Origin of the sequence: Janthinobacterium amylolyticum, from assembly GCF_051380655.1 — a bacterium.
Lineage (GTDB): Bacteria > Pseudomonadota > Gammaproteobacteria > Burkholderiales > Burkholderiaceae_D > Janthinobacterium.
The window spans coordinates 167,416-223,873 of the sequence record NZ_JBNYXL010000004.1 but is presented as its reverse complement, the minus strand read 5'-3'; the positions used below and the strand labels follow the sequence as shown (position 1 = coordinate 223,873).

Here is a 56,458-nt window from a genome sequence, read left to right as displayed (position 1 = left end):
AGGCCGAGCGCCTCAAGTTACGCCTGTACCATGACAGCTACGACAATGAAATCACCTCGTACACGAACGGCAGCTACACGACCCTGAAAACCAGCGGCCAGGGCAGCGTCAGCGGCGGTCGCAGCATCTATAACGACCGCACGAACGGCGGCGCGGTGGAACTTGAATCGCTGCGCCTGGCCGCGCACAGCCTGCGTTTTGTGGCCAGCTACAAGGCCGACGAACACCAGGAACTCGACGCCAAGGACGTGCGCACCACCTGGTACCAGGATGCCCTGTGGACCCTGGGCGCGGAAGACAGCATCGCCCTCAGCGGGACGACGCAGCTGTCGCTGGGGGTGTCGCACAACGCGCTGCGCCCGGACACCGTGTACAGCGCCGGCAATGCCTATATCTTGCCAGGCAATCAGGCGGCCACGGATGTGCAGGCGGGCCTGTTCCACACCTTGCATCCAGAGGCGAAGGTGTATGCCACCGTGGCGCGCAAGTCACGCCTGCCGACCCTGAAGGACCGTTATTCGCAGCGCCTGGGCACGTATATTGAAAACCCGGACCTGCGCGCCGAGAAAGCGCTCAATTATGAAGTGGGCTATCAGGCCATCTTGCGTGGGCTGGCGCTGGAGGCCGCCGTGTTTTACAGCGACGTGAAGGACAAGATCCAGAGCGTGGCGAATGTGGCGGGCGTGCGCGCGCAGATGCGCAACGCGGGCAGGGCGCACATCAGCGGCGTGGAACTGGGCCTGCGCGGACGCGCGGGCGCCTGGCTGGACTTCGGCGGCAACTACACCTACATCGACATGAAAAATGTCAGCGACCGCGCCACCCGCCTGACAGACGTGCCGCGCCACAAGCTGACGGCGCACGCCGTGCTGCACGCGGCGCGCCAGGTCGACGTGGTAGCCACCGCGGAAGCGAACAGCGGGCGCTGGGTCTCGAACACCGTGCAACTGGGCGGCTACGCCACGGTGAACCTGAAGGCCGTGGTTCGCCCCTTGCCGGCCTTCAGCCTGGAAGCGGGCGTCAGCAACCTGGCCGACCGCAACTACGCGCTGGCTGACGGTTTTCCCAGCGCGGGTCGCACCTGGCTGGCCAATGCGCAGTATCAGTTCTGATTTTTTGACTGCTCCATGAAAGGATTTAATATGTTCAAGAAGATTTTCGTCGCCTGCACTGTGGCTACGCTGCTGGCGGCACCTCCCGCGTGGGCTGGCGCTCCGCCGCCGGCGCGCGACAATATGAGCCACTCACTTGGCGTGACGGGCATGGTGGAAACGCCATTGACCCTGACAGTGGCCGACTTGCGCAAGCTGCCGCCGGCGCATGGCGGCGCGCTTGCCGTGACGCGCCACAACGGCGACAAGGCCGAGAGCATCACCAGCTACAAGGGCGTGCGCCTGCGCGACATTCTCGACCAGGCGGTGCTGGACGCGCCGGGCCACAACGACGTCAAGAAGATCGCCATCATCGCCACCGCCACCGATGGCTACGCGGTGGTGTTTTCCTGGGGCGAGCTGTATAACGCGCCGGCCGGCGAGGGCGTGGTCGTCTACTACGAGAAAAACGGCAAGGCCCTCGACGACAACGACGGTGAAATCGCCCTGATCTCGGCAAAAGACATCCGCACGGGGCCGCGCCATGTGAAATGGCTCAAGGGCATCGAGGTGCGCAAGCTGGTGGAGTAACAAGATCCGCCGCCGTGGAGCCATCCCCAGCGGCGGATTTTTTACATTGCCATTGCTTTCCTCATCGCCAGTCCCGCCACGTCGAACAATCCCCGCGCCTGTGGCGTCAAGCCCAGCATGTGCATGGACGCGTGGATCATGCCGTCGAGCTGCACGCAATCGGCCGCCACGCCGCCGTCGCGCAGGCGCTGGGCATACGCCGCGCCCTCGTCGTGCAACGGATCGTATTCGCATACCAGCACGGTTGCCGGCGGCAGGTTCTTGAGCGAAACGGCCCGCAGCGGAGCCGCGTAAGGCTGCATGCCGTCGGCCGGTGCGTTCAGGTAGGCCGACCAGCAAAAGCGCATGGCTTCCCGCGTCAATGAAAAGCCTTCCGCATGACGCTGGTAGGACGGCGTGTCGAAGGCGAAATCCAGCGCCGGGTACAGCAGCAGCTGGTGCGCCAGCGCGGGACCGGCTTGGTCGCGCGCCATGAGGGCGGCGGCCGCAGCCAGGTTGCCGCCCGCGCTATCGCCTGCCACGGCCAGTCGCCGTGCATCGATGCCCAGCGCCGCCGCATGTTCGGCGACCCAGCACAACGCCGTGTAGAAATCCACCAGCGGCACGGGGAACTTGTGCTCGGGCGCCAGCCGGTAATCGACGGAAAAGACCACGCAGCCCGTGGCGTTGGCCAGTGCGCGGCACGGGTTGTCGTACAGGTCCAGCGAGCACAGACACCATCCGCCGCCATGCGCGAAGACGATGGCGGGCAAGGGCTGGTCCGTGTCCGCACCGGCTGGCACATAGGCGCGCACGGTCAGCGCATGCTCGCCCGGCAGCACGTAATCCCTGATGGCCGCGACATCTTCCAATGGCCCATGCAGCTGGCGCAAGCCCGTTTCCGTGGCGGCGCGCAGCTCCGCCAGCGAGGCGGGCGGCGGCGCATCTTTTGTCTGTTCCAGCCAGGCGGCGATCAGCGGGTCAAGGCTCATGCGTTGTTTCCTGACTTTTCTCCCGCCAGGAAGGGCAGCAGGTGGCCGATGAACGCGTCCGGCTGTTCTTCCATGATGAAGTGGCCGCATTCGGCGACGATGGCGCCTTGCAGATCGTCCGCCTTGCCCTGCATGGTCAGCAGCGGCGCATCGTTGGTCGCATGGTCGGCGCCGATGGCCAGCACCGGCATCGCCAGGCTTGTTTTCGCCCGCTCCAGGTTTTGCCGGATGGTTTCGGGAATCGCCCGGTAGTAGGCGAAGCCGGCGCGCAGGGCGCCCGGCGTGGCGTAGGCGTCGGCATACACGTCGACGGCCACCTGGTCGCGCCGGTACGACCAGCGGTCGAAGATGAAGCGGATGTATTCGCGTTCCTTGCCGGCCGTGAGCATTTCCGGCAAATCCAGTACCTGGTTGAACATGAAATGCCACAGGAAGATGTTGTCGGATGGTGCGACAAAAATGGGCGGCGCGGGCGCCAGGCCGGGAATCACGGCTTCCGTCAGCGCCAGTTTCGTCACGGCCTGCGGGAAATCGCTGGCCAGCGCATAGCCGACCCACATGCCGATGTCGTGGCCGACGACGTCATACCGCGTGTGGCCAAGGGCCAGCATGGAACGGTGCAGGGTGGCCGCCACGGTGCCCGTGTCGTAGCCGCCGGCGGGGCGGTCGGAGTGGCCGCTGCCGGGCGGATCGATGGCGATGGCCTGGTAGCCATTCGCTGCCAGCGCCGCCATCACGTGGCGCCAGGCGTACCAGGTTTGCGGCCAGCCGGGGATCAGCAGTACGGGCTGGCCTTCGCCGGCAATCACGCAATGCAGGCGCTGGCCGTCGATGCGGACGTAATCGTGAATGAAGTCGTTCATATTGTTTCCTTGATTAGTTGTGCTGGATGCCCAGCAGGGTATGGATCTGCTCTGCGCTGACGGGGGCGCCGGCGAAGTCGTCAAAGATTTTGTCGGTGACGGGAATGATGTGGGCATTGATGAAGGCCACGCCTTCGCGCGCGCCCGTTTCCTGGTCCTTCAGGCAGCATTCCCATTCCAGGGTGGCCCAGCCCGCGTAATCGTTTTGCGCCATCTTCGAGAAGATCGCCTTGAAGTCGACTTGGCCATCGCCCAGCGAGCGGAAACGCCCGGCGCGGTTTTCCCATGACTGGTAGCCGCCATAGATGCCTTGCCGTCCCGTCGGATTGAACTCCGCATCCTTCACATGGAACATGCGGATGTGGTCTTTATAAATATCGATGAATTCCAGGTAGTTCAGCTGCTGCAGCACGAAGTGGCTGGGGTCGAACAGCATCTTGCAGCGCGGATGGCGGCCGACGCGCTCGTAAAACATCTCGAAGCTGATGCCGTCATGCAGGTCTTCGCTGGGGTGGATTTCATAGCACAGGTTGATGCCCTGTTCCTCGCACACGTCGAGGATGGGCAGCCAGCGGCGCGCCAGTTCATCGAAGGCCGTCTCGATCAGGCCGGGCGGGCGCTGCGGGAACGGGAATAAATATGGCCAGGCGAACGAGCCGGAAAACGTGCCCATGTCCGTCAGGCCCAGTCGCTTCGAGGCCATGGCCGCCAGTTTTACCTGCTCGATGGCCCACGCCGTGCGTGCTGCCGGCTGGCCATGCAGGTGCGCCGGCGCGAAGCTGTCGCACAGCGCGTCATAGGCCGGGTGCACGGCCACCAGTTGGCCGAGGATGTGTGTCGTCAATTCGCTGATGACCAGGCCATGGCCGGCCAGCATGGCGACCAGTTCATCGCAGTATTGCTGACTGTGCGCGGCCTGCGCCAGGTCGAACAGGCGCGCATCCCAGGCGGGAATCTGCAGGGCCTTGAAGCCCATGCCGGCCGCCCATTCGGCGATGGCGGGCAGGGTGTTGAAGGGCGCCGTGTCGGCGGCGAATTGGGCCAGGTGCAGGCTCGGTCCTTGGATGGTTTTCATATCGGCTCCTATTGTTTGTCGATCGACAAAGAATAGGGGAAATTTCTGGCGCGGTCAAGGCGTCGATGCAAAATAATTGGCGAACGCGTGGCCGGCGCCAGGCGTTATACTGGCCGCCAGTTTGCAAGCAGAGGATGAAAATGGCAGGAAGACCGAGGGAATTTGACCGCGCGCTGGCGCTGGAAAAGGCGCGCGATGCATTCTGGACGCGTGGCTACGAAGGCGTGTCGATGGCCGACCTGGTGGCGGCGCTGGGCATCGCCTCGGCGCGCATCTATGCCGCGTTCGGTTCGAAGGAACAGCTGTTCCGCGAAGCCGTGGCATTGTATGAAACGGGCGAGGGCGCGTTTGCCGTGCACGCGCTGGCGGCCAGCCTGAATGTGCGCGACGCCGTGGCGCGCATGCTGGAAGAAGCCGTGCTGCTGTACACGCGCAGCGGCCAGCCGCAAGGCTGCATGGTGGTCACGGCCGCCACGAATACGAGCGCGGAAAATGCCGGCATCGCCGACTGGCTGGCGCAGCACCGCCGCGCGCGCACGCAAGCCGTCATCGAGCGCTTGCGCGCGGCGCAGCTGGCCGGGGAGTTGAAGAAGGAGGCGGACGTGCAGGCGCTGGGCGACTATTATGCGGCGCTGCTGCACGGCCTGTCGGTGCAGGCGCGCGACGGCATTCCCGCCGAACGGCTGCTGGCGCTGATCACGCCGGCCATGGCGCCTTTGCTGCTGGAACTGAAAAATCAGGCTATCTGATCGATAGCCGCAGGGTTCAAGTTTTCACGTCGATCAGGCTGCCCAGCGCCTGGTCGGCTGCCTTGACGACATTCGCCGACAGGTTGAAACCGGCCTTGTAGACCAGGTTATCCGTCAGTTCGGAGGCCAGGCCGACGCCGTTCGGGCGGCTTTCGGCCGCCTTGGCGGCATTCGCGGTAGCGCCGCTGACGCTTTCCGTGGCGGCCAGCTTGCGCCCTTCGACAGAGAGGGTGACGCCCGTGCCGGCGGGGCTGTTTTCCTGGAATTCGGCTTTCTGCGGCTGGAAGCCGGGCGTATTCGCATTGGCGATATTGTTGGCGGCCACGTCCAGCGCGCGCTGGTTGGCGGTCAGCCCCGAGGTACCGGTGGTGAGGGCGGATATGGACATGGCAACTCCTTCAGAATGCGTCTAGTTTACACCCATGCGGGCAAGATGTGCTTGGTGCAAGGCAACATTTTTAACGTGGGCGATGGCCGCAAAAAAAGTTGCTCTCCGTAACTTTTTAATATTGTGCCGAGCCGTTTCACTGTCTAGACTGGCTGGGAAATCTCGCACGGAGCCTGCCATTTTCACCCTTGTTCGCCATCTTCTCCCGGGTTTGCTGCTGGGCTTGCCTTGTCTGTGCCTGCACGCCCAGTCTGCGTCATTGCCGCTCGACGCCCGCTTGAACGAGCAGATCATCATGGTGCCAGCCGGCGACGGCATGCGGGAAGTGCTGGAAACAACGGTGTTTCGCCCCAGCGGCCCCGGCCCGTTTCCCCTGCTGCTGATGAACCACGGCAAACAGGCGGGGCCGGCCAAGCTGCAGGCGCGCGAGCGCTTCATCTACATGGCCACCGAATTCGTGCGCCGCGGCTATGCGGTGATGCTGCCCATGCGCGCTGGCTATGCCCAGTCCACGGGGAACTACCGCGATTTCGGCTGCGACATGCTGGGCAATGCGCAAGGCCAGGCGCGCGACGTGCTGGCCGCGCTGGCGTATGCGCGCCGCCAGCGCTGGGTCGACCCGCAGCGCATCGTCGTCGCGGGCCAGTCGTATGGCGGCATGGCCGCGCTGGCGCTGGCCACCAGGGCGCTGCCCGGCGTGCGCGGCGTGCTCAATTTCTCCGGCGGCCTGCGCGTCGATATGCCCGGCTGCGACTGGCAAGCCTCGCTGACGCGGGCCTTCGCCACCCTGGGCGCCTACAACCGCATTCCCAGCCTGTGGCTGTATGGCGCCAACGATTCCTATTTCGGGCCGGCGCTGGCGCGGCGGCTATTCAATTCGTTTGCCGGTTCCGGCGGCCGCGGTGAACTGTTGGCCTACGGACCGTTCAAGCGCGACGCCCACCTGACCCTGGGCAGCCGCGACGGCGTGGCGGTCTGGCTGCCCGCCACCTTGCGCTTCCTGCAAGAAATCGGCATGCCGGTGCGCCGGGTGTATAGCGTGATCGACCCGCCGCCGCCGGCCGAGACGCATTTCGCGCTGCTGGACGACATCGCCGCCGTGCCCTACCTGACGGAGCCGGGGCGCGCCGCCTACCGGGCATTCCTCGACAAGACGGCGCCGCGCGCCTTTGCCCTGTCGGAAAGCGGCGCCTGGGGCTGGGCGGAGGAGGGCGAAAGCCCCGACTACCGGGCGCTCGCTTCCTGCCAGCGGCGCAGCAGCACGCCCTGCCACCTGTATTGCGTCGATGCCAGCGTGGTGTGGCCAGGCGGCCCCGGCCCGGGCGCCAGCGCCGCCGGCGGCGCCGATTAAGGGTCCGCGCACGATAGTTGTCGCCGAAACGGGGGGCGGGCGAATATACTAGGGGAAAAGGGAGGCCTTGCGCTTCCCGCCCGCCCTTATCATCCAGCGAGAATTCACCCTTATGGCGTCATCCCCAGAAAACCTCAGCATGGCCGTGTTTTGCGACTTTGAAAACGTCGCGCTCGGCGTGCGAGATGCAAACTACGAAAAATTCGATATCAAACCTATCCTGGAACGCTTGTTGCTCAAGGGCAGTATCGTCGTCAAGAAGGCGTATTGCGACTGGGACCGCTATAAAAGCTTCAAGGGCACCATGCACGAGGCGAACTTTGAGCTGATCGAAATTCCCCACGTGCGCCAGTCCGGCAAGAATTCGGCCGACATCCGCCTGGTGGTCGATGCGCTGGACCTGTGCTACACCAAGGCCCACGTCAATACCTTCGTCATCATCAGCGGCGATTCCGATTTTTCGCCGCTCGTGTCGAAGCTGCGCGAGAACGCCAAGCAGGTGATCGGCGTGGGCGTCAAGCAGTCGACCTCCGACCTGCTGGTGGCCAATTGCGACGAATTCATTTTCTACGATGACCTGGTGCGCGAAAGCCGCCGCACGGCCGCCAAGCGCGACGCGCGCGACACGCCGGCCGCCAAGCGCTCGCCGGACGAGGAAGTGCGCCGCAAGGAAAAATACGAGTCGCGCAAGACGGAAGCGATCGAGATGGCCGTCGAGACCTTCGACGCGCTGGTCTCCGAACGCGGCGACAGCGGCAAGATCTGGGCCTCGATGCTGAAAGAAGCGATCAAGCGCCGCAAGCCGGACTTCAGCGAGTCCTACTACGGCTTCCGCACCTTCGGCAACCTGCTGGAAGAAGCGCAGGCGCGCGGCTTGCTGGAATTTGGCCGCGATGAAAAATCGGGCGCCTATGTCTACCGCAGCAGCGGCCTGGTGGCCGTGCCGGCCGTCCTGAACGGCGAGGTGGCCAGCGAAGCGGCCATCGCCGGCGACACGGCCGTGACGGCGGAAGAGGGCAACCGCGAAGGCGGCAGCCGCCGCGAGTCGCGCCGCAATGGCCGTGGTGGCCGCAAGCAGAACGAGCATCGCCGCAACGAAGCGCCACAGGCTTTCGTGCCCGTGGCCGACGCGGAAACAGCCGTTGTCGAACAGTATGCGCCGGCGCCGCAGCCGGAAGTGCCGCACCAGGTGGCCGAAGCGGCCGCCGATGTGGTGGCTGAAGAAGGCAGCGCCAAGCGCGGTTCGCGCCGCAACGGCCGTGGCGGCCGCAAGAATGGCGATGGCGCCCGCGAAGCGCGTGCCGAAGCCGCCGCCGTCGAAGTGGCGCCGGTGCTGGAAACCATGCCTGAGCCTGAGCCGGTAGTGGAAGTCGTCGCCGAAGCGGTAGTGGAAGCGAAACCGAAGGCCAAGCCGCGCACGCCGGCCCGCAAGGCGGCAGCGGCGAAGAAGCCGGCCAAGAAAGCGGTCGATGTCGTGGAATCGGCTCCTGTCGTCGAAGCCGCACCGGTGGAAATCGCGCCTGTAGCGGAAGACAAGCCGGCCAAGGCGCCACGCAAGACGCCGGCACGCCGTCCGGCACGCAAGAAGGCGGAAGAGGCTTGATTGACGCCCCCAACGCAAGGGTCGGGGTCGGACGGGGACGCAGAGTCCCGGCGGGTCCGACCCCGGCATTTTGCTGCGTCCGTGTACGCCCGGCTTAAGCATGTACCACGGTGAACGCTTCAACAGCATTTCCCATACGGTGGGCGCCGCGCTGGCGGCCATCGGCGGCATCTTCCTGATTGTCGTGGCGGCCCGCACGGGCGACCCATGGAAAATCGTTAGCTGCAGCGTGTATGCGGCCATGCTGCTCACGCTGTACCTGACATCCACCCTGTACCACAGCGTGCGCGGCAAGGCCAAGGCCGTGCTGCAGCGGCTCGACCACTGCGCCATCTACCTGCTCATCGCCGGCACTTATACCCCTTTCATGCTGGTGACCCTGCGCGGACCGTGGGGCTGGTCGCTGTTCGGCGTCGTCTGGGGGCTGGCGCTGATCGGCATCGTGCAGGAATACCTGTATGCCAGCGGCGCGCGCATCCTGTCGCTGGTGATTTACGTGGCCATGGGCTGGCTGATCGTCATCGGCATCAATCCGCTGCTGGCGGCGCTGGAATGGAACGGTTTCCTGTGGCTGGTCGCTGGCGGCCTGTGCTACACGGGCGGCATCGTCTTTTACGCCACCGACCACAAGCTGCGCCATGGCCACGGCATCTGGCACCTGTTCGTGCTGGCCGGCAGTAGCTGCCATTTTGTCGCCATTTTGTTCTACGTTGCCTGACGTTGGCGCCTGCCTTCACTGTTGCCATCGTTCCATTATAATGGCGTGATATGTGAAAATCGCGCAACAATGCGGCAATAGTACGGGAGTAATAAGGCAACAATGGATATCAATTCGGATGACCTGAAAATCTTCGTCACCGTCATCGACAGCGGCACCCTGAGCGCGGCCGCCGTACACCTGGGACAAACCACCTCGGGCGTCAGCCGCGCCCTGTCGCGGCTGGAAGACAAGCTGGCCACCTCGCTGCTGACGCGCACGACGCGGCGCATGGAGCTGACGGAAGAGGGCCAGCTGTTCCTGGAAAAGGCCCGCGCCATCCTCGCCTCGATGGAAGACGTGGAAGAATCGATCCGCATCCGCCGCCAGAAGCCGGCCGGGCGCCTGTGCGTCGACGCCGCCTCGCCCTTCATGCTGCACTGCGTGGTGCCGCACGTGGCCGAATTTCGCGCCCTGTATCCGGAGATCCGCCTGGAGCTGACCAGCAACGACCAGATCGCCGACCTGCTGGAACACCGCACCGATATCGCCATCCGCATCGGCGCGCTGGTCGACTCGACCCTGCATGCGCGCGCCCTGAGCGCCAGCCCGCTGCACGTGCTGGCCACGCCCGCCTACCTGGCGCGCCACGGCACGCCGGCCACGCCGGAAGCGTTGTCCGGCCACGCGCTGCTGGGCTTTGCGCAGTACGAGCTGGGCAACAACTGGCCGCTGCGCCACGAGGCGGGCAACAGCTTGCAGATCGTGCCCGCGCTGGCCGCCTCCAGCGGCGAAACCCTGCGCCAGCTGGCCCTGCACGACCAGGGCATCGTCTGCCTGTCCGACTTCATGACGCGTGACGACATCGCCGCCGGCCGCCTGGTGAAAGTGCTGCAGCCGTTCTCTACGGGCTACCGCCAGCAGATCCACGCCGTCTACTACCGCAATACGCAACTGGCGCAGCGCATCAGCTGCTTCCTCGAATTCCTGCAGCAGAAGCTGTAGTGATCCGCATGCAATAAAGTACGTATTTTGTGCCTGATCCGGATGCTACCATTGTCATTTAATTATTTGGATCATCCATGAAAACACGTGTCGCCATTGCCATGCTGCTGTGTAGCGGACTTGCCGCTGCTGCCGAACCGGCCTATGTGGGCCGGGACGATTGCCGCATCGCCACGAACCCCCGCGTGGCCGGACACACGCCCGACTGGAACGGCGCATGCAAGGACGGCTACGCCAGCGGTCCCGGTGCATTGCAATGGAGCCTGGCCGGCAAGGAAACGGAGCGTTACGAGGGCACGCTGAGCAAAGGGACGCCAGAGGGCAAGGGCATTGCGCAATGGGCCGACGGCAGCCTGCATGACGGCAGCTATCGCGACGGCCTGCTGCATGGCGCGGCCATCATCGTGTTTGCGGACAAAAACAAGCTGGTGGCCAGGTTTGAGCAGGGCCGTGTGGCGGGCGACGTGAAGTTTTTTGCGCCATATGGCGACCGCTACGAAGGCGCGTGGCAGCAGGGCGCAACGTCGGCCGGCTGGCCGGAAGGCAGCGGCACCATGGTCTTTGCGCTGGGCGGCAGCTACAAGGGCCAATGGCACCAGGGCAAGCCGCACGGCGACGGCGAAATCCTCTATCCCAACGGGCAGGTGCTGAAAGGCCGTTTCAACGGCAGTTTCCTGCTGAGCGGCAAGGAAGTGGCGCCGATATCGACGCAGCGCTTCCAGGTCAAGCATCACCAGGCTTCGGTAGGCTCGCATCTGGCGGACGTGGCCGCTTCCGGCTATATCGTGCCGCCTGAAAAATCGTATGCCAGGCTGACGCCCGACCAGCAGCGCGTGGTGAAGCATGCCTACTATCCCGTCTTGCAGGAAGACGATGTGCCGCCCTACCTGGCGAATGGCAATGCCGAGCTGTCACGCACGCTCAGCGGCGTGGTCGGCCGCCTGGACAAGGTTGGCGAGATACACGCCAACGTCAACGTGGATGAGCAGGGCACGCCCAGGAGCGTGGCCCTGCTGAAAGTGCCGAGCCGCCAGGCGGGGGAAATGGTGGCCTCGGTGCTGATGCTGGCCAAATATACGCCGGGCCGCTGCGGCGGGCAGCCGTGCGCCATGGCGGTGCCTTTCCGCTTCAGCTTTGGCAATTGACGACCTCGCGGGAACTTTCAGGAAAGGCAGGAACATGCGGTGCACAACGTGCGGTGAATATGGCGATCTGATTCGCGCGGTCATCCGGAAAACGGGGCAGGAAGTGATCGTCTGCACGGAATGCGACGCCCTGTGGACGCAGCCGCAAGCAGGCATCGACACCGCGTGCCTGCGCGATGTTGCCGCGCATTTATTAGACTGCGGCCTGCCGCCCGACTGGGCGCAGCTGGAACTGGGCGCGCGGGTGCCGACGACGGGCACTGCCTAGGCAGGAACGTCAAGGACGGCCACTTCCGTCCCCAGCAGCTGTTCCACTTCATGCGCGGGCAGCGGGTGGCTGAAGTAAAAGCCCTGTGCCTCGTCGCAGCCGTGCTGGCGCAGGTAGTCCAGCTGTTCCGCCGTCTCCACGCCTTCGGCCACCACGCGCAGTTTCAAATTGTGCGCCAGCGCGATGATGGAGACGACGATGGCCGCGTCGTCGGCATCGCGCGCCACGTCGTTGACGAAGCTGCGGTCGATCTTCAGCACGTCGATGGGGAAGGTGCGCAGGTAGGCGAAGCTGGAGTAGCCGGTGCCGAAATCATCGATCGACAGCTGCACCCCCAGCGCCTTCATGTCGTGCAGCTGGCTCACCGCCAGCGCCACGTCGTGCATGAACAGGCTTTCCGTCAGCTCAAGTTCCAGGCACGACGGTTCCAGTCCCGTCTCGGCCAGCACGGCGGCGATCGACGCCACCAGCGCCGGTTCATTGAACTGGCGCGCCGACAAATTCACGGCCAGGCGCAGCTTGCCCAGGCCCGCCGCGTGCCAGGCTTGCATCTGCGCGCAGGCCTGGCGCATGACCCAGGCGCCGATCGGCACGATCAGGCCCGTATCCTCGGCCAGGGCGATGAAGCGCTGCGGCGCCACCATGCCCAGGTCAGGGTGCTGCCAGCGCAGCAGCGCTTCCACACCGACGATGCGCCCGCTGGCCAGGTCAAGCTGCGGCTGGTAATGCAGCACGAACTGGCCGCGCTCGAGCGCATTGCGCAGCGCCGTTTCGATGCGCAGCCGTTCCAGGGTGGCCTGGTTCATGGCCGTGGTGTAGAACTTGATGTTGTTGCGGCCCTGTTTCTTGGCGCAGTACATGGCGATGTCGGCCTGCTCGATCAGGTTCTGCGTCTCGCCATTCAGCGTTACGTCGCCGGGCGCGTCGTAGCGCGCCATGTCGTACACGGCCACGCCGATGCTGCAGGTGACGACGAATTCCTTGCCATCGAGGAGCACCGGCTGGGCCACGGCATCCATCACGCGCTGCACGATGGCGTTGCTGAGGGTTTCGTCGGCCTGTTCGCACAGGATGGCGACGAATTCGTCGCCGGACAGGCGCGCCACGGTATCGCTCTCGCGCAGGCTGGCCTGCAGGCGCGTGGCGATGGTTTTCAGCAGCAGGTCGCCGGCCTTGTGGCCCAGGCTGTCGTTGACGAATTTGAAGCGGTCGAGGTCGATCAGCAAGACCCACAGCGCGCGGTTCTTGCGGCGCGACAGGGCCATCGCTTGCGCCAGGCGGTCGCGCAGCAGGGCGCGGTTGGGCAAGCCCGTCAGCACATCGTGATGGGCGATATGCTGGATCTGCTGCTCGGCCAGCTTGCGCTCCGTGATTTCCGAACCCGTGCCGCGGTAGCCGCGAAACTCGCCCAGCTCATTGAACAGCGGCTCGCCATTGATGCTGAACCAGCGCAGCTGGCCGTCGCGGTCGTGCATCGCATATTCGAGGTTGGAAAACGGCAGGTGCGCTTCCAGGTTGGCAATATGCTGCTTGCCCCAGCGCGAATTGCGCATCTCCGGGTTGTTGTCCCAGCGCGTCATGCCGATGAAGCGTTCCAGCGGCATGTTCGACTTGTCCGTGAAACCGCTGGTGATATGCGTGAAGCAGAAGTGCGCGTCCTGTTCCCAGTACCAGTCCGAGGACAGGGCCAGCAGGCGGCGGAAGCGCTTCTCGCTTTCCTGCAGCGCCCGTTCGGTGCGCTGGCGCGCACGCACGTCCGCGCTGAGCAGCTCGTTGCTGCGTTTCAGGTCCGCCGTGCGCTGCTCGACCAGCAGCTGCACGCGGCGCGAGCGCTGCGTCAGTGACTGCACGAAAGCGGCCGTTAGCAGACTGAACAGCAAGCCGGCGACGAGGGTAAACAGCGAGCCCAGATGGTCGGCCAGGAAAGGGCGCGGATGGGCCACCACGCGCACGTGCCATGGCCGGCCGGCCGAGGCGAAGGCCCGGTCATAGTGGCTGTGGTAGGCGAACTGCAGCCACGGCGGCAGCGATTTCCAGGCGCTCTGCGGTTCGTCGGCCGGCGCCTGGCCATGCTGGAAGATGCGCTGGCGCGGATCGGCGCCGGCGTCCGCATACACGCTGATTTCCAGCTGCGGATCGCCCAGCAGGTCGGCCCCTTCGAGGATTTTCTGCACCAGTTCGCTGGCGCGGATGACGGCCGCCGTATCGCCGACCAGCGCCGCGCGCCGCTGCGCCACCGTTTGCAAAGGCACGCCATGGCGGTACACGGGACGCAGGATGACGAAGCCGCGCTGCGGTCCCTGCGCCAGGGCCAGCAGGCCGGTAGCCGTGGTCTGGTTGCTGACGATCGCCTGTTCCAGCGCGCCGGCCAGCAAGCCGTTCAGGCGCACGTTCAGGCCGAAGGCGGGGCGGTTGCCCTGCTGCGGTTCCAGGTAGTCGATCACCAGGTAGCTCGCTTGCGTAGCGGCCGGCACGATGGCGCCGTCGCGCATTTCCATCATGGCGTAGCCGGGCACGAGGCGCTGCATTTCCGCCTCGAAGGCGGCGCGCTGCGCATGCGGCACGATGCGGTGGAAATTGAAGGCCTGGATGAAGGGGTGGCGCTGCAGCAGCGGCGTGGTGAAGTCGTGGAACTGGCCGCGCGTGACGGGCACGACAGCTGCAAACAGCTGGTTGGTGGTGGTCAGCACTTCCACCGCGTCGTCGAGCCCCTGCTCGATGGCGGCCACCCTGGCGCCCGCGCGCTGTTGCAGGCTCAGGCTCATCTTGTCGTATTCGAGCTGGCTGATGGCGGCGAACAGCACGGCCGTCACGCTGACGCCACAGGCAAAGGTCAGCGCGGCCGCGGCGGAAATCGACAATGGCAGGCGGCCACGCAACATGGGGTTTCCTATCTCACTTCATGGATACAATAATTCGGCAGCGCCTGCGGGCCCGCGAAGGCCGTAGTTTGTCATAAACAACATCCGCCATGCGGATTTTGCACCATATCGCTGCTAATAAGCAACAATATAGTTGCACATTGGAAATGACTATCAGTTACGGCCGGCAGCGCTGCGGCGCCGCATGCGCCACAACTGCCACGCCGGCAGCAGGCGGTTCAGGAAGGCCAGGCCGCAGGCGCGGCGCCAGCGTGCCAGGCGCACGGCCCGCATGGCGCGGCCCGCCGCATGCTGTTCCGGCTTGGCGGCGAAGACGATGCGGTTGTTGCCGGCGATGCCGTCGAAGCTGCAGACGGCGCCACGGAAGGTCAGCATCAGCCGGGCCAGCATGGCGGGGTAGTGCTCGTCATAGCTGAACAGGTTAGCCACCAGCACGCCGCCGGGCAGCAGCGCGCGCAGGCAGTCCGCATAAAAGCGCGCGCTGCCCAGGGCCGGCGGCAAGCCCATCTCGTCGAAGCCGTCGAGCAGCAGCACGTCGGCGCAGCCCGGATGCTGGCGGATATAGCTGACGGCGTCCGTCTCGATGATGCGCAGGCGCGCGTCGTCCGGCGGCACCATGAATTGTTCGCGCAGGGCGATCACGTCGGCGCGCAATTCCAGCACCGTGATGCGCGCGTCGGGCAGGTGGCGGTGGCAGAATTTCAGCAGCGAGCCGCCGCCCAGGCCCACCATCAGGATATGCCGTGGCCGTGGCACGAAAAGGGTAAAGCACATCATGGCGCGCGCATAGCGCAGCAGCAGATGGTCGGGGCGCGACAGCAGCATTTCGCTCTGGATCATGCCCGGCTGGAATTCCAGGCGGCGCCGGTCGCCGCAGGTATGCACCTGGGGCGCTGGCTGGGAAGAGAGCTGGGCGTGCGGCATGGATGGATTTCGCTGAGTGGACCGGGGCTGGATGTTTTGTTGCATTCAGAGAAATCTGATAAGCTCCCGAGAGCATACCCGAATTGTAATCCGCACACAGTGTGCGCAATGGCGCGGCGGGCTGGCCACCTGCCATTTGACGCGTGGTTTCGAGCGCGGCGCAAGGCATCATACGGCGGGCGCCGGCAAGGCCGCGCAGCCGGGCACCATGGAGACAAGCATGTTTTTGGATCACCCGATTATCACGGCCACGAATAGCTTTACCGAGCCTGACCGCATCGAGCGGCTGACGCGCGTGTACGGCTACGCGGCGGCGCTGGCCGACCAGGCCGCCAACTTCGTTTTCATTGAAAAAGTGGCGCAGATTCACGATCACAAGGGCACCCTGATCGTCTTCTGGCACGACGCGCCCAGCGAGGCGGAAAAGCAGTACTTCGTGCAGGCCTGGGCCAGCAAGGTTGGCGACGGCAGCACCAATGTCGAACACGAAATCTGACACAGCGTGCCGCGCTGGCGCGGCGATAGCATAGCCCATGGATATCAAGACCCTGGTACTGGCCCTGGCGCTCGGCAACCTGAGCCTGTGCGCGGCCCTGTTCTTCTTTGAGTACGAGCGCAAGAAGTCGCTCAGCATGTCCACCTGGGCGGTGGCCAAGCAATGCCAGGCCGTGGCCTGGTGCCTGCTGTATTTCCGCGGCGTGCTGCCCGATTTCCTCTCCATCCTGCTGGGTAACAGCCTGCTGTTTGCGGGCATGGCGCTTGACGCGGGCGCGCTGTGGCAGGCGGCCGGGCGCGGCAACTGGCGCCGCATGGTATTGCCCGCGCTGGGCGTGTCCATCGCGCTGTTTGCCGGCTGCTACCTGTTCGACGTGGCGCCGCTGCTGCGCAGCGCGGGCGGTTCGCTGATCGTCGCCGGTTTCTTCCTGGCCGGCGTAGCCGCGCTGTGCCTGAAATGGCGCGAGGCGAGCATGCTGCGCCGCTTCCTTGTCGTCAGCATGGGCATCCTGTCGCTGCTGATCGCCGCGCGCGGCGTGCTGGCCGCCGCCGTGCCGGGCTTCGATGCGGAGCTGATGCAGCTGGCCGGTTTCGGCGCGCTGTACCTGATGATGCTGACGAATGCCTTCGGCTACCTGCTGCTGTCGCGCGAAAAGCTGGGCGGCGAACTGGCGCGCCTGGAAGTCATCGACACGGCCACGGGCGTGCCGAACCGGCGCGGCTTCTACCAGGCGCTGGCGCCATGGATGGCGCTGGCACGCCGGCCCGGCTTGCCGACGGCGCTGGTGGTGCTCAATATCGACCATTTCAAGCGCGTCAACGACAGCTACGGCCATCCGGTGGGCGATGCGGTGCTGAAAACCATCGTCGACACTTGCCGCCAGCAATTGCGCGACAGCGACCTGATGGGCCGCCTGGGCGGTGCCGAATTCGCCATCCAGCTGCCGCGCACCAACCTGGACGATGCGCTGATGGTGGCCGAACGCATCCGCGCCGCCGTCGCGGCGCTGCCCGTCAAGACGGAGCGCGCCGTGCTGCAACTGACGGCCAGCCTGGGCGTGACCACCATCCGCGCCGAGGACAGCACCGTCAGCCTGTTCAAGCGGGCGGACGAAGCGCTGCAGGCGGCCAAGCAGGCGGGCCGCAACAAGGTGGTCGAGGCCCAGCCTGCCAGCACGCTGGACGTGTAAGCCGGTTATTTCTTGGGCGAACCCAGCCAGCTGGGTTGCTTGCCGCATTCCTTGCTCAGGAAAAGGGCATCGAGGCCGGGGTCACAGCGGTGGTCAGGCGCTTTCATCGGCTCGACGCTCAGCCATTCACTCCTGGGCAAGATCTTTTCTTCGCGCGGCGCCACCGCTGGCGCGGGCGGCAGGCTGTCCTGCCAATTGGGCTCGGCGGCAGGCGCGGGCGGGGTGGCCCAGTCCGCGTCTACATCCTGCGCCGGGGGCGCCGCGGCGCTCGTGGCGGCGGCCGCATCCTTGCGCGGCGCTGGCGTGCTGGCCTGGGCGACGGCGCACAGCAAGGTGCCGGCGAACGCGAACAACACGGTGCGCGTGGCTGCGCTGGATATTGAAATCATGCTTACTCCTGGGTCGATGGCGGAAAGTCTTTCCATATAGTATGACGGTATCCGCAAGCAAAAAGACAAGAAAAATTGAAACTGCATGTTACCAAAGGGACTATAGTTAAGGTCAGCAAGCAAGTGCGCCGCAGCAATTGAGCCCAGGATGGCGGCCAAGAACCGTGGGGGCAGGGCGTTGGCAGCCAGGCATGTGAATCTCCTAACTTTCCTTTAAGCAAAGCAAGTTATCCTGTGGGGCGGGCATCTGTGCCGCAGTTGCCATCCGCACGCAGTCCCTTTTTTTACTCTTGCAAGGCCCATCATGAAAAGTCTCAAATCCCTGCCAGTATGGCCCCTTGCCGCACCGCTCGCCGGCTGGCTGTTCCTGTTCGGCGCCACCTTCGACTTCGGCGGCGCCTACCAGATCCTGCTGGTCGCCGGCCTGATCGGCAGCGTGCTGGCCGCCGTGTACCACGCGGAAGTGGTGGCGCACCGCATCGGCGAACCGTATGGCACCCTGGTGCTGGCGCTGGCCGTGACCCTGATCGAGGTGGCGCTGATCGTCTCGCTGATGCTGGCCGGCGGACCGGAAACGACGGGCCTGGCGCGCGACACCGTGTTTGCCGCCATCATGATCATCCTGAACGGCATCGTCGGCATCTGCCTGCTGCTGGGCGCCGGACGCCACAAGGAGCAGAGCTTCGGCCTGCTGGGCGTGAGCGCGTCGCTGGCCACCCTGGCGGCCATCGCCATCCTGACCCTGGTGCTGCCGAACTACACTTCCAGCGCCGCCGGTCCCTACTACAATTCGAGCCAGCTGATTTTCATCGCCGTCATTTCCCTGGTCCTGTATGGCACCTTCGTGCTGGTGCAGACGGTACGCCACCGCGATTACTTCCTGCCCAAGGAAGCCGTGGGCGACGAGGAAGTGCACGCCGAACCGCCGACGGCCAGCGTCGCCTGGATCAGCGCCGGCGCCTTGCTGGTGTGCCTGGGCGCCGTGGTGCTGCTGGCCAAGTCGCTGGCGCCCGCGCTGGAGACGGCGATCGCCGCCATGGGCGCGCCGAAAACCCTGGTCGGCATCGTCATCGCCGCCATCGTGCTGCTGCCCGAAGGCCTGGCCGCCGTGCGCGCCGCGCGCGCCAACCGTTTGCAAACGAGCTTGAACCTGGCGCTCGGCTCCGCCCTGGCCAGCATCGGCCTGACGATACCCGCCGTGGTGGTGGTGTCGCTGGCCACGGGCCTGACGATTACCCTGGGACTCGATATCAAATCGACCGTTCTACTACTGCTGTCGCTGATGGTGGCGACCCTGTCGCTGGGCACGGGCCGCACCACGGTCATGCAGGGCACGGTGCACCTGGTGATTTTCGCCGTGTATCTGTTTACCACGATCGTGCCGTAGAACACCTGTCAAAAACCTGCTGCGCGTCGGAAGGTGCGGTCTGCGATGCTCACTGGCTCGGCGTCCCCGTGCCGTCGTGCAGTTGCGCTACTCAACCGCAACTTCCTTCCGCTCGCTACGGTTTTGCCTGGCGTTCCTGAACGTCACCGCTAAGCGCCGTTTTGTCACAATCCTGTCACGCTGCTGTCATACGATGGGGGTAGTGTGGTAGGATTTTTAAATCGTTTAAATGATTTATATAGTTTGCCAGCTCAGTTTGATAATTTTTCAGCGGTTGGCGCAGCAATGACAAGACAAGAGGCCAGTATGTATGCAGCGGTGGACCTGGGGTCCAACAGTTTTCGTTTACACGTCGGCAAGCATGATGGCGACACCATCCGCGTCATCAAGAGCGTGCGCGACCCGATCCGCCTGGCCGCCGGCCTGGACGCCAATGGCGACCTGACCGAGGCGGCCATGCAGGGCGCGCTGGCATGCCTGCAGCGCTTTCGCGCCATCCTCGCCGGCTATGAACTCGACGCCGTGCGCGTGGTGGCTACCTCGGCCATGCGCGTGGCGCGCAACGGCGCCGTCTTCCTGCCGCTGGCCGAACAGGCCATCGGCTACCCGATCGAGATCATCTCGGGCGAGGAAGAAGGGCGATTGATCTACATGGGCGTGGCCAATTCGCTGGCGATTCCCGGCGAGCGCCGGCTGGTGATGGATATCGGCGGCGGCTCCACGGAACTGATACTCGGGCGCGGCAATGATATCGAACGTGTCGAATCGTTCAGTCTGGGCACCGTCAAGCAAAGCCTGTCGTTCTTCATCGGCGGGCGCATCGACGCGCCGTCGTTCGAGGCGGCGATTCTGTCGGCGCGCAGCCATTTCGAGGATGCGGCGCCGCCCTACCATCCGCAGCACTGGAAGACGGCCTACGGCTCCTCCGGCACCATCCGCACCATCGCCGACATCATTGCCCGCAACAAGCTGGGGGATGGTTTGCTCACCGGCGCCAGCCTCGATGCGCTGGCGCAGCGCTTCATTGAACTGGGCCACACCAGCCGCATCGACATGCCGGGCCTGCGGCCCGACCGCGCCAGCACCATCGTCGGCGGCCTGGCTATCTTGATTGGCCTGTTCCGTGAGCTCGACATACCCGCCATGACGCCGATCGAGGCGGGCTTGCGCATGGGCGTGATGTGGGACCTGTACCTGCGTTCGACCAAGCGCGACCGCCGCGAGCAGTCGGTGCAGGGCTGCATGGAAAAATTCCATATCGACCAGCAGCGCGCCGGCCGGGTGGCCGAACAGGCGCTGGCCATGTACGCCCAGCTCAAGCCCACCTCCGAGGCGCTGGTGAAATGCTTGCGCTGGAGCAGCCTGCTGCACGAGGTGGGCCTGGCCGTGTCGCAGACGGGCTACCACAAGCATGCGGCCTACATCGTGGAAAATGCGGATTTGCCCGGCTTTACCACGCGCGAACAGAAGACCATGAGCCGGCTGATCCTGGCGCAGAAGGGCAATCTGCGCAAGGTTGGCGAAGGCTTGTCCGACCCGGATTTCGCCAAGGCCGTGCTGGCGCTGCGCCTGTCCATATTGCTCATGCACGCGCGCATCGAGGCCGATTTCAGCGAACTGCGGCTGCGCATGAAGAGCCGCATCGAACTCGATATCAAGCGCGGCTGGGTGGCGCACCATCCTACCGTCTCGTTCTGGATCGAGAAGGAGCAGGAGTTCTGGGATGAGGTAGGGGTGGACTTCACCATCCGCGCCAGCGCCTAGAGGTTGATGCAGGAGCTGCAGCAAGGCGTATGCCTTGATGTGTGACAAGCAAGATTTCAAGAAACAGTATATATTGTTTATATTATTTACTAAACTGGAGAATCCATGACCAAGACTGTGCCAGCGAAAAAAGCCGACAGCGCGCCCGTATCGATGTTCCCGACCAGCGCTTCGATCAATGCGGCAGCGGCCAAGGCCGCACCGGCCGCCAAACCGGCAGCCAAGCCTGCAGCCAAACCTGCAGCCAAACCGGCAGCCAAGGCAGCCGTCAAGCCAGCCGCCGTCAAGCCAGTGGCGGCGAAACCGGCGGCAACGCCAGCCGCCAAGCCTGCCGCAGCCAAGCCTGCCGTCGCCCGGACGCCAGCGGCCAAGCCTGCGGCCAAGGCCGTGGTTGCAAAACCGCTCGCCAAGCCGGCCGCCAAGCCTGCAGCAAAAGCGGCCGTCAAGCCAGCGGCCAAGCCAGCCGTGAAGGCCGTCGCCAAGCCAGCTGCCAAGCCGGCAGTGAAAGCCGCCGCGAAACCCGTGGCCAAGGCCGCCGCCAGGCCGGCCGCCGTGAAAAAAGCCCCGGCCGCCAAGGTTGCCGCCGTCAAGGAAAAAGCCCGCAAGCCGAAACTGGTGCGCGACAGCTTCACCATGCCGGAAGCGGAATACGAGGTGCTGGGCCAGGTGAAAAAAGCCTGCCTGAAGGCCGGCTTCGAGATCAAGAAAAGCGAATTGCTGCGCATCGGCGTGGCGCTGATCAGCCAGATCGACCTGGCGACCCTGCAAAACGTGCTGGCCGGCTTGCCGCAGCTGAAAACCGGTCGTCCGAAGAAGGATTGATGGCGCGGGCAGGGGGGGGCGCCCCCTGCTTGCCCGTTCTGGTTTACCATGGGGCCTGTAATAGTTTCCCCATGGTTGCCATGTCAGAAGATACCCACGCCGAACGCGCCGGCTTCATCGAGCGCGCCATCGTTCGCCACCGCGCGGGCGATGCGACTCCCGCCATCGACCACGTCGCCGAGGAAATCCCCGTCGCGCTGGTCTTCAATGGCATTTCCCACGTCGTCATGATGGCCACTCCGCGCGACCTGGAGGCGTTTGCCTATGGTTTTGCGCTGACGGAAGGCGTGGTCGCTTCCGCCGATGCCATCTTCGACTGCGAAGTGTTCCTGCGTGCCGATTCGGCCGAAGTGGCGCTGACCATCGCCCAGGAAGATTTCGTGCGCCTGAAGGACCGCCGCCGGGCGCTGACGGGCCGCAGCGGCTGCGGCGTGTGCGGCATCGACAGCATCGACATGCTCGACTTGCAGCCGCAAGCGCTGCCGCCGTCCCTGATCCGCGTCGACCTGCCCACCGCGCTGGCGCGCGCGTCGAGCGGCTTGCGCGAACACCAGGCGCTGATGCAGGCCACCGGCGGCGTGCACGCGGCAGCGTGGTGCGCGCCCGACGGCGCCATCGTGCACGTGTTCGAGGATATCGGCCGCCACAACGGCCTGGATAAACTGATCGGCCACCTGGCCTTGAATGGCACCGACATGCGGCGCGGTTTCGTCTTCCTGTCCAGCCGTGGCAGCTACGAGCTGGCGCGCAAGGCGGCGCGCATGCAGATTCCCCTGCTGGCGACGATCTCCGCTCCCAGCTCGCTGGCGATCAATATCGCTACGCAGGCGGGCATGAAGCTGGTGGGCTTCTGCCGCCAGGATGCCTACGTCGATTACACGCCCGCCATCACGCTTTAACTTCACTGCGTTGCAGCAGCACGGGCACGGACTTTGACGTCGGCGTGCCGGCGCCGTCGGCCGTGCTGTCCAGCGGCACCAGCGCGTTCGTTTCCGGGTAGTAGGCGCCCAGGCAGCCGCGCGGGATGTCGTAGGCGACCAGCCGGAAAGCGTCGGCGCGGCGCGCCACGCCATCGTCCCAGGCGCCGATCAGGTCCACCAGTTCGCCATCGGCAAAGCCCAGCATGGCGATATCTTCCTTGTTGGCGAAGACCACCTTGCGCGTACCGTACACGCCGCGGTAGCGGTCATCCATGCCATAGATGGTGGTGTTGTACTGGTCGTGCGAGCGGGTGCTCATCAGGACCATCAGGCGTTCGCCATGCCGCTGCTTCGCGCGGTGCAGCGGCGTGTCGAGGTCCAGCGGGGCGACGAGGAAGCTGGCCTTGCCGCTGGCCGTCTTCCACACGCGCTGGCGCGACGCCACCGTCAGATGAAAGCCGCCCGGCTGCGCCACCCTGGCGTTGTAGTCGTAAAAGTCGTCAAACACCTTTTCGATATCGTCGCGGATGCGCGCATAGTCGGCCGCATACGCGCGCCAGTCCACCAGCGTGCTGCCCACGGCCGCTTCGGCCATGCCGGCGACGATGGCCACTTCCGAGCGCAGCTGCGGCGCGGCGGGTGCGTTGCGGCCGTACGAGATATGCACCATGCTCATCGAGTCTTCCACCGTCACGCCCTGCGCCACCCCGCCCTGCAAATCGATTTCCGTGCGTCCCAGGGTCGGCAGCAGCAGGGCTTCCTTGCCGATGACCAGGTGGCTGCGATTGAGCTTGGTGGCCACCTGCACCGTCAGCGCGCACTGGCGCAGTGCGGCGAAGGTCAGCGGCGTGTCCGGCGTGGCGGCGGCGAAATTGCCGCCCAGCGCGATGAACACCTTGACCTCGCCGCGTCGCATGGCGGCGATGCTGGCCACCACGTCGTGGCCGTGCTTGCGCGGCGGCGCGAAACCATACACCTGGCCCAGGCGGTCGAGGAAGGCTTTGCTCGGCTTTTCCTCGATGCCCACCGTGCGGTCGCCCTGCACGTTGGAGTGGCCGCGCACGGGACACAGGCCCGCGCCCGGCTTGCCGATCTGGCCACGCAGCATCATCAGGTTCGACAGCATGCGGATGGCCGCCACGCTGTGCTTGTGCTGCGTCAGGCCCATGCCCCAGGTGGCGATGACGCGCTGGCCGTGCATGAAAACGTCCGTCAGCGCCTCGACCTGCGCGCGCGCCACGCCCGATTCCTTCAGCAGCACATCCCAGCGCTCGGCGCGCAAGTCGGCGCGAAACGCGTCGAAGCCGCTGCAATGCTCGGCGATGAAGGCATGGTCGATGACGGCGGGCATGCCGGCCGCCTGCGCCGCGTCGTCGTGTTCGACGACGCGCTTGGCCACCGCCTTGATCAGGGCGAAGTCGCCGCCCAGGGTAGGCTGCACGAACAGGCCGGCCAGGCGCGTGCTGCCCAGGGTCGCCATTTCCAGCGCGCTTTGCGGGTCGGTGAAGCGCTCCAGGCCCCGCTCGCGCAGCGGGTTGATAGAAACGATGCTGCCGCCACGGCGCGCGCAGCCGCGCAGTTCGGCCAGCATGCGCGGATGGTTGGTGGCGGGATTCTGGCCGAAAATGAGGATGGTGTCGGCCAGGTCGAAATCGTCCAGGGTGACGGTGCCCTTGCCGATGCCCACCGTGGCCGGCAAGCCGCGGCTGGTCGCCTCGTGGCACATGTTTGAGCAGTCGGGGAAGTTGTTGGTGCCATGCAGGCGCGCCATCAGCTGGAACAGAAAGGCTGCCTCGTTGCTGGCGCGCCCCGACGTGTAAAACGCGGCCTGGTCCGGGTCGGGCAGGGCGCGCAAGTGGCGGCCCACCAGGGCGAAGGCGTCCTTCCAGGCGATCGGCACGTAGCGGTCGCTGGCGGCGTCATACACCATCGGCTGCGTCAGGCGGCCATGCTGCTCGAGCGCGTAGTCCGATTGCTGCAGCAGCTGCGTGACCGTGTGGCTGGCAAACAGCTCGGGGCCGGCGCGGCGGCTGGTGGCTTCGGCGGCGACGGCCTTGGCGCCGTTTTCGCAGAAGGCGAAGGTGGAGCCGTGGTCGCGGTCGGGCCAGGCGCAGCCGGGGCAGTCGAAGCCGTCCGGCTGGTTCTGCGCCAGCAGCGCTTTCAGCTTGCCGGGCGCGACACGCTCCTGGCGCAGGCTGATGGCCACGTGTTTCAAGGCATCCCAGCCGGCGGCAGGCTTGGTGTAGGGGCTGATGCGGGCGGCATCTGTATCTTTCATGGCGTCTTCCGGCGGGGCGAGTGTGGTAATTATGCACGATCTCCCAAGGGCATTGACTTGCGTCATGGAAATGACATTCGGCTGTCATTTTCCTGACATATTAGACAAGTACGCTGGAGTCGTCTTGATCACAGGGATGAAACCATGCAAAACATAATCGCATCAAACGACGTCAAGGCCCGGCCAGTGCAGCTGGTGCTGAGCCAGGCCACCACGGCCGCGGAATTGCGTGAAGTGCAGCGTCTGCGTTACAAGGTGTTTATCGAGACCATGGGGCTGACGTCGCTGGCCAATGCCGATGGCCTCGACAGCGATGAATTCGATGCGCATTGCGATCACCTGATCGTGCGCGACGCCGATACCCTGAAAGTGGTGGGCACTTATCGCGTGCTGAGCGCTGCCAAGGCGGCGAAGATCGGCCGCCTGTACTCGGAAAATGAATTCGACCTGAGCCGCCTGAACAACCTGCGCGGACGCATGGTCGAAGCGGGCCGCGCCTGCATCCATCCGAAGTACCGTGGCGGCAGCGTGATCATGCTGCTGTGGTCAGGCCTGGCCGAATACATGCGCCGCGAGCGCTGCGACTATCTGGTCGGCTGCGCCAGCATCAGCCTGGCCGATGGCGGCCATAACGCCGTCGCTGTCTACCAGGCGCTGGCCGAGAAGCACATGGCCCCCAGCGAATACCGCGTCACGCCGCACCTGCCATTTCCCATCCACCAGGTGGAAGCGGCGCACAAGCCGCAAGTGCCGCCGCTGATCAAGGGCTACCTGCGTTCGGGCGCGTGGATTTGCGGCGAACCGGCCTGGGATCCTGATTTCGAAAGCGCCGACATGTTCATGATGATGCCGCTGGCGAATCTCGATGAACGCTATGCGCGCCATTACGGCGTGGTGCCGGCCAACTGACGAGCGTCAGCCCGGCAGCTGGCTGGCCAGCGCCTGTATGGCGCCGCGCAAGCCGGCCGTCGCGCTGTCCGGCGGCAGCAGGTCGAGCAGGAAGCGCAGGGGCGCCGTGACGGCTTCGGGTTCGCCGATGCTGCCGTGGCGCCGCACGGCGTCGTGGTACAGCGCCAGAAAGGACTGGCGCGCCGCGGCATCGAAGGGGGCGCCGCCGTGCACGCCCCACAGGGCCGCCATCAGCGCGGCGCGCACGGGGGCCGCCGCATCGATGGCGCGGTGCTCGTCCGCATGGCGCTGGCGCGCGTAGTCGATGGCGTCGTGCAGCAGTTCGTCCAGCTTCGGGTGCAGCGCCTGCCAGGCCTGTTCCTCGCCATGGCTTTTCAGCAGCAGGGTGCCGGCCAGCACCTGGAAGACCAGATCGCAGTCGGCCGCGCCGCTGCGGTGGCGCGCCTCGTCCAGCGCTGCCAGGCAGGCATCGCTCATGGCGCGCAGCGCCGGCACGCCCGTTTCCCCGGCCTTGCAGGCGAGGCGGGCCTGCAAGGCCCAGTAGCGGCCCAGCAGGGCCAGGCGCTGCGCCGTCGGCGCCAGCGCCACCAGCAGGTCGATATGCTGTTTCCCGTCCTGCAGCAGCTGCCGTCCCTGCGCCATATCCGGCGCGGCCGGCACTTCGATGCCGGGGCCCGCATCCAGGCCGCACAGGGCCGCGCCCTGGCGTATTTCCAGTTCCGCCAGGTGCGCCAGCGCGCGCAGGGGCACCTTGCCGTCGGCCGCGCTGTGCGCCGCCCGGTAATGCTCGATGGCGCGCAGGGTGTTCTCCAGTCCACCGAGGCCGGCCCGCGTGGCGGCCATGTTTTCGCGGATATCGGCGCAGCCGAAGAAGCGCGTGCGCACGGCGTCCTCGATGCAGCCGAGTTTTTCCCCGATGGCCGCGCGGCGCGCCGCATCGGCGCCGGCCAGGCGCGCGTGCAGGGTTTCCAGGTCGGCCAGCAATTGGCCGTGGTAGCGGTAGTCGGGCGCCTGCCAGGGCCGGCTCTGCGTGTTCGGGAAGCGGTAGCGGTCATCGCCATATGCCTGGTAGGCGCCCCAGGTGTTCGAGGCGGGAAACTGCAGATAGGCCGCCTCGCGCGCCTGGCGCACGGCGTCGCCGAAATATTCGCCGCTCAGCATGGCGTGGTAGACGCTGTGGGCGAAGATGCTGGCCGCCTGGTCGTCGATGCGCCAGCCGGCCGCGATCACCGCCTGCGAACCCATTTCAATAAAGGCGGTGGCCAGGCTGGCGGCCAGTTTCGACCATGGCGCGATGGCGTCAGGACGCATGTCGCCCAGGTGGCAGCAATTGATGAAGACGAACTGCGGCACCCGTTTCAGCTTGCTCACCTGCGCGGCCGTCAGGCGCGTCTTCGGCCCCAGCACCAGGCCCGTATGGGCGATGCCGGGGCCGGCCACCTCGCCATGGCCGGCCAGGTGGATGGCAAAATAGCGCTCGTCGAACAAATGCACCAGCACGCGCTGGGCCTGCGGGCGCAGCAGTTCGCGCACCTGGTAGCCATACGCGCCGAACATGCGCGCCACGTCCTGCGCCTCGGCCTGGGCGCCAGGCAGCTCGGGCAGGCCGGAATCCGTGTCGCCGATTACCAGCACGCTGTTGCTGGGCGGGCTGGTGGCGGGCGGCTGTTCGCGCAGGCTGGCCAGCTGGCGCACCATGCCGATGCGTGTCGACAGCGGGCTTTCCTCGTTGCCCGCCTCGTCGCGCATCAGTTCCCAGGGATAGATGGCGGCGCTTTCATCGACGGCCAGGATCAGGCCGCGCATCTCGGGGATGGCCGCCTTCAGGCCATTGGGCAGCATCAGTTCGTACAGGGCGCGCGACAAGCCCGGCTGGTCGGTGGTGTTGTCGGTGGCGTCCATGATCAGGCCATCGACGGCTTGCCGCTGGTTCGGCTCCTCGTCGACGCTGTTGTGGGCGCGGTCCGTCAGCAAGGTGAAGCGCAGGGCGCCGGAGAGGTCGGCGGCGACGATCTGCACGCGGCGCCAGCCATTGTCGCCGCTCAGGGCGGGCAGGATGCGCCGGTAGCCGCCGGGGCTGTGGCGGATGCGCCGCTCGAAGGTGAAGCTGCCCTGGTAGCGCGCTTCGGCCAGGATCTGCTCGATGGCCACGGCGGCGGCGATGGCGCGCGCTTCCGACTGTTCGTAGATGGCGACGTGGCCGATGCGGCAAGCCATGCCCGCGTCTTCCAGGCGCCGGTTGGCGCTGCGCGCGCCGTCGATCAGGGCGCGCGCGCACAGGGCGATGCTCAAGCCGCCATAGCCGGAACCGGACAGCAGGCTGGCCACGCGCAAGCCGTGTTCGCCCATGGCCGGCGCGCCGGCCTTGCCGGCGGCCCGTACCTGCAGGCAGACGCACGCGTATTCCAGCAGGCCGCCGGCAAAGGCGCGCGCCAGTTCGCCCGGCGTCAGTTCGCCCAGCGCGCCCAGGCCGATGACGATGGCGCCGCCTGGCCGCTGCGCCGCATCGGGCTGCAGCACCACCAGGGCCGAATCCGGGCGCTGCGGAAAGCGGCCCAGCGCATGGATTTCCTGCAGCTTGCCGGCCAGCAGGCGGTCGAGAAAGCTCATGCTGCCGCGCAGCGATTCATAGGCATAGCAGCCGCTCATGACGGGCGCGTCGGCCGAGGCCATGCTGCCGTGGATGACGGACATGCTCAGGCGCGCCGCGCGCTGCTCCAGCGCGCCGGTGCTGTCGCCGGCGCCGATGGCCGCGTCCAGCAATTCCTGCGGCAGCGGGTACAGCGGCGGCGCGTCCGGCGCGTGCGGGCGAAAGCGGGGTGGGGCGCCGCCAGGCGCATGCGGCGGCTGGCGCGCCAGCGTCCCCGCCTGGCCCGTGTCGAGCAGCTGGGCGATAGCCGGGTAGGCTTCGCGCTGCAGCAGCAGTTTGCCGTGTGCGGCCAGCAGGTAGCAGGCCTCGATCCCCGGCGGTATCGCGCCCGCCCATGGCGTGCGCCCATCGCCATCGGGCGACCAGGCCAGCTCGATGCCGCCCTCGCGCAGGCGCAGCGCCACCGGCGTGTCGGCGCAGCCGGCCAGGTAGCTGCACAGGCGCGTGTCGAGCGGCGCCGCCGCCAGCAAGTCCAGGGTGGCGCGCGCGGCCGCCAGCGCTGGCGCTTCGGGCGCCTGCCAGCCGCCGGGCAGCGCCGCCTGCCGGTCGCCGGCGGCCAGGCTGGCCCAGGTTTGCGGGTCGAAATAATCGATGGCGCCCGCCGCCGGCGCCGCCTGCGGCCATGGCAGCATTTCCAGCACGCCGGGAAAGGCCCGCACAAAGCCGAGAAACTGGCGTCGCGTATGCTTCCAGGCGATCCAGCAGCCCAGCATCTGCACCAGCGGATCGCGTCCCAGCAGCACTTGCACCATGGCGTGGCTGCCCCGGTTGGGCGTGCCCACCTGCAGCAAGCGGCTGCCGGGAATGGCGTCCAGGCGCTGCCAGCGGTCCCGCAGGGCCAGGCGCGCCACCAGCCCGCCCATGCCATGGGCGACGATGCGCAGCGGCTGGCCGCGTTCTTCGGCGTCGCGCATGGCCGCGTCGAGCACGGGAAGAAAGGCGGCGCCTGTCTCCTGCAGCGACAGCCGCCAGTCATAGGTAAAGGGCCGCACTTCCTGGCTTTGCGCCAGGTAGCGGGCGAACGGCTCGTAGCATGGTTCCAGCCAGCCGGCGCTGACGATGTGCGGCTGGCCCACGGCCAGGCGTTCGATGCGGCCCTCGACCAGGTTGACGGGGTCGAACCAGATGCGGTTGCTGCCCACCTGCAGGTGGCTGCCCATGATGTCGGGCAGCAGCAGCACGATGGGCGCATGCGCGCGCCGCTTCGGCACTTCGCCGCCGCGCGCCAGCAAGCCGTGCTCGATGCCGGCCAGCGGCAGGTAGGCGGCGTCGTCACCCGCCAGCGCCTGCACCGCCGCCGTGCCCGATGGCAGGCGTTCGAAGTAGTTCAGGTGGTGCATCTGCGGCCCGCGCAGCAGCAGTTGCCGCACGGGCGCGCTACGCGTGGCGCCGCCCGCCATCGAGGCGCAATTGACTACCAGGTCGCTTTGTCCGCCATAAAAAATCTCGCCCAGGCAGCCGGCCAGCCAGCCCAGCAGGCTGTCGCCGCCGCAGTCGCCCGCCAGCACATGCAGGGGGCTGGCCACGCGCACGTCGGGTGCGTTGAGCAGGGCCACCAGCGGCGAGTCGGGCATCATCGCTTCCAGACCAGGCAGGATGCGCGCATCGCAGCGCTGCCGCACCACGGCCAGCAGGAAGGCCATGGCGCCATCGGCCGCCGCGCCCGGTGCCAGCAGGTTGAACATCACGCTGGCCCAGCGGTCCAGGCGGCCCGACATCAGGGTGGTGCCGCGCGCGGGACAGCCCACGCGCACGAAGCGGGTGACGCGGATGGCGCGGGTTTTCAATTCCATGCTCAGCTCGCGCAGGCGCGCCGCGTCGTCGGCGTAGCCGGCGCGGCCGCACAGCTGCGATTGCGCCACGAAGTGTTCGATGTCATGGCTGTTGAACGCTTCGCCGCCCACCGTGTTTTCGCCCAGGCGTTCGAGGCCGTCGCCCGCCAGGTCGACGGCGCCACGGCTGTCGACCCGCTGCGCGCGCGCCAGCAGTTCGCCCACCAGCCCGCCGCGCGAATGGGCCAGCAGGTGCAGCACGGCGCCATGCGGCAACTGGCGCACCAGGGCCAGCGCGTTGTGGATGGGGCTTTCGCTGAGGCTGCGGTGTTCGTAGCCATAGATGCGGTTGCCGTATTGCGCCGCCAGGCGCGGCGCCAGGCCATTGCGCCACAGGCCGCCAAAGCTGCGCGCGGTCGACGCCGCCGTGCCGTGCAGCAGCAGCAGCACCGGTTCCGGCCCTGGGGGCAGGCTGGCCACCTGCGTCATGGCGCCCTGTTCGATGCCGCAGCGGTACAGGCCCAGACGCTGCTCCAGCTGGCGGTCCTGGAAGGCGCCGGCCGCCGCCAGCGCCGTCATGGCGCCGGCGCCGCCACGGTACACGCGCAGGGCCCTGAGCATCCAGGCGCCCAGGCCGTCGCGGCTGGCGCCAGGGGCCGGGCGCACGCCTTGCGGCCGCAGGGCCAGTCCCACTTCGATGGTGGCCGGCGCGCCATCGCGGGCGGGCGCGGCCGGCCCCAGGTAGCGCGGCAGGTCGAGCGCGCTGGCCAGCAGCGAGCTGCCGTCCGACAGCAGCAGCTGCACCACGTCGGCCGCGCCGATATCGAGGGCGGCGCGGCAGCTGCCGATGCCGCGCGCGCCCGACAGCACGTGGGTATCGCCATGCCAGCCGGGCGTGACGGGACAGTCGCCGGCGCTGGCGAGCGGGTCGCGCGTGAATGCCAGGCGCAGCACGGGTGGCGCGGCCGGCGCAAGGGGAACGCTGGGCATGCGGTCGGGAGAGTGGCGTAAAAGCTGACCTTGATACGGGAAGCGGCAAGGCGTGTTGCGTCAGATCAAGTGGAGGCGGAATGCTGGCGTCTAGGGAGCGGGCGGGCGTGCGGTGCAAGGATGAGGCGGGGAAGGGCGAGGCAGGGGAAGGCGGGGAAGGGCGAGGCAGGGGAAGGCAGGGAAGGGCGAGGCAGGGCAGGGAAAGGCAGGGCAGGGCAGGGAAAGGCAGGGAAAGGCAGGGCAGGGAAAGGCGAGGCGGCGGGTGGTGAATGGAAGCGGGGCAGAAACAGGCAGCAAGGTTTGGGCTGGGTTTCTTCGCTATCGTGCTCGGGTGCTCTGCGGTGAGCGAACTACGCGAATTTCATGGCAAAAGTTCATGGCGCCGGGAACCTGAGTGCCTGGCAAGGCAAGACAACAGCGTGGTGTTTCAATGTACCGGTGTAGCGGACAGTTCCTTCAGTTCGCGGATGGTGATGTCCGATTTTTCATGCATGCGCAATAAAATCGTTGCACCGACCGACAGTTTGCCGTGCCGAATCTTGCTGATGATGGGGGGCTGTACTTCCAGCACACGGCACAGTTCCGCATCATTTTTCAGATTCATCTTCTCGATCAGGGTATCGAGCAGCTTGTTGGGCACAAAACTCGATGGTTCGAGCGCACGCGCCCGGTTCATCGCTTCAATCATTTCCAGCTTCTTTTGCCGAACGTTCATTTACTCCTCCTTCAGGTTATGCAAGGGACAGGGCCAATTGAGCGGCCCTGGCTATAGTTCGTCATCGCAGTACGGCTGTCCGGGTGACGTAGTACAACATTCGCGTTAAAACATTGATAACCAGGCAAGTGTTTTCAATAATACTACGATAACAAAACTTGTGATACATGGTCAGTTAAATTAACTGATTGTTTGATCAATTCGGTTGACGATTGTTGTATTTTGTAATCCGCTTTTCGTCAGAATCATGGTCCTGTCCGCCATTTCGGCGGCGGCCAGCGAATGCGTGACCATGATCGCGCAACTGCCGTTGGCCTTGATTTCGGCGCGCAGCAATTGCAGGATGCTGTGTGCCGTGTCGGGGTCGAGATTGCCGGTAGGCTCATCGGCCAGCACCAGCGCCGGCTTGTGCACGAGGGCGCGGGCAATCGCCACGCGCTGCATTTCGCCACCCGACAGTTGCTGCGGAAAGTCGCCGCCGCGCCCGCCCAGGCCGACCGCCTCGAGCATGCTGGCGGCACGCTCCTGGGGCAGGCCGTTGAGCAGCAGCGGCAAGGCCACGTTTTGCAGCAGGGTCAGGTGCGGCAAGACGTGGAAGGCCTGGAAAATAAAGCCCATGCGGGCGCGACGCAGCCGGGTCGCGGCGGCGTCATCGAGGCTGGACATGGCAATGCCGTCCACCAGGATAGGGTGCGCTTCGGCACCCGCATCGGGCGTATCGAGGCCGGCGATCAGGTTCAGCAAGGTCGACTTGCCGACGCCCGAGTCGCCCATGATGGCGATGAATTCTCCCGCCTGAAAACGGCAGGAAAGGTTGGCCAGGACAGGCCGGGCATTGGCATAGGACTTCGACAGATGGCGCAATTCGAGCATGGTATAAACGACTATCGTAAAGGGAGGCACGCGGGGGAGAGGGGGGCCTGGGGACGACAATGGCGCGCGGATTGTTTGGCCGGCAATGTGTAGTATACGACAGGCTTATCCTTTTTGCTTGGCAATACCACTTTTAAGCGTGCGGCCCCTTTTTCTGCCGGGGTTGACCTTAAGTTACCTGCCGCACGGCTGGCCCGGCAGGATTCCGCTATGATGGGAAAAAGTCATCGGCAAGCATCGGCAAAGGCGCCCCTCGCGGGCCGCAGCGGGGTCTGCGGCGCGAGCGGCGGCCAGGAACCAGCTGGCAGGTGCAAGCCGAGCAAGCCCTTCATGAACCTTGAGAGACGACGCCAGCCCATGACCATGCCACTTGCCCAGAATACGTCCGATTTCCGTCCCGCCAGCCAGGCGGCCAGCGCCACGCCAGCCACGCTTGCCGAGATCAGCAGCGGCCTGCTGGCGCGCGCTGCCAGCACCTCGCCCAAGTATCTGTACGATACCCTCGGCTCCAAGCTGTTCGAGGCCATCTGCGCCTTGCCCGAGTATTATCCGACGCGCACCGAGGCGGCCATCTTTGCCCGCCACGGCGCCGACATCGCGCACGCGGTGGGGCCGGGCAGCACCCTGATCGACCTGGGCGCGGGCAATTGCGCCAAGGCCGCCGGCCTGTTCCCGCTGCTGCATCCGGCGCAATACGTGGCCGTGGATATTTCCTACGATTTCCTCAGTGAATCGCTGGGCCGCCTGCAGCAGCGCTTTCCGCACATCGAGATGACGGGCCTGGGCCTGGATTTTTCCAGCCGCCTTGACTTGCCGGCCAGCGTGCGCGATGCGCGGCGCCTGTTCTTTTATCCAGGTTCGTCGATTGGCAATTTTGCGCCCGAGCAAGCCATCGCCTTTTTGCGCCGCCTGCGGGCGAATGCCGGCGACGACGGCGGCTTGCTGATCGGCGTCGACCTGATCAAGGACGATGCCATCCTCGACGCCGCCTATGACGACGCGCTGGGCGTCACGGCTGCCTTCAACCTGAACATGCTGCGCCACGTGAATGGCCTGATCGGCGCCGATTTCGACGTGCGCGCCTGGCGCCACCACGGCTTTTTCAATGCCGATGAAAGCCGGGTCGAGATGCACCTGGAAGCGCGCAGCGAGCAGCTCGTGCGCTGGCAGGGTGGCCAGCGGCGCTTTGCGAAAGGCGAACGCATCCACACGGAAGACAGCTACAAATACACGCGTGCCGGTTTTGTCGGCTTGCTGGAACAGGCGGGGTTTTCCGCCGCACAAGTGTGGACGGACCCGCAGCAGTGGTTCGCCGTGATTTACGCCCGCGTCATCCGCGACTGACAACGCCAGGCCAAACCTGCTGCGCGTCGCGCTTTGCGGCCTGCGGGGCTTGCCGGCCCGGCGCCCCGTAGCAAAGTGGCGTTGCGCTTCGTGGCCACAAATCACTGCCGCTCGCTACGCTTTTGTCACCCGTTCAAGATGCCAACAGAAAACTGAAAAAGACCACCATGCTGATCGATCACTACCACAAGGTGCGCCGGCATTCGCTGCTGCTGGCCGAACCGTTGTCCGACGAGGATTGCGGCGCGCAGTCGATGCCGGACGCCAGCCCCGTGAAATGGCATCTGGCGCATACCACCTGGTTTTTTGAAACCTTCATCCTGGAAAGTATGGAAACGGCCTTCGCGCCGTTTCATCCGGCCTTCCGCGTGCTGTTCAACTCGTATTACAACGGCGTGGGCGACAAGCATCCGCGCGCCCAGCGGGGCTTGCTGACGCGGCCCGGCATGGATGTCGTGCGCGCCTACCGGGCGAATGTCGATGCGCGCATCGGCCGCCTGCTGGCGGGCGAGCTGGCGCGTCCCGAGCGCGAACGGCTGACCATGCTGCTGGCGCTGGGCCTCGAACACGAGCAGCAGCACCAGGAATTGCTGTTGACGGACGTCAAGCACCTGCTGGCGCAGAGTGCCTTGTTTCCCGCCTATCTGGACAGCGCGGTGCCGGCAGCAGCGCCACAGCCAGCGCCGACGCCGGCCTGGATCGCCTTCGACGGCGGCCTGGCGCAGATCGGCCATGCGGGCGACGGCTTTTGCTTTGACAATGAATTGCCGCGCCATCCGCAATACGTGGCGCCGTTCCAGCTGGCCAGCGCGCTGGTGACGAATGGCGAATTTCTCGCCTTTATCGAGGCGGGCGGCTACCGCACGGCGCATCTATGGCTGGCCGAAGGCTGGGACTGGGTGCGCAGCCAGAGCTTGCAGTGCCCACTGTACTGGCAGCGCGATGACGCCGGCCGCTGGCAGGAGTTCACTTTATATGGCTTGCGCCCGCTCGACGCGGCCGCGCCGGCCACGCATCTGTCGCTGTTCGAGGCCGATGCGTATGCGCACTGGGCCGGCGCGCGTCTGCCGACGGAAGCGGAGTGGGAAGTGGCGGCGCAAGGCGTTGAGATGGAAGTGGGGCGGCTGCATCCGGCCGCCGGTGCGTCCGCTGTGGCGGGTAAGGGCTTGCGGCAAATGTTCGGCCACTGCTGGCAATGGACCAGCAGCAGCTATGCGCCGTATCCGGGCTACCGCACGGCGCCCGGCGCGCTCGGCGAATACAACGGCAAGTTCATGCTGAACCAGTATGTGCTGCGCGGCTCGTCCTGCGCCACGCCGGCCGGCCACGCGCGCGCCAGCTACCGCAATTTCTTCCCGGCCGGGGCGCGCTGGCAATTTTCCGGCATCCGCCTGGCGCGCCAGGTGGAATAGCCAGTTAGCCCAAGCGCGGGACAGCGGAAGGCGCCGGGCGGGCTGGCGCCTTGGCGCTGCCAGGCTCAGGCCGCTCCAGCTTGAACTGGCTGACCAGGGTTTCCAGTTCGCCCGCCTGTTCATGCATGGCCGCCGCCGCCGCAGCCGCTTCCTCGACGAGGGCCGCATTTTGCTGCGTCGTCTGGTCCATCTGCATGATGGCGGCATTGATCTGCTCGATGCCTTCGCTCTGCTCGTGGTTGGCAACGCTGATTTCGCCGACGATATCGCTGACCCGGCCCACGCTGGCCACCACTTCATCCATCGTGGCGCCCGCCTGGCTGACCAGCTGCGCGCCCTGCCCGACCCTGCTGACGGAGTCGGCGATCAGTTCCTTGATTTCCTTGGCGGCCGCCGCCGACCTTTGCGCCAGATTGCGCACTTCCGAGGCCACTACCGCAAAGCCGCGTCCCTGTTCGCCGGCGCGTGCAGCTTCCACGGCCGCGTTCAGCGCCAGGATATTCGTCTGGAAGGCGATGCCGTCGATGACGGCGATGATGTCGACGATCTTGCGCGACGAGGCGTTGATGGCATCCATGGTGCCGACCACTTCCGCCATGGCCGAGCCGCCGCGCTGGGCGATTTCCGACGCCGAGCGAGCCAGCGTGTCGGCCTGGCGCGCGTTGTCGCTGTTGCTGCGCACGGTGCCCGTCAGTTCGATCATCGACGAGGCCGTTTCTTCCAGCGCGCTGGCCTGCGCTTCCGTGCGGGCCGACAGGTCGGCATTGCCGCTGGCGATCTGGCTTGAGGCCACGGCGATGGTGCTTGTGCCGCCGCGCACTTGGCCCACCAGGGTGGCCAGGTTATTGTTCATGTCGCGCAGCGCCTGCAGCAGCTGGCCTGCCTCATCCTTGCCGTCGGCGGCGATTTTGCTGCTCAGGTCGCCTGCGGCCACGGCTTGCGCCACGCGCAGGGCATAGGCGATCGGCGTGGTGATCGAGCGCGTCACCCGCCAGGCAAAGAGCACGCCCAGCAGCAGGGCGGCGGTGCCCAGGCTGGCCATCAGCACATTGGCTGCGGAAATATTCTGCTGGATTTGCTGGCCGCCATGCACGACAACGCCGCGCTGGATGTCATTCAGGCGGTTCACCGTTTTTTGCAATTGATTCAGGGCCGGCAGGGTATCGTCGCGCACGTGCTTGGCCGCTTCCGCGCGCTGTCCCGCTACCAGCAGCTTGTCCGCCTGGCTGAACGAGACGACATAGGCCTTGCGCTGCTGCTTCAGCGTGGCCAGCAGCTCCTTGCCTTCAGGCAGCACGATCAGGTGGTCGAGGATGGCCAGCGCATCGGTGATGGTAGCCTTGTTGGCGTCGATTTCGCCGTGGATGGCGTTGGCGCGGGCCGGATCTTCATGGATGAACAGCTCCAGCACCAGTGCAGCGTTCGAACGCGTGGTGCTGCGGATGGTGGTGATGGCGTCGGCCTTGGCCCAGTCTTTCTCGATGATGGCTTCGCTGAGCGCGCCGATCTTGTCCAGCCGGAAAAGGCCCGTGCCTACCAGCACTGCCATCAACAGCAGCACCACGCCAAAAACCGCGCCCAGGCGCACGCCTATCTTCATATCCGTCAATTTCATTTTATTCCCTCGGTAGCTAATGATCTGTCTCGATCTGTCTCCGCTGGTCTTGTTATGAAATGATTATACGGTCGGGCATACCTGATTTGCACTACTAATTGCCCAAGAGAAATGAAAAAGCGGCACGGCGATCAAGCCGTACCGCTTTTTTTCCCTATGAGGAGGGGCTGGCGCGTATTCAGGCGTCGCTGGCGACGACCTCTGCCGCTGTTGTTTTTTCCGCTTCCGTTTGCTTGATGCGACGGTTCACGGCCGACAGCACGGCCTTGAACGAGGCGGTGACGATGTTGCTGTCGATGGCGGCGCCGAACAGGGTCGGGCCGTTATCGAGGCGCAATTCGACATAGCAGGCGGCCTGCGCGTTGGCGCCGGAGCCGATCGAGTGTTCATGGTAGTCCATCAGCTTGATGTCCAGGCCCAGCGCATTGACGAAGGCGTCGATGGGACCATTGCCGCCGCCTTGCAGGGCCAGCGGCGACTGGCGGTGCGACAGGCTGATGTCGATTTGCACGGATTCGTCGCTGCTCGTGTCTTCCACCATGCGGTGCGAAGCGTAGGCGTACGGCGCCGTCTGCTCCAGGTATTCCTTCTGGAAGATATCGTGGATATCCTGCGCGGCGATTTCGCGGCCCGTGGCGTCGGCCACGGCTTGCACGGCGCGCGAGAATTCGATCTGCAGGCGGCGCGGCAAGACCAGGCCGTATTCCTGTTCCAGCAGGTAGGCTATGCCACCCTTGCCGGACTGGCTGTTGACGCGGATCACGGCGTCGTAGCTGCGGCCCAGGTCGGCCGGGTCGATCGGCAAGTACGGCACTTCCCAGATGCTGTCCGGCTGCTGCTTGGCGAAACCCTTCTTGATCGCATCCTGGTGCGAGCCGGAAAACGCGGTAAACACCAGGTCGCCCGCATACGGATGGCGCGGGTGGACGGGCAGCTGGTTGCATTCTTCCACGCACTTGCGCACGCTGTCGATGTCGGAAAAATCCAGGCCCGGATGCACGCCTTGCGTGTACAGGTTCATCGCCAACGTCACCAGGTCGACGTTGCCGGTGCGCTCGCCATTGCCGAACAAACAGCCTTCCACGCGGTCGGCGCCCGCCATGACGGCCAGTTCGGCCGAGGCGACGGCCGTGCCGCGGTCGTTATGCGGGTGCACGCTGATGATGATGGAATCGCGGCGCGCCAGCTTGCGCGACATCCATTCGATCTGGTCCGCATACACGTTGGGCGTGCTGCATTCCACGGTCGATGGCAGGTTGATGATCATCTTGTTGGCGGGAGTCGGCTTCCAGATGGCGCTGACGGCGTCGCAGATGTGCTTGGAGAAATCGAGTTCCGTGGTGGAGAACGATTCCGGCGTGTATTCAAAGCCCCATTCCGTTTGCGGGTGCTGCGCCACCAGTTGTTTCACGAGGGTGGTGCCGCTGGTGGCGATCTGCGTGATTTTCTCGCGCGACATGCCGAACACGACCTTGCGGAACACGGGCGCCACGGAGTTGTACAGGTGGATGATGGCGCGCTTGGCGCCGACGACGGATTCCACCGTGCGGCGTATCAGTTCCTCGCGCGACTGGGTCAGCACGATGATGGTGACGTCGTCGGGGATGCGGCCTTCATCGACGAGCTTGCGCACGAAATCGAAGTCCGTCTGCGATGCGGAAGGGAAGCCCACTTCGATTTCCTTCAGGCCGATGGCGATCAGCATCTCGAAGAACCGCAGCTTCTTTTCCGCGCTCATCGGCTCGATCAGCGACTGGTTGCCGTCACGCAAGTCGGTGCTCATCCAGATAGGCGGTTTGCTGATGATCTGGTTTGGCCATTGACGGTCGGTCAATTTGACGGGAGGAAAGGCGCGGTATTTGGAAGCTGGGTTCTGCAACATCATGATCGGGTACTCCTGAAGATAGGGGGAAATCAATGGTTGTGGCGCAAGCTTGCCGGGCGGCCACGCAACACTAGGCCAGGCAAGCGATCGGTAGCGATAGCAGGTGTGGTGCAGCGACGATGCCAGCGGGGGCGGTCGCAGGGGGAACTACGTGTACGAATGGGGATGGTGCAAACATCATCAAACCTTCCAGGGTTTTTGAAACACGCCGGCGTGTGGCCAGGCGAAGCAATGCGGCAAACTTATGCGCGTGCTAGCAGTAGTCGCGATAGCGACAGCAGGGAAGGGGATGGATGTTTGAAGGAGGACATGCGCTTAATGTACGGGAAGTCGGGCGCGGCTGTCAAGCGTTTCCGTTTTACACGTAATGCACGTGTGGCGCCTCGTTCGGCATTTCCTCTGCCATGCGCGTCAGGATGCGCCGCAGCACGGCGGCGTCGTGCGGCAGGCGCGCGGCGAAAGCCTGCCAGCCCAGCAGTTTCAGCTGTTGCGGCATCTCCACCAGGCCGGTGACGGCATCCCAGAACGCATCCCAGTTCATGCCATAAAAGGAAGGGAAGACCAGCGCGGCCGCCAGGGCCGCATGCAACTGGCGCGGCGAGTGGATATCGCGCAAGTCGATGGTCACAAGGCCGGGCCGAGTCACACGTTGCCCTTGAGCAGGTCTTGCGGCTGGTACCGCATGCCGCTCAAGGCCCGGCTGCCGGTAAATTGATATTCTTTGGTCATAAGGAGTGATGGAAAAGTCCAGGCGCCAGTCTAGCAGCAGTCTGCTGGCAGGCTAGCCTCCCACGCGTTTGAAACTTGTCAATTGTAAACATTTAAGACAGGCTTCAGTGCCGGCGGCCCCGCTTGCGCTACAATCGGCTCTCCTTTATTGCCACTGCCGCGCGCGGTTTCCCCTCTCCACCATGTCCCCTAAACGCCTGACCCTGCTTGCCCTGGCCGCCTTCGTGCTGGCCGGTTGCGATACCACCGCCCCGAAACCCGTACAAGTATTGACGCCACCCGAACCCATGGCCGTCACGCCGCGCAAGATCAAGATCGGCCTGGCGCTGGGCGGCGGCGCGGCGCGCGGTTTCGCGCACATCGGCGTGATCAAGGCGCTCGAATCGCAGGGCATACAGGCCGACATCGTTACCGGCACCAGCGCCGGCAGCGTGGTGGGCGCCCTGTATGCGGCGGGCAACAATGGCTTCGCCCTGCAAAAGATGGCCTTCGACATGGACGAAGCGGCCATTTCCGACTGGGCCTTGCCCCTGTTCGGCAAGTCGTCCGGCGTGCTGAAGGGCGAAGCGCTGCAAAGCTATGTCAACAAGGCTGTCGGCGGCGTGCCGCTGGAAAAACTCAAGATACCGTTTGGCGTGGTGGCAACCGATCTGAAGAACGGGCAGCCGATCCTCTTTCAGCGCGGCAATACCGGCATGGCCGTGCGCGCCTCGTCGGCCGTGCCTGGCGTGTTCCAGCCCGTGACGATTTCCGGCCATACCTATGTTGATGGCGGCCTCGTCGCGCCCGTGCCCGTGCGCTTCGCGCGCGACATGGGTGCCGATTTCATCATCGCCGTGAATATCTCGTCGCAGACGGATACGCAAAAAGCCATCAGCTCGATGGAAGTGCTGATGCAGACGTTCGCCATCATGGGCCAGCGCATCAACCAGTTTGAATTGAAGGATGCGGACGTGGTCATCCAGCCCAGCCTGGGTACCATGAAGGGCAATGATTTCAACAGCCGCAACCAGGCCATCCTGGCGGGCGAGCAGGCGACCTTTGCCGTCATGGCGCAGCTCAAGCAAAAGCTGAAAGCCAAGCGCGAGCAGTAAGGGCTGGTTGCCTTGCGCATTTCGTATACAATTTTGTTTCAACATAACAAGGATGCCTCATGCAATCGAAACCGATTTTGACCCTGGATGACGTGAAGAAAATCGCTGCCGCCGCCGAAGCGGAAGCGGTCAAGAATAACTGGGCGGTCACGATCGCCATCGTCGACGACGGCGGCCACTTGCTGTGGCTGCAGCGCATGGATGGCGTGGCGCCGATCTCGTCGCACATCGCCCCATCGAAGGCCAAGACGGCCGCGCTGGGTCGCCGCGAATCGCGCATCTATGAAGAGATGATCAATGGCGGCCGCGTGTCGTTCCTGAGCGCGCCGGAAATCGACGGCTTGCTGGAAGGCGGCGTACCCATCGTGTTCGACGGTCACTACGTGGGCGCGGTCGGTGTCTCGGGCGTGAAATCGGCGGAAGATGCGCAAATCGCGAAAGCGGGCATTGCGGCCCTGACGGCCTGAGTAGTAGCCGCAGTTGCAGAACCAGCCGCCCCGCGCAAGCCGGGCGGCTTTTTTCATGGGGCGCAGGTTTTATGCTGCTGCGCAAAAAAATGCAGCGGAATCCATATTTTCTTCCTTGTGGAAAAGCTCCCTTTTGGTTATAATTCAAAGGTTTAGCCAATCACACATATACCGTAGCGACTACCCATCCCCTCATTCAAAATGACCGTTGAAACGCCCTGAGTGCATCTGGCTCGGGTAGCTAGGCGGTCGGTCTGACGTGGCGCAGCTACGGTAACTTTATCAGGAGTTGCCCTTGCCGCCATTTTTTTCTGGCCCTGCCGTTCCAGCCATATTAGCGCTTGCTGATGGAACGATCTTTAAAGGTTTTTCGATCGGTGCCGCCGGTCATACCACGGGTGAGGTTGTTTTCAACACCTCCATGACCGGGTATCAGGAAATCCTTACCGACCCAAGCTATTGCCGCCAGATGGTCACCCTGACCTATCCCCATATCGGCAATACAGGCGTCAATCCGGAAGACGTCGAATCTTCCAAGGTTCACGCCGCTGGCCTCATCATCCGCGATCTGCCATTGCTGGCATCCAATTTCCGTTCCACCCTCTCCCTGTCCGACTACCTCAAAGCTGAAAATATCGTCGCCATCGCCGGCATCGATACACGCAAGCTCACGCGCATCCTGCGTGAAAAAGGTGCGCAGGGCGGCGCCATCCTGGTGGGCACGCAAGGCAACGAGCCATCCGCCGCGCAAGCGCTGGAACTGGCCCGCTCCTTCCCCGGCCTGGCCGGCATGGACCTGGCCAAGGTAGTGTCAAGCAAGGACGCCTACGAATACCGCGAAACGGAATGGACCCTGGGTGCAGGCTACGGCCAGCTGGCCGATGCCGATGCGAAATACCACGTGGTCGCCTTCGACTACGGCGTCAAGCGCAACATCCTGCGCATGCTGACGGCGCGCGGCTGCAAAGTCACCGTGCTGCCGGCGCAAGCGACGGCTGCCGACGCCCTGGCGTTGAACCCGGACGGCATCTTCCTGTCGAACGGTCCCGGCGATCCGGAACCATGCGATTACGCGATTGCCGCGACTAAAGAGCTGATCGAGAAGGGCATTCCAACCTTCGGCATCTGTCTCGGTCACCAGATCATGGCCATCGCTTCCGGCGCGAAAACCTTGAAGATGAAGTTCGGCCACCACGGTGCCAACCACCCGGTGCAAGACCTGGAAACGAAACAGGTCCTGATTACCTCGCAAAACCACGGTTTCGCCGTTGACGCGGCAACTCTGCCCGCGAACTGCCGCGTGACCCATGAATCGCTGTTCGACGGTTCCCTGCAGGGCTTTGCCCGCACGGACAAGCCGGCCTTCTGCTTCCAGGGCCACCCTGAAGCGTCGCCGGGCCCGATGGATGTTGCTTACCTGTTTGACCGCTTCATCAACTTGATGGCTGCGGAGGAGAAAAAGAAAAATGCCTAAACGTTTAGATATCAAAAGTATTCTGATTATTGGCGCTGGTCCGATCGTGATCGGCCAGGCCTGCGAATTCGATTATTCCGGCGCGCAAGCGTGCAAGGCCCTGCGCGAAGAGGGCTACAAAGTCATCCTGGTCAACAGCAATCCTGCGACCATCATGACCGACCCGGAAATGGCCGACGTCACCTACATCGAACCGATCACCTGGTCGGTGGTCGAGCGCATCATCGCCAAGGAGCGTCCTGACGCGATCCTGCCGACGATGGGCGGCCAGACGGCGCTGAACTGCGCGCTGGACCTGTTCAACAATGGCGTGCTGGCGAAATACAACGTCGAGCTGATCGGCGCGTCGCCGGAAGCCATCGACAAGGCCGAAGACCGTTCCAAGTTCAAGGACGCGATGACCAAGATCGGCCTCGGTTCGGCACGTTCCGGCGTGGCGCACTCGATGGAAGAATCGTGGGCCGTGCAGCGCACCCTGGGCTTCCCGACCATCATCCGTCCATCGTTCACCATGGGCGGTTCCGGCGGCGGCATCGCCTACAACGAAGAAGAATTCGAAACCATCTGCAAGCGCGGCCTGGAAGCATCGCCGACGAAAGAGCTGCTGATCGAAGAGTCGTTGCTGGGCTGGAAAGAGTACGAGATGGAAGTGGTGCGCGACAAGGCGGACAACTGCATCATCATCTGCTCGATCGAAAACCTTGACCCGATGGGCGTGCACACGGGCGACTCCATCACGGTAGCGCCTGCGCAAACCCTGACGGACAAGGAATACCAGATCATGCGCAATGCTTCGCTGGCAGTGCTGCGCGAGATCGGCGTCGACACCGGTGGCTCGAACGTGCAATTTTCGATCAATCCCGTCGATGGCCGCATGATCGTCATCGAGATGAATCCGCGCGTATCGCGTTCGTCGGCCTTGGCATCGAAAGCGACAGGCTTCCCGATCGCCAAGATTGCCGCCAAGCTGGCCGTCGGTTTCACCCTGGACGAGCTGCGCAATGAAATCACGGGCGGCGCCACGCCGGCGTCGTTCGAGCCTTCGATCGATTACGTCGTCACCAAGATCCCGCGTTTCACGTTCGAGAAATTCCCCACCGCCGACCACCACCTGACGACGCAGATGAAATCCGTCGGCGAAGTGATGGCGATTGGCCGTACCTTCCAGGAATCGTTCCAGAAAGCCCTGCGCGGCCTGGAAGTGGGCGTGGACGGCATGAACGAAAAGACCAAGGACCGCGAAAAGATCGAAGAAGAACTGGGTGAGCCTGGTCCTGAGCGCATCTGGTACGTGGGCGACGCGTTTGCCCAGGGTTTCACCCTGGAAGAAGTGCACCAGCTGACCAAGATCGACCCATGGTTCCTGATCCAGATCAAGGAAATCGTCGACCTGGAACTGTGGCTCGATACGCAGAAGCTGGAAAACCTGGACAAGAACACCCTGTACAAGTTGAAACAGAAGGGCTTCTCGGACCGCCGCCTGGGCTTTTTGCTGCAGACATCGGACTCTGCCATCCGCGCCAAGCGGCATGAACTGAATATCCGTCCCGTCTACAAGCGCGTCGACACCTGCGCGGCGGAATTTTCGACCGACACGGCGTACATGTATTCCACGTACGACGAAGAGTGCGAATCGAACCCGACCGACAAGAAAAAGATCATGGTATTGGGCGGTGGCCCGAACCGTATCGGCCAGGGTATCGAGTTTGACTATTGCTGCGTCCACGCGGCCCTCGCCATGCGCGAAGACGGCTATGAAACCATCATGGTCAACTGCAACCCGGAAACCGTGTCGACCGACTATGACACGTCCGACCGCCTGTACTTCGAGTCCCTGACCCTGGAAGACGTGCTGGAAATCGTCGCCATCGAAAAACCGGTGGGCGTGATCGTGCAGTACGGCGGCCAGACGCCTTTGAAGCTGGCGCTGGACCTGGAAGCGAATGGCGTGCCGATCATCGGCACCTCGCCCGACATGATCGATGCGGCCGAAGACCGCGAGCGCTTCCAGCAGATGCTGCACAAGCTGGAACTGCGTCAGCCGCCTAACCGCACCGCGCGCACGGAAGCCGACGCCCTGGCGCTGGCGCAGGAAATCGGCTACCCGCTGGTCGTGCGTCCATCGTACGTGCTGGGTGGCCGCGCCATGGAAATCGTCCACGAGCAGCGCGACCTTGAGCGCTACATGCGCGAAGCCGTCAAGGTCTCGCACGATTCGCCGGTGCTGCTGGACCGCTTCCTGAACGACGCCATCGAGTGCGACGTCGATTGCATCTCCGACGGCGAAACGACCTTCATCGGCGGCGTGATGGAACACATCGAACAGGCTGGCGTCCACTCGGGCGACTCGGCTTGCTCCTTGCCGCCATACTCGCTGGCACCAGAAACCATTGATGAACTGAAACGCCAGACGGCGCTGATGGCCAAGGGCTTGAACGTGGTCGGCCTGATGAACGTGCAGTTCGCGATCCAGAAGCAAGAGATCGATGGCGAAATGAAAGACGTCGTCTTCGTGCTGGAAGTCAATCCGCGCGCGTCGCGCACCGTGCCTTTCGTCTCGAAAGCCACGGGTCTGCAGCTGGCGAAGATTGCCGCCCGCTGCATGGTCGGCCAGTCGCTGGCGTCGCAAGGCATCACGCAGGAAGTCGTGCCGCCGTATTTCAGCGTCAAGGAAGCCGTGTTCCCGTTCGTCAAGTTCCCGGGCGTGGACACCATCCTCGGCCCTGAAATGAAATCGACGGGCGAAGTCATGGGCGTGGGCCTGACCTTCGGCGAAGCGTTTGTGAAATCGCAACTGGGCGCTGGCGTGAACCTGCCAAAATCGGGCAAGGTCTTCATCAGCGTGAAAGCGTCGGACAAGCCGCGCGCCGTGCAAGTGGCGCGTGACCTGGTCGAGTCCGGTTTCACCGTGGTTGCCACCAAGGGCACGGCCGCCGTGATCGCTGCCGCCGGCATCGCCGTCACGCCTGTGAACAAGGTGATCGAAGGCCGTCCGCACGTGGTCGACATGATCAAGAACCATGAAATCGTGCTGGTGATCAACACCGTGGAAGAAAAACGCAGCGCCATCGTCGATTCGCGGGCCATCCGCACGTCGGCCCTGGCGTCGCGCGTGACGACCTACACCACCATCGCCGGCGCGGAAGCAGCCGTCGAGGGCATCCGTCACCTCGATGAGCTGCGTGTGTACGATCTGCAAGGCCTGCACAAGACCCTGCAGCAAGCATAGTCCGCGTGTCATTTGCAGTGACCGCCGTTAGGCGGTACACTGCATGCTTATCAACCACAGAGTTCCGTGCAGAGCAGCGCGCGGCCTCTGTGGTTTTCACTTGGTAAGGCCGTTAAACGTGGCAACACGCTGCAACGGCGCCGATAACTAGCAGATAGTAGAGATAACATGACCTCAGTCCCATTGACCAAATACGGCGCAGAACTTCTGAAGGAAGAGCTGCATCATTTGAAGACCAAGGAACGCCGCATCGTCATCGATGCGATCGCCGAAGCGCGTTCGCATGGCGACCTGTCGGAAAACGCCGAATATGACGCCGCCAAGGAGCGCCAGGCGTTCGTCGAAGGCCGCATCGCCGAACTCGAAGGCAAGCTGGGTGCGGCACAGATCATCGACCCGACCGCGCTGGACGCGGAAGGCCGCGTGGTGTTTGCCTCGACCGTGAACCTGGAAGACCTGGAATCGGGCCAGAAAGTCACGTACCAGATCGTCGGCCTCGATGAAGCGGACCTGAAAATGAACAAGGTGTCCGTCACGTCCCCGATCGCCCGCGCGCTGATCGGCAAGTACGCCGGCGACGTGGTGGAAGTGCAGGCGCCGTCCGGCCCGCGCGAATACGAAATCCTGGAAGTGCTGTACATCTGATGCTGGGCCGCCTGCGCATCCTCGTTGCCACCCTGTGGGCGGGCAGCCTGTGGACCATCGGCTTCATCGTCGCGCCCACCCTGTTCGGGACCCTCAGCGACCGCGTGCTGGCAGGCAATATCGCCGGCAGCATGTTCCGTGCCGAAGCGTGGCTGTCCATCGCTTGCGCGCTGATACTGCTGGCCCTGCTGCAATGGGCGCCGGGCGCGCTGGAACCGAAGCGCCGGCGCCTTTTGGGTGCGTTGGTGCTGTCGATGCTGGTGTGTGCGCTGCTCAGCCATTTCGGCATTTCGCCGCTGATGGCCGAACTCAAGGCGCAAGCGCAGGGTTCATCTGGCATCATGGACGAAGCCATGCGCAGCCGTTTCGGCATGCTGCATGGCGTGTCGACCGTGATCTTCGCCGTGCAGAGTTTGCTGGCAGGCGTGCTGATCTGGAAACAGCAATAAACGTTGGCGGTGTTGTCGGATTACGCGCTGCGCGCTAATCCGACCTACCGATCAATGCCGTAGGTCGGATTAGTGGCGCCCTGGCGCCGCGTAATCCGACAAATGCCGTCATGGTAATAAAAAAGCGGAGCAGGGAAGATCCCGTGCTCCGCTTCTTGTTTCAACAGCCTTGCGGCTGTTGAGCAACAGGCTTACTTGCTGCCCAGTGCGCTTTTCTTGGCGCTCTTCTGACGTGGCTTGGCACGCTTGATGGAACCGCCTTCGGTAACGCGCTCATTGCCCTTGATCATGACTTTCGTCACGCTCGGGCGTTTGGTGCCGCTGGCGCTGGCCTTGACGATGGTCACTTCGCGCATGCCTTTGCCGGCGCTGACCTTCTCCTTAACCACTTCTTTTTTCGGACGGTAGATTACCAGCAGTTTGCCAATATGTTGTACCGGGGCGGCGCCGAGATTGCCGCAAATCGTATCGTACATTCCAACGCGGGCTTCGCGGTCGTCACCGAACACGCGGACTTTAATCAGGCCGTGCGAATCCAGGCCCAGATCGATCTCTTTGAGGACAGCAGGTGTCAAGCCCGCTTCGCCAATGATGACGATAGGCTTCAGCGCGTGTGCTTCGGCGCGCAGTGCGCTGCGCTCTACGGGTGTAAGTTTTAGCATAATAATATTTAGTAATTCCCTTAAAAGCAGTATTCTACGCGAATGGCAAAGAAGAAATTAAACAAAAACTGGTTGCACGACCACATAAATGATCCTTATGTGAAGTTGGCGCAAAAAGAGGGCTACCGCGCCCGGGCAGCATACAAGCTGAAAGAAATCGATGAAGACGAGAAACTGATCAAACCTGGCCAGGTGATCGTCGACCTGGGCTGCACTCCTGGCAGCTGGGCCCAGTACACGCGGCGCAAGCTGGCCGGCAAGGACGGCGGCGGGGTCAATGGTACCCTGATTGGCCTGGACATGCTGGAAATGGAGCCGATCGCCGATTTCCACTTCATCCAGGGCGACTTCCGCGAAGCGCGCGTGCTGCGCCAGCTGGAAGTGGTGTTGCAAGGGCGCAAAGTGGATCTGGTCCTGTCGGACATGGCGCCCAACCTGTCGGGCATCGCCACGGCCGATGCGGCGCGCATGGAACACTTGATCGACCTGGCCATCGAATTTTCGCAACTGCATTTGAAACCGTCCGGCGTGCTGCTGGTGAAATGTTTTAAAGACATGGGTTTCAGCCAGATCGTGGAGAAATTCCGCGCCGAATTCAAGGTCGTGGTGCAGAAGAAGCCCAAGGCCAGCCGCGATAAATCCTCGGAAATCTTCCTGATGGGACGTGGAATCAAGAATCCGATCAAAAATGCCGTGGAAGACGATGATTCCGCTCTTGATATTTAAGGCGTAATCCGCACATGGGAACGAGAAGTGCAGTGGCGGCGATGGCATAAAAGCCTAAATTGTTTATACTGCATTTTTTTGCGTGAACGCGATTTTTTCGCGCGCACGGATCGGCGGGCTTTGGCACGGCCCGCTTATTGCGAGTAAAATCGTGTTTCTAGCTATAGGTAAAGAGATGCGCACTGCATCCAAGGAGTCTTCGTGAATAACATGTTTTCCAAATCTGCCATCTGGGTAGTCGTATTGCTGCTGTTGTTCATGCTGTTCAAGCAATTCGACAGTCATGGCGCCACAGGCGGCAGCAAGGCCATCGCTTATTCCGATTTGCTGGATGAAGTCAAAGCCAAGCGCGTCAAGGATGTCGTGATCGAAGGTTCGTCGATCACCGCCAAGCTGATGGACGACACCAAGGTGCGTACCACCGCCACCAGCCTCGACAAGGGTCTGATCGGCGACTTGCGCGACAATGGCGTACATTTTGATGTGCGTCCGCCTGAGGAAGCGTCGTTCCTGCAACAAATTTTTGTTTCCTGGTTCCCCATGCTGCTGTTGATCGGCGTCTGGGTCTTCTTCATGCGCCAGATGCAAGGCGGCGGCAAGGGCGGGGCATTCTCGTTCGGCAAGTCGAAGGCGCGCATGATGGATGAAGCCAGCAACACCGTCACCTTCGCCGATGTCGCCGGTTGCGACGAAGCGAAAGAAGAAGTCAACGAAGTGGTCGACTTCCTCAAGGATCCAAGCAAATTCCAGAAACTGGGCGGCCGCATTCCCCGCGGCGTGCTGATGGTCGGTCCTCCTGGCACGGGTAAAACCCTGCTGGCGCGCGCCATCGCCGGCGAAGCCAAGGTGCCATTCTTCTCGATTTCCGGTTCCGACTTCGTGGAAATGTTCGTCGGCGTGGGTGCCTCCCGCGTGCGCGACATGTTTGAAAACGCGAAAAAGCATTCGCCATGCATCATCTTCATCGATGAGATCGACGCTGTCGGCCGCCACCGCGGTGCCGGCATGGGCGGTGGCAATGACGAGCGCGAACAGACCTTGAACCAGTTGCTGGTCGAGATGGATGGTTTTGAAGCGAACTCCGGCGTGATCGTCGTGGCCGCCACCAACCGCGCCGACGTGCTCGACAAGGCGCTGCTGCGTCCGGGTCGTTTCGACCGCCAGGTTTCCGTCGGCTTGCCCGACATCCGCGGCCGCGAGCAGATCTTGAACGTGCACATGCGCAAAGTACCTATCGGTACCGACGTGAAAGCCGATATCCTGGCCCGCGGCACCCCTGGTTTCTCGGGCGCTGACCTGGCCAACCTGGTCAACGAAGCTGCCCTGTTCGCCGCGCGCCGCAGCAAGCGCCTGGTGGAAATGATCGACTTCGAAGATGCGAAAGACAAGATTTACATGGGTCCGGAGCGTAAGTCGATGATCATCCGCGAGGAAGAGCGCCGCAATACGGCTTACCATGAGTCCGGTCACGCCGTTGTCGCCAAGCTGCTGCCGAAGGCTGATCCCGTGCATAAAGTGACGATCATGCCGCGCGGCTGGGCCCTGGGCCTGACGTGGCAGCTGCCGGAACATGACAACTTGTCCGCCTACAAGGACAAGATGCTGGAAGAAATTTCCATCCTGTTCGGCGGCCGTATTGCCGAAGAGATTTTCGTGGGACAAATGTCCACCGGCGCGTCGAACGACTTCTCGCGTGCCACCAAGCTGGCCCGTTCCATGGTGACCCGCTTCGGCATGTCCGACAGCATGGGCGTGATGGTGTACGAAGACAGCGAAAATGAAGGTTTCTTCGGTGGCGCCACGAAGACGATCTCGGAAGCGACCCAGCAAAAGGTCGATGCTGAAATCCGCAACATTCTCGACAAGCAATATGCCCTGGCGCGCAAGCTGCTGGAAAGCAATCGCGACAAGGTCGAAATGATGACGAAAGCCTTGCTGGAATGGGAAACCATTGATGCCGAGCAAATCAATGACATCATGGCCGGCCTGGAGCCGCGTCCACCGAAAGTCATTCCGCCACGCCGCAATGCGGGCGACAACGGCACGGGCGGCATTTCGCCGAACGTGACGGCGCCAGCCTGATAGTGGCCGCCCCCTGACTGGTGGCGTGCGGTAGAAAGGGTAAGGAGCGATCCTTGCCCTTTTTCGTTGGCGCGCCAGTTTTTTCCTGACGACTAAAAAGATTTACATGCGACACTATTTGCAATTCGGCCGCTTCGGCTTCAACCTGCAGGGCACGCAGGCGCTGGTGATGGGTATCCTGAACATCACGCCGGACTCGTTTTCCGATGCAGGCCAGTATCAGCACCTGGAATTTGCGCTGTCGCGCGCCGAGCAGATGATGCTTGATGGCGCCGACATCATCGATATCGGCGGCGAATCGAGCCGGCCCGGCGCGCCGCCGCTGCCCCTGCAGGACGAGCTTGCGCGCGTCATGCCGGTGCTGTACGCCCTGCGCGACTGCGGCAAGCCCCTGTCCGTCGACACCTACAAGCCGGAAGTGATGCGCGAGGCCATCCTGGCCGGTGCCGACATGATCAACGATATCAATGGTTTCCGCGCCCCGGGCGCCATCGAGGCGGTGCAGGGCAGCGATTGTGCGCTGTGCATCATGCACATGCAAAGCGTGCCGGAAACCATGCAGGACCGGCCCCAGTATGAGGACGTGGTGCGCGAAGTCATCGATTTCTTGCGCGAACGCGTCGATACCTTGACGGCGGCGGGCATCGAGCGCGAACGCCTGTGCATCGACCCAGGCTTTGGTTTCGGCAAGACGGTGGAGCAGAATTACGCCTTGCTGCGCGCCACGCGCCAGCTGCGCAGCGAGCTGGGCTTGCCTGTGCTGGCGGGCCTGTCGCGCAAGTCAATGGTCGGCGCCGTGACGGGACGTCCCGTCGAGCAGCGCCTGGCCGGCAGCATCGGCGGCGCCCTTGCTGCGGTAGCGCAAGGCGCGGAAATTGTTCGTGTGCATGATGTGGCTGAAACCGTCGATGCGCTGAAGGTCTGGCGCATGGCGCATTGAGATTGTAAGATTTAATATAAACAACAAAAAGAGAACACTATGACGCGTAAATATTTTGGTACCGATGGCATCCGTGGCCTGGTGGGCGTGGCGCCGATCACGCCCGATTTTGTGATGCGCCTCGGCTACGCGGCCGGCACGGTGCTGGCCAAGTCGCAGGGCAGCAAGGTGCGCCCGACGGTGCTGATCGGCAAGGACACGCGTATTTCCGGCTACATGCTGGAAGCGGCGCTGGAGGCGGGCCTGTCGGCCGCCGGCGTGGACGTGATGCTGGCCGGCCCCATGCCGACCCCGGCCATCGCCTACCTGACGCGCACGCTGCGCCTGTCGGCGGGAGTGGTCATTTCCGCCTCGCACAATCCCTATCAGGACAATGGCATCAAGTTCTTTTCCGGCCAGGGCACGAAATTGCCCGACAGCGTGGAGCTGGAAATCGAAGCGGCGCTGGACGCGCCGATGGCGTGCGTGCCTTCGGAAAAGCTGGGCCGCGCCAAGCGCCTCGACGATGCGCAGGGCCGCTACATCGAATTTTGCAAAAGCACCTTCCCGAACGAGCTGGACCTGCGTGGCCTGAAGATCGTCGTCGATTGCGCGCATGGCGCCGCCTACCATATCGCGCCCCATGTGTTCCATGAACTGGGTGCGGAAGTCATCGCCATCGGCAACAAGCCGGACGGCTTCAACATCAACGCAGGCTTTGGCGCCACGGCAACGGCCGCCATGGCCGCCGCCGTCGTCGAGCACGGCGCCGATCTCGGCATCGCCCTCGACGGCGATGCGGACCGCCTGATCATGTGCGACGCCAATGGCCGCCTGTATAACGGCGACGAATTGCTGTACGTGATGGTCAAGGATCGCCTGGCGACTGGCCCTGTGGCGGGCGCCGTCGGAACGTTGATGACCAATATGGCGCTGGAAGTGCTGTTCAAGCAGCAGGGCATCGGCTTTGCCCGCGCCAAGGTAGGCGACCGCTACGTGCTGGAAGTCATGAAGGAAAAGGGCTGGACACTGGGCGGCGAAGGTTCCGGCCATTTGCTGTGCCTGGACAAGCACACGACGGGCGACGGCATCGTTTCCTCGCTGCAGGTCTTGTCCGCGCTCAAGCGCAGCGGCCAGAGCCTGGAGCAGTGCCTGTCTGAACTGGTGCTGTTCCCGCAAACCCTGATCAACCTGCGCGTGGCGCCCGGTTTCGACTGGCAGAAAAATGCCGCCATGGTGGCCGAGAAGGAGCAGGTTGAAGCGGAACTGGGCGACACTGGCCGCGTGCTGATCCGTGCTTCCGGCACGGAACCGCTGATCCGCGTGATGGTGGAAGCCAAGGACAAGGACAAGGCCGAGTCGATGGCGCGCCGCATTGCCGATAAAGTGGCTGCGTAAAGGCAAACGCCGATAGTTATTTCCATCTAATTCGTCTATGGCAATTGACGAAATTGGGTGGGGGCGTTATTATCTTGTCTTCGGAGTGTGGCGCAGCCCGGTAGCGCACCTGGTTTGGGACCAGGGGGTCCAAGGTTCGAATCCTTGTACTCCGACCAAAGTCATAAACGGGCTGTCAGAAATGACAGCCCGTTTTCTATTCCGCGCCAGCATTTCATTGCGGGCGCGCATGGATTAAAATACTGCACCTTTCCGCCCATCGTTCAACGGATAGGACAACGGTCTTCTAAACCGTGAATGGGGGTTCGATTCCCTCTGGGCGGACCAGTTTCATGCTGGCCCTTTCTCTGCGCACCGGTTCACGGCTGCGCAAACAATACCTCACTGAGCAGATACAGCAGCGGCAGCGCACACAGCAGCGCGGAGCCCAGCGACAGCATTTTCTTGCTGGCCAGGCGCGCCAGGCGCAGCCGTTCGCGGACGGGCAAATGCTGGCGCGGCCCGCCGCGTGCGCGTGGCGGGTATGGTGGTTCGTGCATACTGGCTCCCTGGCGAGATGGATGATGCCATCGAGCATAGCGAGCATGGCCGAAACGCGGTGTAAAGAGTCGCTGGCGTGCCGCAAACGGGGCGTAAAAATGCGCGGGCGTAGGCAGACGGCGGCGACCGGCGCAGGCGCGCCGGTGCCGTATTGACGATGCTTACTTTGCCTGGCGGCGGCGCGCCATCCAGCCCAGCACGCCGAGGCCGGCGAGCAGCATGGCATAGGTTTCCGGTTCGGGAATCGCGGAAACATAGGCGCGGTAATTGCTCAGGTCCTTGGGCAAGCCCGCCACCGTGAAGGTGCTGCCGGCGGCCAGCGGCGCGGCCCAGTGGAAGACCAGCTCGCCCTGGCCGAAGTGGATGGCCAGGTAATCGTAGGCGGCCGCGCTGGTGAAGGAATTGACGCCGCCGCCTGCCGCCGCCGAGCTGCCTGCCGTGCAGCCCGAGGTGGCGCTGTCGCAATAGGAGACGGCCGCGCCCAGGCTGGTGCCGAAGGCATCATTGATATAGCCCTGGATGTCGGTGGGACTTTGCGGCGTGAGATTGCCGTCATAGTATTTCACCATCAGCGCCGGTGACGGGGTATAGGTCACGGCGCTGCCGTCGATGATGAAACCGCTGGCCGGTCCCACGTCCACCCATGTGGCGGCCTGCGCCGCACCAGCCATGAGCGTCACGGCGGCCAGCATGGATGCCCGTGTGGCAATGCTTGTTATGCTTTTCATGAAAATCCCCTTTTTATAGTGCAGTCCTTCACCGTCCCAGGGCGCGCTCCTTCCTGTCGAGGAGGTCATCCCGTCGCCCGGCTGCCTGTGCGTGAGTACGCATATGCAAGCTTACTCTTGATGTAAACTAATACAATTTAAATAATACTATTGGTAATATTGATAATATCGAGCGCGACTATGCACAGCCTGCTATGGCGCGGTGTATGGCGGGGCGGGAGGGGCGTGCTGGACGGTGTATGCCGGCCGCGCACGCAGGGGAGCGGAAGGAAGGGAAGCTTAGTCGGGGTTGTTGCTGACGCCAAACAGGCGGTCCTTGGCATTGAGCAGTTTCTGCACCTTGGCGCCCATCTTCATCAGCTGCGCCATCGATTCGGGCGACAGGCGCTGCAAGTCGTCGAACCAGGTATTGGCCAGGTCGACCAGTTCATACATTTCACGCATGCGTTCCTGCGCGTATTGATCCACCGGTTCCGTGGCCGGCGCCAGCAGTGATTCGCGCAGCACCGTCAGCGTGGGCGCCACTTCGCGGCGGCGGCGCTCGGCGGCCACCACGCGGAAGATTTGCCACACATCGCCCAGCGAGGAAAAATACTCGCGCCGGTCGCCCGGAATGCGCGACTGGCGGATCAGGCCCCAGCCTTGCAATTCCTTCAGGCCGATGCTCACGTTCGAGCGCGAAAAACTCAGGTGCTCCGCGATTTCGTCCGCATGCAGCGGGTGCTCGGCAACAAACAACAGGGCGTAGACCTGTCCCACCGTGCGGTTGAAGCCCCAGCGGCTGCCCATCTCGCCAAAGTGGCTGACGAAGGTCAGGATCAGCGGCGTCATTTGGATGTGTTGAGTTTTCATAAGTATTTGAATTTTTTCACGGCATACTGGCGGGGTCAATTGATATATGTCATGTTTCGCAGTATTATACAAAATATCGAATTTACAGAAATCTCTGAAAACTCAAAAAGTATACAGATGCATATCACGCCATTGTCCTTGCCCCGCTTTCTCCTTCCCCGTGTTGCCAGCCTGGTGCAAGGGGGCGCCGCCTTGCTGTGGCTGCCGCAAGCGGCCTTGCTGGCCTGGGCCGTGCAAGCCATGCAGGGCGGCGCCGGCTGGCGTGCCGCGCTGGTGCCGGCGGCCGGCGTGCTGCTGCTGGGCGTGCTGCGCGCCGTGTGCGAAGCGTGGGGCGCACGGCGCATGTATGCGGCGGCGCGCGCGCACTTGTCCACCTTGCGGGCCCAAGTGGCGCAGGCGCTGGCGCGCCGTTCGCCGCTGGACCGCCAGCGCGCCCAGTCGGGCCAGGCGGCCAGCGTCATGGCCGAGCAGGCCGAGGCCATCGTGCCCTACCTGGTGCGCTACAAGCCGGCGCGCTGGAAAGTGCTGATCGTGCCGCTGGTGATCCTCGCCGTGGTGGCGCCCCTGTCGTGGATCGCCGCCCTGATCCTGTTCATCGCCGCCCCCCTGATTCCCGTCTTCATGGCCCTCGTCGGCATGGGTGCGCAGGCGGCCAGCCGCGCGCAGATGGTGGAAATGGGCGGCATGAATGCCTTCCTGCTGGACCGCCTGCGCGGCCTGGCCACCCTGCGCGCGCTGGACGCCGTCGACGCCACCGCCGAACGCCTGGATGCCTCGTCGCAATCCGTGCGCCGCCGCACGATGGTGGTGCTGCGCATCGCCTTTCTGTCATCCGCCGTGCTGGAACTGTTTTCCGCGCTCGGTGTCGCCATGGTGGCGGCCTTCATCGGCTTTTCCCTGCTGGGCAGCATCCATTTCGGCACCTGGGGCCGCGCGCTGAGCCTGGGGCAGGGCTTGTTCATCCTGCTGCTGGCGCCCGCGTTCTTCGAGCCGCTGCGCGAACTGGCCGCCGTCTGGCACGACAAGGCGGCCGGCGAAGCGGGTCTTGCCGGCCTGCACGACCTGGCCGACGGCGGCGTGCCCTTGCCTGGCGCCGAAGTGGCGGCCGCCGCCGTGTCCCCCGCCGCCATGGCCCAGGCGGCGGCGCCCGCCGTCGATATCCGGCAACTGCGTTTTGCCCATCCCGGCGAAGCGCCCGTGTTCGACGGTTTCGACTTGACGGTAGGCCCCGGCGAGCACGTGGCCCTGCTGGGCGCCAGCGGCGCGGGCAAGACTACCTTGCTGTCGCTGCTGGCCGGGCTGCTGCCCGCCAGCGGCGGCGACATCCGCATCGGCGGCGTGCGTCTGAACGACAGCACGGTCAACACCTTGCGCCAGCGCATGGCCTGGATGGGCCAGCGTCCGCACGTGTTTGCCGCCTCCGTCAGCCAGAACGTGACCCTGGGCCGCAC

General features: G+C 64.2%; 47 protein-coding genes and 2 tRNA genes (2 of these 49 running past the window's edge). 31 read left to right on the top strand and 18 right to left on the bottom strand.

All coding sequences use genetic code 11. The annotated features are described in order from the left end of the window. Nucleotides 1-1,112, top strand: partial view of a TonB-dependent receptor plug domain-containing protein gene (locus tag ACQ4WR_RS10265; protein ID WP_436487036.1) — the 3' portion only. The gene continues 859 nt to the left of window position 1, outside the view; 1,112 of the gene's 1,971 nt are visible here — the last part of the coding sequence; its start codon lies beyond the left edge, outside the window; its stop codon occupies nt 1,110-1,112. A 30-nt stretch (nt 1,113-1,142) separates the two neighbouring features. Continuing rightward, nucleotides 1,143-1,682, top strand: a complete 540-nt coding sequence (locus ACQ4WR_RS10260) for a molybdopterin-dependent oxidoreductase (protein ID WP_436487035.1) — start codon at nt 1,143-1,145, stop codon at nt 1,680-1,682. A 41-nt stretch (nt 1,683-1,723) separates the two neighbouring features. Here ACQ4WR_RS10260 and ACQ4WR_RS10255 read toward each other — a convergent pair whose 3' ends face one another. From ACQ4WR_RS10255 to ACQ4WR_RS10245, 3 genes are read right to left on the bottom strand one after another with little or no spacing between them, the layout of a single operon-like run. Beyond that, nucleotides 1,724-2,653: an alpha/beta hydrolase gene (locus tag ACQ4WR_RS10255; protein ID WP_436487033.1), complete on the bottom strand. Its 930-nt coding sequence runs from the start codon at nt 2,651-2,653 to the stop codon at nt 1,724-1,726. Beyond that, on the bottom strand, nt 2,650-3,516 hold the full coding sequence (locus ACQ4WR_RS10250) for an alpha/beta fold hydrolase (RefSeq protein WP_102297976.1): 867 nt from the start codon (nt 3,514-3,516) through the stop codon (nt 2,650-2,652). The genes ACQ4WR_RS10255 and ACQ4WR_RS10250 overlap by 4 nt, the downstream gene beginning before the upstream one ends. A 13-nt stretch (nt 3,517-3,529) precedes the next feature. Continuing rightward, nucleotides 3,530-4,591, bottom strand: coding sequence for a sugar phosphate isomerase/epimerase family protein (locus ACQ4WR_RS10245; protein ID WP_102297978.1), 1,062 nt, complete (start codon nt 4,589-4,591; stop codon nt 3,530-3,532). Between the two features lie 140 nt (nt 4,592-4,731). Between ACQ4WR_RS10245 and ACQ4WR_RS10240 the strand changes: the two genes are divergently transcribed. Beyond that, the gene (locus ACQ4WR_RS10240) at nt 4,732-5,340 is read left to right on the top strand and encodes a TetR/AcrR family transcriptional regulator (protein WP_102298022.1); all 609 of its coding nucleotides are present in this window, start codon (nt 4,732-4,734) and stop codon (nt 5,338-5,340) included. Nucleotides 5,341-5,356: 16 nt separating this feature from the next. Here ACQ4WR_RS10240 and ACQ4WR_RS10235 read toward each other — a convergent pair whose 3' ends face one another. Next, nucleotides 5,357-5,728 (bottom strand): flagellar basal body protein, encoded by a 372-nt coding sequence (locus ACQ4WR_RS10235; protein WP_102297981.1) that lies wholly within the window; start codon nt 5,726-5,728, stop codon nt 5,357-5,359. Nucleotides 5,729-6,005: 277 nt separating this feature from the next. On the opposite strand from ACQ4WR_RS10235, the gene ACQ4WR_RS10230 reads away from it, so the two are divergent. From ACQ4WR_RS10230 to ACQ4WR_RS10205, 6 genes are all read left to right on the top strand, one after another. Then, nucleotides 6,006-7,079 carry an alpha/beta hydrolase family protein gene (locus ACQ4WR_RS10230; RefSeq protein ID WP_436487031.1) on the top strand — a complete coding sequence of 358 codons (1,074 nt, stop codon included), beginning with the start codon at nt 6,006-6,008 and terminating at the stop codon, nt 7,077-7,079. A gap of 112 nt (nt 7,080-7,191) precedes the next feature. Continuing rightward, nucleotides 7,192-8,682, top strand: coding sequence for an NYN domain-containing protein (locus ACQ4WR_RS10225; protein WP_436487030.1), 1,491 nt, complete (start codon nt 7,192-7,194; stop codon nt 8,680-8,682). Nucleotides 8,683-8,782: 100 nt separating this feature from the next. Then, nucleotides 8,783-9,400, top strand: coding sequence for a PAQR family membrane homeostasis protein TrhA (gene trhA, locus ACQ4WR_RS10220; protein WP_436487028.1), 618 nt, complete (start codon nt 8,783-8,785; stop codon nt 9,398-9,400). A 102-nt stretch (nt 9,401-9,502) separates the two neighbouring features. Next, nucleotides 9,503-10,384: a LysR family transcriptional regulator gene (locus ACQ4WR_RS10215; protein ID WP_102297991.1), complete on the top strand. Its 882-nt coding sequence runs from the start codon at nt 9,503-9,505 to the stop codon at nt 10,382-10,384. Between the two features lie 77 nt (nt 10,385-10,461). Then, complete coding sequence (locus tag ACQ4WR_RS10210; protein ID WP_436487026.1) at nt 10,462-11,529, top strand: MORN repeat-containing protein; 1,068 nt, start codon at nt 10,462-10,464, stop codon at nt 11,527-11,529. Between the two features lie 34 nt (nt 11,530-11,563). Continuing rightward, on the top strand, nt 11,564-11,797 hold the full coding sequence (locus ACQ4WR_RS10205; protein ID WP_436487024.1) for a hypothetical protein: 234 nt from the start codon (nt 11,564-11,566) through the stop codon (nt 11,795-11,797). On the opposite strand, the gene ACQ4WR_RS10200 is transcribed toward ACQ4WR_RS10205, so the two are convergent. Both ACQ4WR_RS10200 and ACQ4WR_RS10195 read right to left on the bottom strand, forming a co-directional pair. Next, on the bottom strand, nt 11,794-14,679 hold the full coding sequence (locus tag ACQ4WR_RS10200; protein ID WP_436487022.1) for a bifunctional diguanylate cyclase/phosphodiesterase: 2,886 nt from the start codon (nt 14,677-14,679) through the stop codon (nt 11,794-11,796). The genes ACQ4WR_RS10205 and ACQ4WR_RS10200 overlap by 4 nt on opposite strands. 153 nt (nt 14,680-14,832) lie before the next feature. Continuing rightward, nucleotides 14,833-15,603: a spermine/spermidine synthase domain-containing protein gene (locus ACQ4WR_RS10195; RefSeq protein WP_436487020.1), complete on the bottom strand. Its 771-nt coding sequence runs from the start codon at nt 15,601-15,603 to the stop codon at nt 14,833-14,835. Between the two features lie 220 nt (nt 15,604-15,823). Here ACQ4WR_RS10195 and ACQ4WR_RS10190 point away from each other — a divergent pair, with 220 nt between their 5' ends. After that, the gene (locus ACQ4WR_RS10190) at nt 15,824-16,099 is read left to right on the top strand and encodes a hypothetical protein (RefSeq protein WP_102298026.1); all 276 of its coding nucleotides are present in this window, start codon (nt 15,824-15,826) and stop codon (nt 16,097-16,099) included. Nucleotides 16,100-16,136: 37 nt separating this feature from the next. Continuing rightward, nucleotides 16,137-17,288, top strand: a complete 1,152-nt coding sequence (locus tag ACQ4WR_RS10185) for a GGDEF domain-containing protein (protein WP_436487018.1) — start codon at nt 16,137-16,139, stop codon at nt 17,286-17,288. Nucleotides 17,289-17,293: 5 nt separating this feature from the next. Here the strand turns inward: ACQ4WR_RS10185 and ACQ4WR_RS10180 are convergent, their stop codons facing one another. After that, complete coding sequence (locus ACQ4WR_RS10180) at nt 17,294-17,677, bottom strand: hypothetical protein (RefSeq protein ID WP_436487016.1); 384 nt, start codon at nt 17,675-17,677, stop codon at nt 17,294-17,296. Between the two features lie 304 nt (nt 17,678-17,981). Between ACQ4WR_RS10180 and ACQ4WR_RS10175 the strand changes: the two genes are divergently transcribed. The 4 genes from ACQ4WR_RS10175 to fdhD all read left to right on the top strand — a co-directional run bounded on the left by ACQ4WR_RS10175 (nt 17,982) and on the right by fdhD (nt 22,549). Then, a complete protein-coding gene (locus ACQ4WR_RS10175; protein ID WP_102298008.1) occupies nt 17,982-19,064 on the top strand; it encodes a calcium:cation antiporter in 1,083 nt (360 codons plus the stop codon). A gap of 306 nt (nt 19,065-19,370) precedes the next feature. Then, entirely contained in the window at nt 19,371-20,828 is a 1,458-nt protein-coding gene (locus ACQ4WR_RS10170) for a Ppx/GppA phosphatase family protein (RefSeq protein WP_102298011.1), read from the top strand. 105 nt (nt 20,829-20,933) lie between these two features. Beyond that, complete coding sequence (locus ACQ4WR_RS10165; RefSeq protein WP_436487014.1) at nt 20,934-21,650, top strand: hypothetical protein; 717 nt, start codon at nt 20,934-20,936, stop codon at nt 21,648-21,650. An 80-nt stretch (nt 21,651-21,730) separates the two neighbouring features. After that, the gene (gene fdhD / locus ACQ4WR_RS10160; RefSeq protein WP_436487012.1) at nt 21,731-22,549 is read left to right on the top strand and encodes a formate dehydrogenase accessory sulfurtransferase FdhD; all 819 of its coding nucleotides are present in this window, start codon (nt 21,731-21,733) and stop codon (nt 22,547-22,549) included. Here the strand turns inward: fdhD and ACQ4WR_RS10155 are convergent. Further along, the gene (locus ACQ4WR_RS10155) at nt 22,539-24,848 is read right to left on the bottom strand and encodes an FdhF/YdeP family oxidoreductase (RefSeq protein ID WP_436487010.1); all 2,310 of its coding nucleotides are present in this window, start codon (nt 24,846-24,848) and stop codon (nt 22,539-22,541) included. The two genes, fdhD and ACQ4WR_RS10155, sit on opposite strands and share 11 nt — an antisense overlap. Nucleotides 24,849-24,992: 144 nt before the next feature. Between ACQ4WR_RS10155 and ACQ4WR_RS10150 the strand changes: the two genes are divergently transcribed. Further along, a complete protein-coding gene (locus ACQ4WR_RS10150) occupies nt 24,993-25,757 on the top strand; it encodes a GNAT family N-acetyltransferase (RefSeq protein ID WP_102298020.1) in 765 nt (254 codons plus the stop codon). A gap of 6 nt (nt 25,758-25,763) precedes the next feature. On the opposite strand, the gene ACQ4WR_RS10145 is transcribed toward ACQ4WR_RS10150, so the two are convergent. The 3 genes from ACQ4WR_RS10145 to ACQ4WR_RS10135 all read right to left on the bottom strand — a co-directional run bounded on the left by ACQ4WR_RS10145 (nt 25,764) and on the right by ACQ4WR_RS10135 (nt 32,757). Further along, a complete protein-coding gene (locus tag ACQ4WR_RS10145) occupies nt 25,764-31,169 on the bottom strand; it encodes a CHAT domain-containing protein (protein ID WP_436487008.1) in 5,406 nt (1,801 codons plus the stop codon). Between the two features lie 427 nt (nt 31,170-31,596). Continuing rightward, nucleotides 31,597-31,884 (bottom strand): hypothetical protein, encoded by a 288-nt coding sequence (locus tag ACQ4WR_RS10140; protein WP_034786045.1) that lies wholly within the window; start codon nt 31,882-31,884, stop codon nt 31,597-31,599. 180 nt (nt 31,885-32,064) lie between these two features. Further along, entirely contained in the window at nt 32,065-32,757 is a 693-nt protein-coding gene (locus ACQ4WR_RS10135) for an ABC transporter ATP-binding protein (RefSeq protein WP_102295470.1), read from the bottom strand. A 357-nt stretch (nt 32,758-33,114) separates the two neighbouring features. Between ACQ4WR_RS10135 and egtD the strand changes: the two genes are divergently transcribed. Next, nucleotides 33,115-34,101, top strand: coding sequence for an L-histidine N(alpha)-methyltransferase (egtD, locus tag ACQ4WR_RS10130; protein WP_436487006.1), 987 nt, complete (start codon nt 33,115-33,117; stop codon nt 34,099-34,101). A 167-nt stretch (nt 34,102-34,268) separates the two neighbouring features. Continuing rightward, complete coding sequence (egtB, locus tag ACQ4WR_RS10125) at nt 34,269-35,513, top strand: ergothioneine biosynthesis protein EgtB (protein ID WP_436487004.1); 1,245 nt, start codon at nt 34,269-34,271, stop codon at nt 35,511-35,513. 4 nt (nt 35,514-35,517) lie between these two features. Here egtB and ACQ4WR_RS10120 read toward each other — a convergent pair whose 3' ends face one another. The 3 genes from ACQ4WR_RS10120 to ACQ4WR_RS10110 form a co-directional block, all read right to left on the bottom strand. Further along, the gene (locus tag ACQ4WR_RS10120; RefSeq protein WP_436487003.1) at nt 35,518-37,128 is read right to left on the bottom strand and encodes a methyl-accepting chemotaxis protein; all 1,611 of its coding nucleotides are present in this window, start codon (nt 37,126-37,128) and stop codon (nt 35,518-35,520) included. A 178-nt stretch (nt 37,129-37,306) separates the two neighbouring features. Continuing rightward, nucleotides 37,307-39,013 carry a 2-isopropylmalate synthase gene (gene leuA, locus ACQ4WR_RS10115; protein ID WP_436487001.1) on the bottom strand — a complete coding sequence of 569 codons (1,707 nt, stop codon included), beginning with the start codon at nt 39,011-39,013 and terminating at the stop codon, nt 37,307-37,309. 358 nt (nt 39,014-39,371) lie between these two features. Continuing rightward, the gene (locus ACQ4WR_RS10110; protein WP_436486999.1) at nt 39,372-39,641 is read right to left on the bottom strand and encodes a barstar family protein; all 270 of its coding nucleotides are present in this window, start codon (nt 39,639-39,641) and stop codon (nt 39,372-39,374) included. Between the two features lie 283 nt (nt 39,642-39,924). Between ACQ4WR_RS10110 and ACQ4WR_RS10105 the strand changes: the two genes are divergently transcribed. The 6 genes from ACQ4WR_RS10105 (at nt 39,925) to ACQ4WR_RS10080 (ending at nt 47,100) form a co-directional block, all read left to right on the top strand. Further along, on the top strand, nt 39,925-40,836 hold the full coding sequence (locus ACQ4WR_RS10105; RefSeq protein WP_436486998.1) for a patatin-like phospholipase family protein: 912 nt from the start codon (nt 39,925-39,927) through the stop codon (nt 40,834-40,836). A 59-nt stretch (nt 40,837-40,895) separates the two neighbouring features. Continuing rightward, nucleotides 40,896-41,303, top strand: coding sequence for a GlcG/HbpS family heme-binding protein (locus tag ACQ4WR_RS10100; RefSeq protein WP_034786036.1), 408 nt, complete (start codon nt 40,896-40,898; stop codon nt 41,301-41,303). A gap of 295 nt (nt 41,304-41,598) precedes the next feature. Beyond that, entirely contained in the window at nt 41,599-42,777 is a 1,179-nt protein-coding gene (gene carA / locus ACQ4WR_RS10095; protein WP_034757422.1) for a glutamine-hydrolyzing carbamoyl-phosphate synthase small subunit, read from the top strand. Next, nucleotides 42,770-46,006, top strand: a complete 3,237-nt coding sequence (gene carB, locus ACQ4WR_RS10090) for a carbamoyl-phosphate synthase large subunit (protein WP_436486996.1) — start codon at nt 42,770-42,772, stop codon at nt 46,004-46,006. The genes carA and carB overlap by 8 nt, the downstream gene beginning before the upstream one ends. 168 nt (nt 46,007-46,174) lie before the next feature. Beyond that, nucleotides 46,175-46,651 carry a transcription elongation factor GreA gene (gene greA, locus ACQ4WR_RS10085; protein WP_034757428.1) on the top strand — a complete coding sequence of 159 codons (477 nt, stop codon included), beginning with the start codon at nt 46,175-46,177 and terminating at the stop codon, nt 46,649-46,651. Then, nucleotides 46,651-47,100, top strand: coding sequence for a DUF4149 domain-containing protein (locus ACQ4WR_RS10080; protein ID WP_180979445.1), 450 nt, complete (start codon nt 46,651-46,653; stop codon nt 47,098-47,100). The genes greA and ACQ4WR_RS10080 overlap by 1 nt, the downstream gene beginning before the upstream one ends. A gap of 191 nt (nt 47,101-47,291) precedes the next feature. Here ACQ4WR_RS10080 and ACQ4WR_RS10075 read toward each other — a convergent pair whose 3' ends face one another. Then, nucleotides 47,292-47,762 carry a YhbY family RNA-binding protein gene (locus ACQ4WR_RS10075; protein WP_010397237.1) on the bottom strand — a complete coding sequence of 157 codons (471 nt, stop codon included), beginning with the start codon at nt 47,760-47,762 and terminating at the stop codon, nt 47,292-47,294. Nucleotides 47,763-47,804: 42 nt separating this feature from the next. Between ACQ4WR_RS10075 and ACQ4WR_RS10070 the strand changes: the two genes are divergently transcribed. From ACQ4WR_RS10070 to ACQ4WR_RS10045, 6 genes are all read left to right on the top strand, one after another. Continuing rightward, on the top strand, nt 47,805-48,488 hold the full coding sequence (locus tag ACQ4WR_RS10070; protein WP_102295454.1) for an RlmE family RNA methyltransferase: 684 nt from the start codon (nt 47,805-47,807) through the stop codon (nt 48,486-48,488). A 201-nt stretch (nt 48,489-48,689) separates the two neighbouring features. Continuing rightward, nucleotides 48,690-50,570: an ATP-dependent zinc metalloprotease FtsH gene (ftsH, locus tag ACQ4WR_RS10065; RefSeq protein ID WP_102295453.1), complete on the top strand. Its 1,881-nt coding sequence runs from the start codon at nt 48,690-48,692 to the stop codon at nt 50,568-50,570. Between the two features lie 106 nt (nt 50,571-50,676). Then, nucleotides 50,677-51,510 carry a dihydropteroate synthase gene (folP, locus tag ACQ4WR_RS10060; RefSeq protein ID WP_436486993.1) on the top strand — a complete coding sequence of 278 codons (834 nt, stop codon included), beginning with the start codon at nt 50,677-50,679 and terminating at the stop codon, nt 51,508-51,510. 39 nt (nt 51,511-51,549) lie between these two features. Continuing rightward, nucleotides 51,550-52,887: a phosphoglucosamine mutase gene (glmM, locus tag ACQ4WR_RS10055; protein ID WP_102295450.1), complete on the top strand. Its 1,338-nt coding sequence runs from the start codon at nt 51,550-51,552 to the stop codon at nt 52,885-52,887. 81 nt (nt 52,888-52,968) lie between these two features. Next, nucleotides 52,969-53,045: transfer RNA gene (locus ACQ4WR_RS10050), tRNA-Pro, on the top strand. A 94-nt stretch (nt 53,046-53,139) separates the two neighbouring features. Then, nucleotides 53,140-53,214: transfer RNA gene (locus tag ACQ4WR_RS10045), tRNA-Arg, on the top strand. Nucleotides 53,215-53,246: 32 nt separating this feature from the next. Here ACQ4WR_RS10045 and ACQ4WR_RS10040 read toward each other — a convergent pair. The 3 genes from ACQ4WR_RS10040 to ACQ4WR_RS10030 form a co-directional block, all read right to left on the bottom strand. Continuing rightward, nucleotides 53,247-53,426 carry a hypothetical protein gene (locus ACQ4WR_RS10040; RefSeq protein ID WP_102295449.1) on the bottom strand — a complete coding sequence of 60 codons (180 nt, stop codon included), beginning with the start codon at nt 53,424-53,426 and terminating at the stop codon, nt 53,247-53,249. A gap of 162 nt (nt 53,427-53,588) precedes the next feature. Beyond that, nucleotides 53,589-54,155, bottom strand: a complete 567-nt coding sequence (locus ACQ4WR_RS10035; protein WP_436486991.1) for a PEP-CTERM sorting domain-containing protein — start codon at nt 54,153-54,155, stop codon at nt 53,589-53,591. Nucleotides 54,156-54,434: 279 nt separating this feature from the next. After that, nucleotides 54,435-55,007 (bottom strand): GbsR/MarR family transcriptional regulator, encoded by a 573-nt coding sequence (locus ACQ4WR_RS10030; protein WP_436486989.1) that lies wholly within the window; start codon nt 55,005-55,007, stop codon nt 54,435-54,437. A gap of 117 nt (nt 55,008-55,124) precedes the next feature. Between ACQ4WR_RS10030 and cydD the strand changes: the two genes are divergently transcribed. Then, nucleotides 55,125-56,458, top strand: partial view of a thiol reductant ABC exporter subunit CydD gene (gene cydD / locus ACQ4WR_RS10025; protein ID WP_436486987.1) — the 5' portion only. The gene runs 364 nt beyond the window's last position; only the first 1,334 of its 1,698 coding nucleotides appear in the window; its start codon is at nt 55,125-55,127; the stop codon falls past the right edge of the window.

What these genes read in the sequence shown, in the direction of transcription:
- ACQ4WR_RS10035 (WP_436486991.1), bottom strand. Translation starts at nt 54,155, where the DNA reads ATGAAAAGCATAACAAGCATTGCCACACGGGCATCCATGCTGGCCGCC.
- ACQ4WR_RS10235 (WP_102297981.1), bottom strand. Translation starts at nt 5,728, where the DNA reads ATGTCCATATCCGCCCTCACCACCGGTACCTCGGGGCTGACCGCCAAC.
- ACQ4WR_RS10250 (WP_102297976.1), bottom strand. Translation starts at nt 3,516, where the DNA reads ATGAACGACTTCATTCACGATTACGTCCGCATCGACGGCCAGCGCCTG.
- ACQ4WR_RS10210 (WP_436487026.1), top strand. Translation starts at nt 10,462, where the DNA reads ATGAAAACACGTGTCGCCATTGCCATGCTGCTGTGTAGCGGACTTGCC.
- greA (WP_034757428.1), top strand. Translation starts at nt 46,175, where the DNA reads ATGACCTCAGTCCCATTGACCAAATACGGCGCAGAACTTCTGAAGGAA.
- egtB (WP_436487004.1), top strand. Translation starts at nt 34,269, where the DNA reads ATGCTGATCGATCACTACCACAAGGTGCGCCGGCATTCGCTGCTGCTG.
- ACQ4WR_RS10155 (WP_436487010.1), bottom strand. Translation starts at nt 24,848, where the DNA reads ATGAAAGATACAGATGCCGCCCGCATCAGCCCCTACACCAAGCCTGCC.
- ACQ4WR_RS10145 (WP_436487008.1), bottom strand. Translation starts at nt 31,169, where the DNA reads ATGCCCAGCGTTCCCCTTGCGCCGGCCGCGCCACCCGTGCTGCGCCTG.
- ACQ4WR_RS10195 (WP_436487020.1), bottom strand. Translation starts at nt 15,603, where the DNA reads ATGCCGCACGCCCAGCTCTCTTCCCAGCCAGCGCCCCAGGTGCATACC.
- ACQ4WR_RS10205 (WP_436487024.1), top strand. Translation starts at nt 11,564, where the DNA reads ATGCGGTGCACAACGTGCGGTGAATATGGCGATCTGATTCGCGCGGTC.
- folP (WP_436486993.1), top strand. Translation starts at nt 50,677, where the DNA reads ATGCGACACTATTTGCAATTCGGCCGCTTCGGCTTCAACCTGCAGGGC.
- ACQ4WR_RS10100 (WP_034786036.1), top strand. Translation starts at nt 40,896, where the DNA reads ATGCAATCGAAACCGATTTTGACCCTGGATGACGTGAAGAAAATCGCT.
- ACQ4WR_RS10135 (WP_102295470.1), bottom strand. Translation starts at nt 32,757, where the DNA reads ATGCTCGAATTGCGCCATCTGTCGAAGTCCTATGCCAATGCCCGGCCT.
- ACQ4WR_RS10240 (WP_102298022.1), top strand. Translation starts at nt 4,732, where the DNA reads ATGGCAGGAAGACCGAGGGAATTTGACCGCGCGCTGGCGCTGGAAAAG.
- glmM (WP_102295450.1), top strand. Translation starts at nt 51,550, where the DNA reads ATGACGCGTAAATATTTTGGTACCGATGGCATCCGTGGCCTGGTGGGC.
- carB (WP_436486996.1), top strand. Translation starts at nt 42,770, where the DNA reads ATGCCTAAACGTTTAGATATCAAAAGTATTCTGATTATTGGCGCTGGT.
- ACQ4WR_RS10075 (WP_010397237.1), bottom strand. Translation starts at nt 47,762, where the DNA reads ATGCTAAAACTTACACCCGTAGAGCGCAGCGCACTGCGCGCCGAAGCA.
- ACQ4WR_RS10150 (WP_102298020.1), top strand. Translation starts at nt 24,993, where the DNA reads ATGCAAAACATAATCGCATCAAACGACGTCAAGGCCCGGCCAGTGCAG.
- ACQ4WR_RS10245 (WP_102297978.1), bottom strand. Translation starts at nt 4,591, where the DNA reads ATGAAAACCATCCAAGGACCGAGCCTGCACCTGGCCCAATTCGCCGCC.
- leuA (WP_436487001.1), bottom strand. Translation starts at nt 39,013, where the DNA reads ATGATGTTGCAGAACCCAGCTTCCAAATACCGCGCCTTTCCTCCCGTC.
- ACQ4WR_RS10170 (WP_102298011.1), top strand. Translation starts at nt 19,371, where the DNA reads ATGTATGCAGCGGTGGACCTGGGGTCCAACAGTTTTCGTTTACACGTC.
- ACQ4WR_RS10180 (WP_436487016.1), bottom strand. Translation starts at nt 17,677, where the DNA reads ATGATTTCAATATCCAGCGCAGCCACGCGCACCGTGTTGTTCGCGTTC.
- ACQ4WR_RS10070 (WP_102295454.1), top strand. Translation starts at nt 47,805, where the DNA reads ATGGCAAAGAAGAAATTAAACAAAAACTGGTTGCACGACCACATAAAT.
- ACQ4WR_RS10080 (WP_180979445.1), top strand. Translation starts at nt 46,651, where the DNA reads ATGCTGGGCCGCCTGCGCATCCTCGTTGCCACCCTGTGGGCGGGCAGC.
- ACQ4WR_RS10120 (WP_436487003.1), bottom strand. Translation starts at nt 37,128, where the DNA reads ATGAAATTGACGGATATGAAGATAGGCGTGCGCCTGGGCGCGGTTTTT.
- ACQ4WR_RS10225 (WP_436487030.1), top strand. Translation starts at nt 7,192, where the DNA reads ATGGCGTCATCCCCAGAAAACCTCAGCATGGCCGTGTTTTGCGACTTT.
- ACQ4WR_RS10140 (WP_034786045.1), bottom strand. Translation starts at nt 31,884, where the DNA reads ATGAACGTTCGGCAAAAGAAGCTGGAAATGATTGAAGCGATGAACCGG.
- ACQ4WR_RS10185 (WP_436487018.1), top strand. Translation starts at nt 16,137, where the DNA reads ATGGATATCAAGACCCTGGTACTGGCCCTGGCGCTCGGCAACCTGAGC.
- ACQ4WR_RS10255 (WP_436487033.1), bottom strand. Translation starts at nt 2,653, where the DNA reads ATGAGCCTTGACCCGCTGATCGCCGCCTGGCTGGAACAGACAAAAGAT.
- ACQ4WR_RS10215 (WP_102297991.1), top strand. Translation starts at nt 9,503, where the DNA reads ATGGATATCAATTCGGATGACCTGAAAATCTTCGTCACCGTCATCGAC.
- ACQ4WR_RS10200 (WP_436487022.1), bottom strand. Translation starts at nt 14,679, where the DNA reads ATGTTGCGTGGCCGCCTGCCATTGTCGATTTCCGCCGCGGCCGCGCTG.
- ACQ4WR_RS10165 (WP_436487014.1), top strand. Translation starts at nt 20,934, where the DNA reads ATGACCAAGACTGTGCCAGCGAAAAAAGCCGACAGCGCGCCCGTATCG.
- ACQ4WR_RS10260 (WP_436487035.1), top strand. Translation starts at nt 1,143, where the DNA reads ATGTTCAAGAAGATTTTCGTCGCCTGCACTGTGGCTACGCTGCTGGCG.
- ACQ4WR_RS10030 (WP_436486989.1), bottom strand. Translation starts at nt 55,007, where the DNA reads ATGAAAACTCAACACATCCAAATGACGCCGCTGATCCTGACCTTCGTC.
- fdhD (WP_436487012.1), top strand. Translation starts at nt 21,731, where the DNA reads ATGTCAGAAGATACCCACGCCGAACGCGCCGGCTTCATCGAGCGCGCC.
- ACQ4WR_RS10175 (WP_102298008.1), top strand. Translation starts at nt 17,982, where the DNA reads ATGAAAAGTCTCAAATCCCTGCCAGTATGGCCCCTTGCCGCACCGCTC.
- ACQ4WR_RS10105 (WP_436486998.1), top strand. Translation starts at nt 39,925, where the DNA reads ATGTCCCCTAAACGCCTGACCCTGCTTGCCCTGGCCGCCTTCGTGCTG.
- ACQ4WR_RS10040 (WP_102295449.1), bottom strand. Translation starts at nt 53,426, where the DNA reads ATGCACGAACCACCATACCCGCCACGCGCACGCGGCGGGCCGCGCCAG.
- ACQ4WR_RS10190 (WP_102298026.1), top strand. Translation starts at nt 15,824, where the DNA reads ATGTTTTTGGATCACCCGATTATCACGGCCACGAATAGCTTTACCGAG.
- egtD (WP_436487006.1), top strand. Translation starts at nt 33,115, where the DNA reads ATGACCATGCCACTTGCCCAGAATACGTCCGATTTCCGTCCCGCCAGC.
- trhA (WP_436487028.1), top strand. Translation starts at nt 8,783, where the DNA reads ATGTACCACGGTGAACGCTTCAACAGCATTTCCCATACGGTGGGCGCC.